56 protein-coding genes (1 of these 56 only partly in view) are annotated in these 57,123 nt (G+C 67.5%); 33 read left to right on the top strand and 23 right to left on the bottom strand.

Annotated elements, in window-relative coordinates; all coding sequences use genetic code 11:
- The 4 genes from B1790_RS08480 to B1790_RS08465 all read left to right on the top strand — a co-directional run.
- Positions 1-2,198, top strand: partial view of a LuxR family transcriptional regulator gene (locus B1790_RS08480; protein WP_158083791.1) — the 3' portion only. Its footprint begins 562 nt before the window's first position; the window shows 2,198 of its 2,760 coding nt (coding positions 563-2,760); its start codon lies off the left edge, out of view; its stop codon occupies positions 2,196-2,198.
- Positions 2,199-2,343: 145 nt separating this feature from the next.
- The gene (locus B1790_RS08475) at positions 2,344-4,047 is read left to right on the top strand and encodes an AMP-binding protein (protein ID WP_079922771.1); all 1,704 of its coding nucleotides are present in this window, start codon (positions 2,344-2,346) and stop codon (positions 4,045-4,047) included.
- Between the two features lie 35 nt (positions 4,048-4,082).
- Positions 4,083-5,678 (top strand): AMP-binding protein, encoded by a 1,596-nt coding sequence (locus B1790_RS08470; RefSeq protein ID WP_079922796.1) that lies wholly within the window; start codon positions 4,083-4,085, stop codon positions 5,676-5,678.
- A 59-nt stretch (positions 5,679-5,737) separates the two neighbouring features.
- Entirely contained in the window at positions 5,738-7,087 is a 1,350-nt protein-coding gene (locus B1790_RS08465; RefSeq protein WP_079922770.1) for an FAD-dependent oxidoreductase, read from the top strand.
- Between the two features lie 6 nt (positions 7,088-7,093).
- Here the strand turns inward: B1790_RS08465 and B1790_RS08460 are convergent, their stop codons facing one another.
- Entirely contained in the window at positions 7,094-8,185 is a 1,092-nt protein-coding gene (locus tag B1790_RS08460; RefSeq protein WP_233165015.1) for a substrate-binding domain-containing protein, read from the bottom strand.
- 165 nt (positions 8,186-8,350) lie between these two features.
- Here B1790_RS08460 and B1790_RS08455 point away from each other — a divergent pair, with 165 nt between their 5' ends.
- Both B1790_RS08455 and B1790_RS08450 read left to right on the top strand, forming a co-directional pair.
- On the top strand, positions 8,351-9,934 hold the full coding sequence (locus B1790_RS08455) for an ABC transporter substrate-binding protein (protein ID WP_079922769.1): 1,584 nt from the start codon (positions 8,351-8,353) through the stop codon (positions 9,932-9,934).
- A gap of 14 nt (positions 9,935-9,948) precedes the next feature.
- The gene (locus tag B1790_RS08450; RefSeq protein WP_158083790.1) at positions 9,949-11,538 is read left to right on the top strand and encodes an alpha-amylase family glycosyl hydrolase; all 1,590 of its coding nucleotides are present in this window, start codon (positions 9,949-9,951) and stop codon (positions 11,536-11,538) included.
- Between the two features lie 44 nt (positions 11,539-11,582).
- Here B1790_RS08450 and B1790_RS08445 read toward each other — a convergent pair whose 3' ends face one another.
- Positions 11,583-12,314: a GntR family transcriptional regulator gene (locus tag B1790_RS08445; protein WP_079922767.1), complete on the bottom strand. Its 732-nt coding sequence runs from the start codon at positions 12,312-12,314 to the stop codon at positions 11,583-11,585.
- Between the two features lie 150 nt (positions 12,315-12,464).
- On the opposite strand from B1790_RS08445, the gene B1790_RS08440 reads away from it, so the two are divergent.
- The 9 genes from B1790_RS08440 to B1790_RS08400 all read left to right on the top strand — a co-directional run bounded on the left by B1790_RS08440 (position 12,465) and on the right by B1790_RS08400 (position 22,647).
- Positions 12,465-13,979, top strand: coding sequence for an APC family permease (locus tag B1790_RS08440; RefSeq protein ID WP_079922766.1), 1,515 nt, complete (start codon positions 12,465-12,467; stop codon positions 13,977-13,979).
- Positions 13,976-15,415: an FGGY family carbohydrate kinase gene (locus B1790_RS08435; protein ID WP_079922765.1), complete on the top strand. Its 1,440-nt coding sequence runs from the start codon at positions 13,976-13,978 to the stop codon at positions 15,413-15,415. Before B1790_RS08440 ends, B1790_RS08435 begins: the two co-directional genes overlap by 4 nt.
- Positions 15,412-16,794 carry an NAD(P)/FAD-dependent oxidoreductase gene (locus tag B1790_RS08430; protein WP_079922794.1) on the top strand — a complete coding sequence of 461 codons (1,383 nt, stop codon included), beginning with the start codon at positions 15,412-15,414 and terminating at the stop codon, positions 16,792-16,794. Before B1790_RS08435 ends, B1790_RS08430 begins: the two co-directional genes overlap by 4 nt.
- Positions 16,791-18,026 carry an NAD(P)/FAD-dependent oxidoreductase gene (locus B1790_RS08425; protein ID WP_079922764.1) on the top strand — a complete coding sequence of 412 codons (1,236 nt, stop codon included), beginning with the start codon at positions 16,791-16,793 and terminating at the stop codon, positions 18,024-18,026. The genes B1790_RS08430 and B1790_RS08425 overlap by 4 nt, the downstream gene beginning before the upstream one ends.
- A gap of 14 nt (positions 18,027-18,040) precedes the next feature.
- Positions 18,041-18,334, top strand: coding sequence for a putative quinol monooxygenase (locus B1790_RS08420; protein ID WP_079922763.1), 294 nt, complete (start codon positions 18,041-18,043; stop codon positions 18,332-18,334).
- A gap of 111 nt (positions 18,335-18,445) precedes the next feature.
- Positions 18,446-19,147 carry a Crp/Fnr family transcriptional regulator gene (locus tag B1790_RS08415; protein WP_056557765.1) on the top strand — a complete coding sequence of 234 codons (702 nt, stop codon included), beginning with the start codon at positions 18,446-18,448 and terminating at the stop codon, positions 19,145-19,147.
- Positions 19,148-19,245: 98 nt separating this feature from the next.
- Positions 19,246-20,157 carry an alpha/beta fold hydrolase gene (locus B1790_RS08410; RefSeq protein WP_079922762.1) on the top strand — a complete coding sequence of 304 codons (912 nt, stop codon included), beginning with the start codon at positions 19,246-19,248 and terminating at the stop codon, positions 20,155-20,157.
- Positions 20,158-20,266: 109 nt separating this feature from the next.
- Entirely contained in the window at positions 20,267-21,403 is a 1,137-nt protein-coding gene (locus tag B1790_RS08405) for a ferredoxin reductase (protein ID WP_079922761.1), read from the top strand.
- 8 nt (positions 21,404-21,411) lie between these two features.
- Positions 21,412-22,647 (top strand): fatty acid desaturase, encoded by a 1,236-nt coding sequence (locus B1790_RS08400; RefSeq protein WP_079922760.1) that lies wholly within the window; start codon positions 21,412-21,414, stop codon positions 22,645-22,647.
- A gap of 60 nt (positions 22,648-22,707) precedes the next feature.
- On the opposite strand, the gene B1790_RS08395 is transcribed toward B1790_RS08400, so the two are convergent.
- From B1790_RS08395 to B1790_RS08385, 3 genes are all read right to left on the bottom strand, one after another.
- On the bottom strand, positions 22,708-22,989 hold the full coding sequence (locus B1790_RS08395) for a GlsB/YeaQ/YmgE family stress response membrane protein (RefSeq protein WP_079922759.1): 282 nt from the start codon (positions 22,987-22,989) through the stop codon (positions 22,708-22,710).
- A 128-nt stretch (positions 22,990-23,117) separates the two neighbouring features.
- Entirely contained in the window at positions 23,118-23,870 is a 753-nt protein-coding gene (locus B1790_RS08390; protein WP_369832313.1) for an SDR family NAD(P)-dependent oxidoreductase, read from the bottom strand.
- A gap of 10 nt (positions 23,871-23,880) precedes the next feature.
- The gene (locus tag B1790_RS08385) at positions 23,881-25,038 is read right to left on the bottom strand and encodes an acyl-CoA dehydrogenase family protein (protein WP_079922757.1); all 1,158 of its coding nucleotides are present in this window, start codon (positions 25,036-25,038) and stop codon (positions 23,881-23,883) included.
- A gap of 101 nt (positions 25,039-25,139) precedes the next feature.
- On the opposite strand from B1790_RS08385, the gene B1790_RS08380 reads away from it, so the two are divergent.
- Positions 25,140-25,529: a hypothetical protein gene (locus B1790_RS08380; RefSeq protein ID WP_079922756.1), complete on the top strand. Its 390-nt coding sequence runs from the start codon at positions 25,140-25,142 to the stop codon at positions 25,527-25,529.
- 12 nt (positions 25,530-25,541) lie between these two features.
- Positions 25,542-26,852: an NtaA/DmoA family FMN-dependent monooxygenase gene (locus tag B1790_RS08375; RefSeq protein ID WP_079922755.1), complete on the top strand. Its 1,311-nt coding sequence runs from the start codon at positions 25,542-25,544 to the stop codon at positions 26,850-26,852.
- A gap of 5 nt (positions 26,853-26,857) precedes the next feature.
- Here the strand turns inward: B1790_RS08375 and B1790_RS08370 are convergent, their stop codons facing one another.
- The 6 genes from B1790_RS08370 to B1790_RS08345 form a co-directional block, all read right to left on the bottom strand.
- Positions 26,858-27,217, bottom strand: coding sequence for a hypothetical protein (locus B1790_RS08370; protein WP_079922754.1), 360 nt, complete (start codon positions 27,215-27,217; stop codon positions 26,858-26,860).
- 58 nt (positions 27,218-27,275) lie between these two features.
- The gene (locus B1790_RS08365) at positions 27,276-28,103 is read right to left on the bottom strand and encodes an alpha/beta fold hydrolase (protein ID WP_079922753.1); all 828 of its coding nucleotides are present in this window, start codon (positions 28,101-28,103) and stop codon (positions 27,276-27,278) included.
- Entirely contained in the window at positions 28,096-28,698 is a 603-nt protein-coding gene (locus tag B1790_RS08360; protein ID WP_079922752.1) for a TetR/AcrR family transcriptional regulator, read from the bottom strand. The genes B1790_RS08365 and B1790_RS08360 overlap by 8 nt, the downstream gene beginning before the upstream one ends.
- Positions 28,698-30,482: an amidohydrolase family protein gene (locus tag B1790_RS08355; RefSeq protein WP_079922751.1), complete on the bottom strand. Its 1,785-nt coding sequence runs from the start codon at positions 30,480-30,482 to the stop codon at positions 28,698-28,700. Before B1790_RS08355 ends, B1790_RS08360 begins: the two co-directional genes overlap by 1 nt.
- 67 nt (positions 30,483-30,549) lie before the next feature.
- Positions 30,550-31,716, bottom strand: coding sequence for an acyl-CoA desaturase (locus tag B1790_RS08350; protein ID WP_079922750.1), 1,167 nt, complete (start codon positions 31,714-31,716; stop codon positions 30,550-30,552).
- 18 nt (positions 31,717-31,734) lie between these two features.
- Positions 31,735-32,820 carry a ferredoxin reductase gene (locus B1790_RS08345; RefSeq protein WP_079922749.1) on the bottom strand — a complete coding sequence of 362 codons (1,086 nt, stop codon included), beginning with the start codon at positions 32,818-32,820 and terminating at the stop codon, positions 31,735-31,737.
- An 85-nt stretch (positions 32,821-32,905) separates the two neighbouring features.
- On the opposite strand from B1790_RS08345, the gene B1790_RS08340 reads away from it, so the two are divergent.
- Positions 32,906-34,114, top strand: a complete 1,209-nt coding sequence (locus B1790_RS08340) for a CdaR family transcriptional regulator (RefSeq protein ID WP_233165014.1) — start codon at positions 32,906-32,908, stop codon at positions 34,112-34,114.
- Positions 34,111-34,698 carry a DUF998 domain-containing protein gene (locus B1790_RS08335; protein ID WP_079922748.1) on the top strand — a complete coding sequence of 196 codons (588 nt, stop codon included), beginning with the start codon at positions 34,111-34,113 and terminating at the stop codon, positions 34,696-34,698. Before B1790_RS08340 ends, B1790_RS08335 begins: the two co-directional genes overlap by 4 nt.
- Before the next feature lie 13 nt (positions 34,699-34,711).
- Here B1790_RS08335 and B1790_RS08330 read toward each other — a convergent pair whose 3' ends face one another.
- From B1790_RS08330 to B1790_RS08320, 3 genes are all read right to left on the bottom strand, one after another.
- The gene (locus B1790_RS08330) at positions 34,712-35,518 is read right to left on the bottom strand and encodes a cutinase family protein (protein WP_079922747.1); all 807 of its coding nucleotides are present in this window, start codon (positions 35,516-35,518) and stop codon (positions 34,712-34,714) included.
- Positions 35,519-35,588: 70 nt separating this feature from the next.
- Entirely contained in the window at positions 35,589-37,052 is a 1,464-nt protein-coding gene (locus B1790_RS08325; protein WP_079922746.1) for a YdiU family protein, read from the bottom strand.
- Between the two features lie 25 nt (positions 37,053-37,077).
- Positions 37,078-38,055, bottom strand: coding sequence for an aldo/keto reductase (locus tag B1790_RS08320; protein ID WP_079922745.1), 978 nt, complete (start codon positions 38,053-38,055; stop codon positions 37,078-37,080).
- Between the two features lie 170 nt (positions 38,056-38,225).
- Between B1790_RS08320 and B1790_RS08315 the strand changes: the two genes are divergently transcribed.
- Positions 38,226-39,014, top strand: coding sequence for a metalloregulator ArsR/SmtB family transcription factor (locus B1790_RS08315; protein ID WP_079922792.1), 789 nt, complete (start codon positions 38,226-38,228; stop codon positions 39,012-39,014).
- Between the two features lie 9 nt (positions 39,015-39,023).
- On the opposite strand, the gene B1790_RS08310 is transcribed toward B1790_RS08315, so the two are convergent.
- Positions 39,024-39,311, bottom strand: a complete 288-nt coding sequence (locus B1790_RS08310) for a YiaA/YiaB family inner membrane protein (protein ID WP_079922791.1) — start codon at positions 39,309-39,311, stop codon at positions 39,024-39,026.
- 178 nt (positions 39,312-39,489) lie between these two features.
- On the opposite strand from B1790_RS08310, the gene B1790_RS08305 reads away from it, so the two are divergent.
- On the top strand, positions 39,490-40,515 hold the full coding sequence (locus B1790_RS08305; RefSeq protein WP_079922744.1) for an alcohol dehydrogenase catalytic domain-containing protein: 1,026 nt from the start codon (positions 39,490-39,492) through the stop codon (positions 40,513-40,515).
- 3 nt (positions 40,516-40,518) lie between these two features.
- On the opposite strand, the gene B1790_RS08300 is transcribed toward B1790_RS08305, so the two are convergent.
- Together B1790_RS08300 and B1790_RS08295 are read right to left on the bottom strand one after the other, a co-directional pair.
- Positions 40,519-40,971 (bottom strand): twin-arginine translocation pathway signal protein, encoded by a 453-nt coding sequence (locus B1790_RS08300; RefSeq protein WP_079922743.1) that lies wholly within the window; start codon positions 40,969-40,971, stop codon positions 40,519-40,521.
- A 16-nt stretch (positions 40,972-40,987) separates the two neighbouring features.
- Positions 40,988-41,575 carry a helix-turn-helix domain-containing protein gene (locus tag B1790_RS08295; protein WP_079922742.1) on the bottom strand — a complete coding sequence of 196 codons (588 nt, stop codon included), beginning with the start codon at positions 41,573-41,575 and terminating at the stop codon, positions 40,988-40,990.
- 83 nt (positions 41,576-41,658) lie between these two features.
- Here B1790_RS08295 and B1790_RS08290 point away from each other — a divergent pair, with 83 nt between their 5' ends.
- On the top strand, positions 41,659-42,813 hold the full coding sequence (locus B1790_RS08290) for a Rieske 2Fe-2S domain-containing protein (protein ID WP_079922741.1): 1,155 nt from the start codon (positions 41,659-41,661) through the stop codon (positions 42,811-42,813).
- Between the two features lies 1 nt (position 42,814).
- On the opposite strand, the gene B1790_RS08285 is transcribed toward B1790_RS08290, so the two are convergent.
- Together B1790_RS08285 and B1790_RS08280 are read right to left on the bottom strand one after the other, a co-directional pair.
- Complete coding sequence (locus B1790_RS08285) at positions 42,815-43,237, bottom strand: nitroreductase family deazaflavin-dependent oxidoreductase (RefSeq protein ID WP_079922740.1); 423 nt, start codon at positions 43,235-43,237, stop codon at positions 42,815-42,817.
- A gap of 34 nt (positions 43,238-43,271) precedes the next feature.
- Entirely contained in the window at positions 43,272-44,606 is a 1,335-nt protein-coding gene (locus B1790_RS08280; protein WP_079922739.1) for a PLP-dependent aminotransferase family protein, read from the bottom strand.
- A gap of 63 nt (positions 44,607-44,669) precedes the next feature.
- Here B1790_RS08280 and B1790_RS08275 point away from each other — a divergent pair, with 63 nt between their 5' ends.
- Together B1790_RS08275 and B1790_RS08270 are read left to right on the top strand one after the other, a co-directional pair.
- Entirely contained in the window at positions 44,670-45,287 is a 618-nt protein-coding gene (locus tag B1790_RS08275) for a DJ-1/PfpI family protein (protein WP_079922738.1), read from the top strand.
- Between the two features lie 13 nt (positions 45,288-45,300).
- Positions 45,301-46,071, top strand: a complete 771-nt coding sequence (locus tag B1790_RS08270; protein WP_233165013.1) for a CDP-diacylglycerol diphosphatase — start codon at positions 45,301-45,303, stop codon at positions 46,069-46,071.
- A gap of 80 nt (positions 46,072-46,151) precedes the next feature.
- Here B1790_RS08270 and B1790_RS08265 read toward each other — a convergent pair whose 3' ends face one another.
- Positions 46,152-47,648: a potassium/proton antiporter gene (locus tag B1790_RS08265; protein ID WP_079922737.1), complete on the bottom strand. Its 1,497-nt coding sequence runs from the start codon at positions 47,646-47,648 to the stop codon at positions 46,152-46,154.
- 118 nt (positions 47,649-47,766) lie between these two features.
- On the opposite strand from B1790_RS08265, the gene B1790_RS08260 reads away from it, so the two are divergent.
- Entirely contained in the window at positions 47,767-48,498 is a 732-nt protein-coding gene (locus B1790_RS08260; protein WP_079922736.1) for a TrkA family potassium uptake protein, read from the top strand.
- A gap of 65 nt (positions 48,499-48,563) precedes the next feature.
- Positions 48,564-48,698, top strand: a complete 135-nt coding sequence (locus B1790_RS35630; protein WP_255407255.1) for a hypothetical protein — start codon at positions 48,564-48,566, stop codon at positions 48,696-48,698.
- A 10-nt stretch (positions 48,699-48,708) separates the two neighbouring features.
- Here B1790_RS35630 and B1790_RS08255 read toward each other — a convergent pair whose 3' ends face one another.
- Positions 48,709-49,293 carry a TetR/AcrR family transcriptional regulator gene (locus tag B1790_RS08255; protein WP_079922735.1) on the bottom strand — a complete coding sequence of 195 codons (585 nt, stop codon included), beginning with the start codon at positions 49,291-49,293 and terminating at the stop codon, positions 48,709-48,711.
- A 253-nt stretch (positions 49,294-49,546) separates the two neighbouring features.
- Positions 49,547-49,765 (bottom strand): hypothetical protein, encoded by a 219-nt coding sequence (locus tag B1790_RS35235; protein ID WP_233165012.1) that lies wholly within the window; start codon positions 49,763-49,765, stop codon positions 49,547-49,549.
- Between the two features lie 11 nt (positions 49,766-49,776).
- Here B1790_RS35235 and B1790_RS35230 point away from each other — a divergent pair, with 11 nt between their 5' ends.
- The 7 genes from B1790_RS35230 to B1790_RS08220 are packed head-to-tail and all read left to right on the top strand — an operon-like array spanning position 49,777 to position 56,647.
- The gene (locus tag B1790_RS35230) at positions 49,777-50,178 is read left to right on the top strand and encodes an HAD family phosphatase (protein ID WP_233165011.1); all 402 of its coding nucleotides are present in this window, start codon (positions 49,777-49,779) and stop codon (positions 50,176-50,178) included.
- A gap of 33 nt (positions 50,179-50,211) precedes the next feature.
- Positions 50,212-51,435: a sedoheptulose 7-phosphate cyclase gene (locus B1790_RS08245; protein WP_079922734.1), complete on the top strand. Its 1,224-nt coding sequence runs from the start codon at positions 50,212-50,214 to the stop codon at positions 51,433-51,435.
- A gap of 11 nt (positions 51,436-51,446) precedes the next feature.
- Positions 51,447-52,274, top strand: a complete 828-nt coding sequence (locus B1790_RS08240; protein ID WP_233165010.1) for an O-methyltransferase — start codon at positions 51,447-51,449, stop codon at positions 52,272-52,274.
- Positions 52,271-53,608: an ATP-grasp enzyme gene (locus tag B1790_RS08235; RefSeq protein WP_233165009.1), complete on the top strand. Its 1,338-nt coding sequence runs from the start codon at positions 52,271-52,273 to the stop codon at positions 53,606-53,608. Before B1790_RS08240 ends, B1790_RS08235 begins: the two co-directional genes overlap by 4 nt.
- Positions 53,609-54,655 carry a D-alanine--D-alanine ligase gene (locus B1790_RS08230; RefSeq protein ID WP_079922733.1) on the top strand — a complete coding sequence of 349 codons (1,047 nt, stop codon included), beginning with the start codon at positions 53,609-53,611 and terminating at the stop codon, positions 54,653-54,655.
- Positions 54,634-55,407 (top strand): TauD/TfdA family dioxygenase, encoded by a 774-nt coding sequence (locus B1790_RS08225; protein ID WP_079922732.1) that lies wholly within the window; start codon positions 54,634-54,636, stop codon positions 55,405-55,407. The genes B1790_RS08230 and B1790_RS08225 overlap by 22 nt, the downstream gene beginning before the upstream one ends.
- A gap of 58 nt (positions 55,408-55,465) precedes the next feature.
- Complete coding sequence (locus B1790_RS08220) at positions 55,466-56,647, top strand: acyl-CoA dehydrogenase family protein (protein WP_079922731.1); 1,182 nt, start codon at positions 55,466-55,468, stop codon at positions 56,645-56,647.
- Positions 56,648-56,677: 30 nt separating this feature from the next.
- Here B1790_RS08220 and B1790_RS08215 read toward each other — a convergent pair.
- Positions 56,678-57,123: HNH endonuclease signature motif containing protein (locus tag B1790_RS08215; protein WP_142271148.1), on the bottom strand; the 446-nt coding region annotated here is incomplete at its 5' end.

The raw sequence follows: 57,123 nt of genomic DNA, 5'->3' as shown, positions 1-57,123 counted from the left end.
CGTTGGGCCCCGGCGACATCGAGAGCCTGGCATCGGATCGATTGGGCGCGGAGCCGTCGGATCACGTCAAGAAGCTCCTGAATGGCGTTGGCGGCAACCCGTTTTGGGCGGTTCAGGTGCTCGACGGGTTGGCGCGGCGCCGCGAGCGCGGCCAAGGGGTCGGCGATCTGGCCGCCGAACTCTCGACGGGCGTGCGCGAGCGGATGGGTGAGCTGTCGGAGCAGGCCGCGGCCCTGGTACGGCTCACGGCGGTATGGGGACGGTCCCTCGCCGCCTCCGACGCCGGCCGGCTGTTGGGGAACCTTTCGGAGGGTCAGGTCGGCTCGCTCGTCAGGGAGGGCGTCGACGACGGGCTGCTCGGCACCGCCGACGACGACGTGTTCCTCCCCCATGACCTGGTCGGTGACGCGGTGTACGCCGACATCGCACCCGTTGATCGCCGTGCGCTGCACCGCGCCTGCGCCCGCTATCTCATCGGAGAGGGGCGGCCGGCTCTCGCCGCGGCGACCCACTATCGCGCCAGCGCCGTGCAGAACGACGAAGAAGCCATTCTCGCGCTGGAGCGGGCGGCCAGCGAATGCCTGGTGTCGATGCCTGGGCAGGCCGCCGAGCTGGCGCAGCAGGCGTTCGCGCTGACTTCGCCCTCGCATCCGCTGTGGCTGGTCACCGGCATTCGTACCGTCGAGACGCTGGTCAACGTCGGGCGCGAGGGGCAGGCGCTGACCATCGCCGATCGGCTGGTCGACGTCGCCGCGGAGCCGGATGCCCTCGCGAGGATCGAGATCCAGGCGTGTCGCGCGCTGTGGTGTCTCGGTGACTGCGTCCAGATGGAGCGACGCGCCGGTGCGGCGTTGGCCCGAGCCGGCATCTCGGTGACGCTGCGGGCGCAGCTGTCCGCGGCGCGGGCGCTGGCCGCGTCCCGAACGGAGTCGGCGCTGCAGGCGGAGTCCATGGCCAATGCCGCACTCGCAGAGGGGCGCCGGGTGGGCGACGAGTACTCCCAGCGCCTCGCGGTGATCGCGTTGATCGAGGCGGCTCGCAACGAGGGTCGACACCGCCTGGCGCTGGATCGCTTCGCCGACCTGCGACGGCTGTCGGATACCGCCTACGAGGCGGAGGAGATTCGTACCCTCCAGCACTTGGACGCCTACGACGACGCCGAAGCCCTGCTGGCGAAGATTCGCGAGGCTCACGAGGACGTCGACAAGCTGCTTCCCTCAATGCTTTACGCCCAGATGTGGCAGGACCACAACCTCGCCAGGTTCGACGCCGCTGAGGCGGGTGCGCGCACCCTGTTGAGGCTCGCCGACGAAACCGAGAACCGCGGCTACCGGCTCAACGCGCGGATGGTGCTCGCCGCCGTCGCGAGCTACCGGGGTGAAATCAACAGGGCGACAGAACTTCTGGTGCCAGTCGACGACGACTGTCGGTTGTCCGACGGGGACCGGTCTCCGCGGGCGCGACTGATGCGCGGCTGGGTGAAGGCAAGTGCCGGCGACGTGGCGGGCGCGATGGCGGTTCTGGGCCCACTCCTGGAACGTGCGGAGGACGTCCGCGACCCGTGGCCGTGGACGCCGCCCTGGATGCGCATCCTCGCCGACATCGGCCTCTCCGCGGGCGATCGGGAGTTGGCGGGCGTGGCGTCTCGCCTCGCGGACGCCGTGGCGCTGCGAAACCCCGGGGTTCCGAGTTTGGACGGCGTCGCGCTACACGTCCGCGGCCTACTGGCGGACGATCCCGAGGTGCTCGCCGGCGCAGTCGGTGCGCTGCGGGAGTCGCCGCGGCCGATGTTGTTGGCCGATTCCCTCAAGGACTTCGGATCGGCCCTGCTGCGCCGCGGGAGATCCGCCGACGCCGTCGACGCCCTCGTCGAGGCCGCCGAGATCTATCGGCGGGTCGGCGCCACCGCGGCCAGCCGGACGATATCGAATCTGCTTCGTAGCCAAGGGATCAGGGGTAGTCGGGTGAGTCAGCCTGCGCCCCGTCCGAATACCGGATGGGCGTCGTTGACGCCGACCGAGCTGCGGGTGGTGGAGTTGATCAGCACCGGGTACACCAACCGCAGCGCCGCTGAGGCGCTGAGCGTGTCGACGAACACGGTGAACACCCACCTGCGGGCGGTGTTCCGCAAGCTCGGCGTGAAGTCGCGGGTTCAGCTGACCATCGCCTGGCGCAGTCGCTCAGTCGACGAGGTGTAAGTCCTTCGGCGCATTCGCGCGGTGACCGCCACGCGGTCGGTGCGGTAGTCGCGATCGCCACCATGGCACCCGTCGCCACCACTAGCGTGGGAATGGCCGATCGATTCGGGCCTCGTCGGCACGGGCCCCAGAAGGGAGAAGCCCCATGTCCGGCGCTGCGCATCGTGCATACCGCGAGGCTCGCGACCTGTTGCTCGAGCGCTACGGCGACCACGACGGCGCGTGCGCCCAGTTCACGTGGCCCGACCTCGGAGAGTCGTTCAACTGGGCGGTCGACTGGTTCGACGTGATCGCTCGCGGGAACCGCGACACCGCGCTGTGGATCGTGGAGGAGGACGGCTCCGAGGCGAAGTATCGCTTCGACGAGATGGCTCACCGCTCCGATCAGGTGGGGAGATGGCTGGAATCGCTCGGGATCGGCAGGGGTGACCCGGTGCTTCTGATGCTGGGCAACCAGGTCGAGTTGTGGGAGTCGATGCTGGCGGTGATGAAGATCGGCGCAATCCTGATGCCGACCACCACCGCGGCAGGCACGGCCGACCTGGCCGACCGCATCGGCCGGGGACATGCGAAGGCCGTCATCGCCAATGCCGCCGACGTCGCGAAGTTCGCCGACGTCCCTGGCGAGTTCCTGCGCATCTGCGTCGACGGAGGTGTCGGGTGGCTGGACTACCGGGAGGCGTATGCCGTCGACCGTCCGGCTGCGTTCACGACGACGACGGCGGCGTCCGACCCGCTCCTGTGGTACTTCACCTCCGGTACCACCAGCAAGCCAAAGTTGGTGCAGCACAATCAGGTGTCGTATCCACTCGGGCATCTGACAACGATGTACTTCCTCGGGCTCCGGCCGGGGGACCTGCACCTGAACATCAGCTCACCGGGCTGGGCCAAGCATGCCTGGAGTTGCTTCTTCGCGCCGTGGATCGCCGAGGCGACGATCTTCGTCTACAACTACTCGCGGTTCGACGCGGTCGGTCTCCTGAACCAGCTGCGTCGCGCCGAAGTGACCACGTTCTGTGCGCCACCGACCGTGTGGCGGATGTTGATCCAGGCCGACCTCACCGGTGGCGCTGGCTCGTTTCGGGAGGCGATCGGCGCGGGCGAGCCGCTCAATCCGGAGGTCATCGGTCACGTACGGCGGGGGTGGGGACTGACCATCCGCGACGGCTTTGGCCAGACCGAAACCACTGCACTGGTTGGTAATACGGCCGGTGCTCCGCTCAAGGCGGGATCGATGGGTCGGCCGCTTCCCGGTGTGCCCGTCGTGATCGTCGACCCGCTCACCGGCGAGCTCGCCGACGAGGGCGAGATCTGCCTCGACCTGGCTGCCGGGCCGGTGAATCTGATGACGGGCTACGTCGACGACGTCCAGAAGAACCTCGCCGTCACCGCTGGCGGTTACTACCACACCGGCGACGTCGCCAGCCGTGACGCGGACGGGCACATCACCTACGTCGGCCGCACCGACGACGTGTTCAAGTCCTCGGACTACAAGGTCTCCCCGTTCGAACTCGAGAGCGTGCTCATCGAGCATCCCGCGGTGGCCGAGGCGGCGGTGGTGCCCGCACCGGATGCGACGCGCCTCGCGGTGCCCAAGGCCTACGTCGCCCTGGCTGCCGGGTGGGAGGCCAACGAGGACACCGCATTCCAGATCCTCCGGCACGCCCGTGAGCACCTGCCGCCCTACCTGCGGGTGCGGCGGGTCGAGTTCTACGAGCTGCCCAAGACCATCTCCGGGAAGATCCGACGCGTCGAACTTCGGGCCAGGGAGCAAGCCGCCGCGGACAGTGGGCAGCCGATCACCTCGGAGTGGCGCGACGACGCACTGACCATCGGCGTCACCTCGTGACGCCGTCGTACACCCGTGGTGAGTCCCACCCGGCGATGCTCACCGACACGATCGGTCAGGCGCTGCGCAGGACGGCGGAGACGTGGCCGGATCGTGAAGCACTGGTCGACCTCCCGGCAGGCCGCCGGTGGACGTACTCGCAACTGCGGCAGGATGTTCGGCGGTTGGCGTCGGGGTTGCTCTCGGCTGGCCTGCGTCGCGGCGACCGGGTGGGCGTCTGGTCGCCCAACCGCTGGGAGTGGACGCTGGTGCAGTTCGCCACCGCCGAGATCGGCGTCGTCCTCGTCACGGTCAACCCGGCGTACCGAGCCCACGAGATCGAGTTCGTGATAAACCAGGCGGGCCTGCGGTGGGTGTTCGCCGCGCAGCGGTTCAAGGACTCCGACTATGCGCGTCTGCTCGCGGAGGTGGCACCGTCGTGCCCCGCCCTCGAGCGGGTCGTGCTGTTCGGCACCGAGCCGTTTTCGGAACTCTTCGCCGACGACGACCGTGGGGTCGACGCCGTCGCCGCGACGCTCAATGCCGGCGACGCCGTCAACGTGCAGTACACCTCGGGTACGACGGGCCGGCCGAAGGGTGCGACGTTGTCGCACGGCAACATTCTGAACAACGGGTACTTCGTCGGCGAGCTCTTGGCCTACACCGAAGCCGATCGGGTCTGCATACCCGTGCCGTTCTACCACTGCTTCGGAATGGTGATGGGCAATCTCGCGTGCCTCACCCACGGCGCGGCGATGGTGATCCCCGCCCCGAGTTTCGACCCCGAGGCGACGCTGGCGGCCGTCGACGCCGAGTCCTGTACGAGCCTCTACGGGGTGCCGACGATGTTCATCGCCGAACTTGCCCTCGAGAACTTCGACTCGTTCGACCTGTCGTCGCTGCGGACCGGGATCATGGCAGGCTCGCCGTGTCCCGAACACGTGATGCGGCAGGTCGTCTCGAGGATGCACATGGACCAGGTGTCGATCTGCTACGGCATGACCGAGACGTCACCGGTGTCTACCCAGACGCGTACCGACGACCCGATCGAACGTCGTGTCGGCACCGTCGGCAGAGTGGGGCCGCATCTCGAGATCAAGATCGTCGACGCGTCCGGTGACGCGGTCGAGCGCGGTGAGATTGGCGAGCTGTGCACCCGCGGTTACAGCGTGATGTTGGGATACTGGGACGAGCCGGAGAAGACCGCCGAGGTCGTCGACGCCGACGGCTGGATGCATACCGGGGACCTGGCGATCATGGACGACGCCGGCTACGTGCAGATCACCGGACGCAGCAAGGACATGGTGATCCGTGGCGGGGAGAACGTCTACCCGCGCGAGGTGGAGGAGTTCCTCTACACCCACCCCGACGTGCTGGACGCCCAGGTGATCGGTGTGCCCGACGAGAAGTACGGGGAAGAACTGATGGCGTGGGTCGTCCTTCGGGACGGTGCGCCCGAGTTGTCCGCAGACGACGTGCGGGCCTTCGCCGCGGACAAGCTTGCGCGCCAGAAGATTCCGCGATACGTGCGTAGCATCGAGCAGTTCCCGATGACCGTCACGGGGAAGGTGCGCAAGGTGGAACTGCGCGAGATGGCCGTCGACTTGCTCGCCCCGACGGAATCTCGACGTGACGGGGATCTCGGGACGTAGGTCTGACACGCCCCGCATTCATATTTAGGCTTGGCTTACCTAAATGTGAAAGGTGGGTCATGAGGCGTATTCGAGTCGCGGTCATCGGCGCCGGACCGGCGGGCATCTACGCCGCGGACACCCTGGTGAACGACTACCCGGGCGCGCAGGTGGACGTGTTCGACCGGCTCCCGGCCCCGTACGGCCTGGTGCGCTACGGCGTCGCCCCGGATCATCCGCGCATCAAGGAGATCATCAAGGCCCTGCGCCGAGTGCTCTCCCGCGACGGCATCCGCTTCCTCGGAAACGTCCACTACGGAACCGACGTCAAGCTGTCGGATCTGCGGCACTTCTACGACGCAGTCATCTTCTCCACCGGTGCGCGCGCCGATCGAGAGCTGGAGATCCCAGGCGTCGACCTGCCCGGCAGTTACGGCGCTGCGGACTTCGTGTCCTGGTACGACGGTCATCCCGACGTTCCGCGGGATTGGCCGTTGACGGCGAAGAACGTCGCCGTCCTCGGGGCGGGCAACGTCGCGCTCGACATCGCCAGGGTGCTCGCGAAGCCCGCCGACGAGCAGCTGACGACTGAGATCCCCGGCAACGTGTACCGCGGTCTTGCCCTCAACCAGGCCACCGACGTCCACGTGTTCGCCCGCCGTGGTCCGGCCCAGATCAAGTTCACCCCAATGGAATTCCGCGAGCTGTCGCATTCGCCGAGCGTCGACGTGATCGTGCATCCCGAGGGTTTCGAGATCGACGAGGCCAGCCAGGCCGCCATCGGCAAGAGCAAGTCGACCAGGCTCGTCGTCGACACGTTGATGCGTTACATGGAGAGGGAGCCGACCGGCGCGCCGCACCGCATTCACATCCATCTTTGCCAGGCGCCGGTGGCGATTCTGGGCACGGACCGCGTCGAGGGGTTGCGGACCGAGCGCACCGAGCTGATCGGTGACGGAACCGTCCGGGGCACTGGCGAATTCGTCGACACCCCGGTGGAGGCGGTGTACCGAGCGGTGGGCTACCTGTCCTCGCATCTCGCCGACCTTCCCTTCGACCACGGCGCCGGCGTGGTGCCGCACGACAAGGGTCGGGTGCTCGACATGGACGGCGTGATGATGGAGGGCACGTATGTCACCGGGTGGATCAAGCGGGGACCGATCGGCCTCATCGGGCACACCAAGTCCGATGCCGCGGAAACCGTGACGAGCCTGCTGGCGGATCTGCCGGGCATCGCGCCCGCCGAGGTATCCGATCCCGATGCGATCCTCGCCCATCTCGCCGGCCGGGGCGTCGACTACACGACGTGGGCCGAGTGGGAGCGGCTCGACGCCCACGAGATCGCCCTCGGGGCGGAGCAGGGTCGCGAACGCGTCAAGGTCGTGCCGCGCGAGGACATGATCCTGGGTGGTCGCGCCGACACCGGCTAGGCCGGCCTAGCCGGGGCTGGCTGTAGAGGTGCGCTCGACGAATGTGGTCGGCAGCAGCACTCGCTGGGGCTTGGCCGACGTACCGTCGGTGAGCAGCTGCGCTGCCGCCCGGCCCTTCTCGACGAACGACTGGTGGACCGTCGTCAGGCCCGTGTCGGCTGCGGCAGGGACGTCGTCGAATCCGACGACCGATAGTTGTTCTGGCACAGCGATGTTCCGCCGTCGACACGCGCGGAGCACGGCCATGCCGAGCTCGTCGTTCACCGCGAGGACGGCGGTCACGTCGTGGGTGTCGAGCAGGAGCTCTGCCGCGACGTCGAACAGGGGAACGGTGAGGCCACCCGCCTCGAGCAACGGGACCGAGGACCACTTGATCCCGGCGGCGGTGAAGGCCTCCCGGTAGCCGGCCAGACGCTCCCTCGGGACGGCCTCCTGCGTCGACTTCAGCCGCGCGGCGTCGACGAATCCGCTGCGTCCGTCTGGCACCAGTCGGTCGACGATGATGCCGAACTTTCGGTGCCCCAGCGCGATGAGGTGCTCGGCCGCCTCGCGTGCGGCCGCCCTGTCGTGAATTCCGACGTAGTGCACGTCTTGGCGAAACGGAGCATCGACGATGACGGTGGGAAGGCGCCGCGCGATGGCCGTCACCACTGCGGGATGGTCGTCGGGCATCGAATAGGCGAGGAAGCGGTCGACCAGGCTGCTCCTGACGATGTGAGCGTCGCGCTGCTGTCGTGCGGCGGCATCTGCCCCGGGTGTGTGCGGTGGAAATGGCAAGAGCGACAGCGTGAGATCGGCCTGCTCGGCGATCTGTGAAATGCCCTTCAGCAGAAGGACCGCAGACGCGTCGTCGAAGACGAACGAGAGGGTCTCGGTGAACATGGCACCGATCGCACCGATGACACCGGTGCGCAGCACGCGGCCCGCGGGATCGGGCCCGTGGTAACCGAGTTCGGCTGCGACCTCCAGGACCCGCAACCGTTGACTCTCTGAGAGCTTTCCGGCTCGCCCCTGGAAGGCGTTGGACACCGTGGCAGGCGAAACGCCCGCCGCGAGCGCCACATCCTTCATCGTCACCACGGCGAGAAGGTACCCCATTCGGGCGGCACCGATTCGTCGTCTCGGGTTGACAGCGCCTACCGGGCGGCTTTTACTCTAGGTAAATCGATTTACCTCACACGCCGGAGGGTGTCGTGGTGACAGTCGCCGCGAACCGACCGTTGGGCTGGGGACGTCGAAACACTCTAGGAGAGAGTCGAACTCATGACGCCCAAGTCGATCGACCGCCCCGCGACGCGGGGGCTGACCGCCATGGCCCTGACCACGGTGCTGCTCCTGGCCGGATGCGGGGGCGGGTCGACGACCCCCAACGCCGCGCCGACCGAGAAGACGTTGGAGCTGTCGTTCCTGCAGGACCCCGGTCAGCCACCGGATCCCGACGTCTTCTACGGCACGCAGGGCCTGCTGCTGACCACCAACCTCTACGAGGGGCTCCTGACATTCGCCTCGGGGACCGCCACGCCGACCTTGGCACCTGCCCTGGCCACCACGTGGACCGAGTCGCCCGATCATCGAACCTTCACGTTCCAACTGCGCCAGGGGGTGAAGTTCCACGACGGAACACCACTGACCTCTGCGGCGATCAAGGCGTCGTTCGATCGCCGAGCCGCAGTGGACCAGGGCCCGGCGTACATGGTCAAGGAGGTGGAATCGGTTGAGACGCAGGGTGACTTCGCAGCGACCATCCAACTCAAGTCGCCAGACTCGTCGTTCCTCTACGCCCTAGCCTCACCGTATGGGCCCAAACTCACCAGTCCCACCGCACTGGCCGCCAACGCGGGTAACGACCACGGACAGACATACCTCACCACCCACGACGTCGGGACCGGGCCGTATCAGCTGACCGACGCGAAGATCGGTGACAAGTACCAACTCTCGGCCTTCGCCGACTACTGGGGCAAGAAGCCGTACTACGAGACCGTCAACGTCCCCGTGATGACCGACTCGAGCGCTCAGCAGTTGGCGTTGGAGAGCGGCACGATCGCCGCCATCCTGCACGACATCCCATCGTCGGCAGTCAACACGTACACGTCGAATCCCAAGTTCGCGACGCACATTCTGCCGACCGCAGGCGCGGACTACATGTACGTCAACCCGCACACCCCGGTCATGACGGATCCCGCGGTTCGCAAGGCCCTTCTGCAGGCCGTCAACGTCGACGAGCTGGTCACGAACGCGTATTTCAGCAGGGGCACCGCAGCCAAGCAGATCTATCCGGCGAACATCAACGATCCGCGCTACGCGCCTCAGAAGATCGCCTACGACCCCGAGGTGCTCAAGGCCGCGGTCAACGGTCTTCCCGCCAACACCCGTGCCATCGTGATCGGCTATGACTCGTCGTCTCCGGACAATCAACAGGTCGCCGCGCTCATGGGCAACCAGCTCTCGCAATCGGGCCTGACGGTGACCGAGCAGGCGTATCCCGCCTCGCAGATCTTCGGCTGGACGAGCAACCGGGACGGCGCGCCGGACATTCTGGTGAATCTCGGCTTCCCCGATGCGCCCCACCCCTACCTCTTCGAGCACATCAACTTCGACCCCGATGGTGGCGTGAACTTCTTCGGTTGTTCGTCTCCTGAGGCGACGGCGTTGATTGCCCGTGGCCGCGAAACCGGTTCGGCCGAGGACTTTTCGACAGCCGCCGAGCAGGCCCAGGCCACCGGCTGCTGGATGAATCTGGTCGACGTCGCCGACTTCATGGTCACCCAGCCGTGGCTGAAGGGCGTCGAGCAGGCGCACAACGTCGCGGTGCCGACCAGCCTGTCACTCAACGAGCTCTACCAGTGATGGGAGGCTGGTGGGTGGGAGGAACGATCTATCACGCCTACGTGCGATCGTTCCGGGACTCCGACGGCGACGGCTACGGAGACCTGCGCGGGGTGATCGAGGGCGTCGACTACCTGGACGATCTCGGAATCACCGCCCTGTGGTTGTCGCCGATCACGTCATCGCCCGATCGGGATTGGGGATACGACGTCTCCGACTACACCGACGTCCATCCCGATCTCGGCACGTTGGCCGACCTAGACGAACTCGTCGCGACGTGCGCCGAGCGCGACATCCGCGTCGTGATGGATCTGGTGCCCAATCACACCAGCGCGAGCCACCCGTGGTTCGTCGAATCACGGTCGTCGGCCACGTCGCCCTACCGGGACTACTACGTGTGGGCCGACGCGAAACCCGATGGCACGCCGCCGAACAACTGGCTCGACGACACCGGCGAGTCGGCGTGGACGTGGGATGACGGCACGTCGCAGTACTACCTGCACAACTTCCTCGATGCGCAGCCCGACCTCAACTGGTGGAATCCGAAGGTGCACGAGGAGTTCGATCTGATCGTCGACTTCTGGCTGGCCCGCGGAGTGGCCGGGTTCCGGATCGACGTCGCCAATGGGCTGTACCACGACCGCCTGCTGCGCGACAATCCCGAACACCCAAGGGCGCACATCGGCGATACCGAGATCCAGGGTCGCCACGGCGTGCAGCACGTCTACAACTTCAACCAACCCGAGGTCCACGACGTCTACCGGCATTGGCGGGCAAGGGCAGAACAACGCGAGGATCCGCCGCTCCTGATGGGGGAGACCTGGGTGTCGCGAGTCGACGAACTCGCTCCGTACTACGGCGAGAATGACGAACTCCAACTGGCACTGAACTTTCCGTTCATCTTCGCGCCCTTCGAGCCGCAGGCCCTCGCGCGCGTGGTGGCCGATTCCTACGCGACGACGCCGGCGGGCACGTGCATGGTGTGGGCGGCGTCCAACCACGACCTGTCTCGGGCGGCGACGCGTTGGGCGGCAGGCGACCAGCGACGAGCACGCCTGGCACAAGCGGTGATTGCGCTGCTGCCCGGGGCCTACGTCCTCTACTACGGAGACGAGCTTGGCATGGGCGACAGCGACATCCCGGCGGAGTTGCACCGGGATCCGCTCACGGCCGGGTGCTTGAACGGGCAGTGGCCGCGCGACAACGCACGTGCCCCCATGCGTTGGGACGCCACCGAATCGGGTGGCTTCTCCAGCGGCTCCCCGTGGCTGCCCCTGCACCCCGACGCGGAGCAGAACGTCGAAGACCAGTCCAAGGACCCGACCTCGATGCTGGCCCTGGTGCGCACCCTCGTCGCGGTCCGTCGTCAGTACCTGTCGGATCCGACGGCCGGCTACCGCGAACTCGAGGTGACGCAACGACTCTGGGCGTTCGGCAGCGGTCCTCTGACGGTGACCGCGAACTTCTCCGACGAGCCCGTCGGCCTCGAACCGATGGGCGAGGTGATCGTCTCCAGTGCCGCCGTCACCGGGCCCGCGGCGGCCGGAGTGCTCGGGCCGTGGGAAGCCGTGGCCGTCGTGGGTCGACAAGGGGTTCTTCACCGTGGGGCCTATGCACGGAAGTGACGCCGTATCCGTACATAGGGCCCACAGTCCGCGAGCGGATACTGCTAGGAGAGGTCCACCGACACCTCGAAGGACGCGCGGTCGGCGCGGTAGACGTCGCGGGCGAACTCAACCCGTCGGTCGCCCGCGCCGAACGTCGTCCTGGTCAGCAGGGTGCCCGCCGAGCCGGGCCGGACGTTGAGCTGTGCACTCGAGGAATCGTCGAGGACGATCGACTCCAGCACGGCCGTCGAGCGGCTGAGTTCGATGCCATACCGGTCTCGCAGCGTCGCCCAGAGGGACCCCTCGTCGGCGAGGTCGAGGATGCCCGGGGTCAGGTCGGCGGGTAGGAACGTCGTCTCGAGCGCGAAGGGAACGTCGTCGACGGTGCGCAGGCGATGAAACACGTGCACCGCCGCACCGTCGTCGAGTTCGAGGGCCAGCCGCACCGACGGGGTCGGCTCCTGATGTTCGGCCCACAGCAGTTTTGCCGCCGGGTGGCGGCCCAGTCGGGACACCTCCTCGGAGAAACTGCCGATGTGGAACCGCACGCGGGGCTCGGCGACGAACGTGCCACGCGGTGGCCGTCGGTAGACCACGCCCTCGTTCTCCAGCAGTGACAGCGCCTGCCGCGCGGTCATCCGGCTGACCTGATGTAGTTCCGCGAGCTCGCGTTCCGACGGCAGCAGGGTATGAGGTCCGAGCTGGTCGACGAGGATTCGGTCCCGCACCTGAGCGGCGATCGCGATGTAGCGCGGAGTGGTCGAAGGCCTTCGCTCTCTCCTCGACGCCGTCATCCAAGCAGGGTATCTCCGCGGCGTTGGCCAAGTGACCGCTTGGTCTAGTCCACCGGCGTGTTAACAGTCGATTTCCGGGGTTGACGGCGCGTGGCCCCGCTCCCATACTTTGGTTCAACCGCATGGTCTATACCACCTTGGAGGAACCGCATGAGCGATCCGAAGCCAATCCCCCGAGCCGGGGGTGACGAGGCCGAGCTCGCGCAGTTCGGCTACAAGCAGTCGATGGAGCGTCACACCGGCAAGTTCGCGTCCTTCGCGGTGGCGTTCGCCTTCGTCTCCATCGCGACCGGCATCTTCACCACCTACGGAGCAGTGCTCAACTCCTCGGGTCCCGTCGGAATCTGGACGTGGCCCATCGCCGTGGTTGGCCAGCTCGCCGTGGCCTTCGTCCTGGGTACCATCGCCTCGAGGATGCCCGTGACCGGCTATGCGTACCAATGGATGTCGCGGCTGGCCAACCCGATCTTGGGCTGGATCATCGGCTGGATCTCCTTCACCTTCCTGGCCGTCGTGGTCGTCGCGGTCGACTACACGATCGCCTCGACCGTGCTTCCGGTGCTGCTGAACTACGAGGGCACGGCGGCCGTCACCTGGGGGGTCACCGCGCTGGTGCTTCTGCTGCAGGCGGTGCTGCTGGCGTTGTCCACCAAGTGGACTGAACGGGTGAACAACGGCGCGGTGTCCCTCGAGCTGGTCGGCATGGTCACGCTGACGGTGCTGCTGCTGGTGGTCGCGGCCGTCCGCGGCGACATGGACGGGGCCAATCTGTTCAGCAAGGGAGCCGTTGCGCCAGAGGGGTTCTGGAGCTTCGGCGACTGGACGTCGGCCGGCCCGTGGATGCTGGGCTTCCTGCTCGGCGCCTTCACGATCGTCGGTTTCGAGTCCGCGGCCAACCTCGCTGAGGAGACCAACGACCCGGAGCGCGTGGTGCCGCGAGCCATGTGTCAGGCCGTCATCGCCTCCGGTGTCCTGGGTTTCGTGTTCCTCGTCGCCGTGACGCTGGCCGCGGGAGACCCCGTCGCCCTCGCCGAGTCCGGAACCCCGATCGCCGACGTCATCCACGACACCCTCGGGTCGGTGGTCAGCACCCTGCTTCTCCTCATGGTCGTCATCGCCATCTTCGCGTGCGGACTGGTCATCATGATGACGGGAGTTCGCTTGACGTGGGCCATGTCTCGCGACGAGCGCTTCCCCGGCTGGCAGCAGTGGAGTCACATATCGCCGCGATTCCACACGCCGTTCAAGGCGACGGTGCTGTTCGTCCTCCTCGCCGAGCTCATCCTTGCCATCTTCTCGCAGTCCGAAGACGCCTTGTTCACCCTGTTCGGCGCCGCCACGCTGTTGCCCGCGATCATCTACGCCGCCACCGTGGTGCTGTATCTGGTCAAGCGCAAGGCCCTCCCCGTCAACGGCAAGTTCGACCTGGGCGCCTGGGAGAAGCCGATCCTGGTCGTCGCCGTGGTCTGGTTGGTCTTCGAACTCGCGCTCTTCCGCGACGCCAGCTTCAAGGACGCCTGGCTCTATGTCATCGTGATGGTCGTGATCGGTGCGGCGTACCTCGGCTATCTGCTCGCCCGCCGCGGGCGGGACGGCCTGGCCATGCCCGACCAGCACTCGATCGACGCGGTCCTCGACCACGAGGCGGGCGCACACCAGCCATGAGCCACGTGTTGGCGGTCGACCAGGGCACCTCGGGCACCAAGGCGATCGTCGTCGACGACACCGGTCGGGTGGTGTCGATCGCGGAGGTCGCGCTGCGCCCCCGGTATCTGCCGGGGGGAGGCGTCGAGCAGGACCCCGAGGCGCTCTGGGACTCGGTGGTCGACGCGGGTCGACGTGCCCTTGCCGATGCGGGGGTGCCCGTCGCCGCGGTGGCGCTGGCCAATCAGGGCGAGACCGTGCTCGCCTGGGACCGCGCGACGGGCCGGCCGCTGAGCCCGGCGATCGTCTGGCAGGACCGCCGCGCCGAGACCATCTGCGCGGACCTCGCCGCATCGGCGGCCGACGTCGCCAGGCGCACCGGCCTGGTGCTCGACCCGTACTTCTCGGCCCCGAAGATGGCGTGGATCCGAGCCAACCTGACCCGCGACGGCGTCGTCACCACGACCGACACCTGGCTGGTGCACCGGCTGTGCGGTGCCTTCGTCACCGACGTCTCGACGGCCAGCCGGTCGCTGCTGCTCGATCTGGACTCGGCGACCTGGCGGCGCGATCTGCTCGAGCTGTTCGGTCTGGCCGACGAGGCGCTGCCCGACATCGTCGACTGTGATCAGATCATCGGTGAGACAACGATTTTCGGCGGCACCCCGGTACCGGTCGCCGGCCTCGTCGTCGACCAGCAGGCCGCCCTGCTCGCCGAAGCCTGCCTGGATCCCGGCGCGGCCAAGTGCACGTACGGCACCGGTGCGTTCCTGCTCGCCCAGCTCGGCGGCAACGCCGCCAGGTCGGCGGCGGGGCTGACCACCTCGGTGGCGTGGACGCTTCGCGATCGCACCTCCTACTGTGCGGACGGACAGGTGTACACCGCGGCCTCGGCCGTCCGGTGGGCCGTCGACCTCGGTCTGATCCCGGCCGCCGATCAGCTCGACGCCGTGGCGGCGGCCGACTCCGCCGGTGTCCTCTGTGTGCCAGCGCTGGCCGGGCTGGCCGCCCCGTGGTGGGACGCCCAGGCCACCGCCTCGTTCACGGGAATGACGCTGAGCAGTGGGCGCGGGCAGCTGGTTCGGGCTCTGGCGGAGGGCATCGCCGCACAGGTCGCGTGCCTGGCCGAGCTGGTCGGCCAAGACTTGGGCCAACCGTTGACGCGGCTTCGAGTGGACGGCGGGCTGACGCGTTCGGACGTCCTGATGCAGGCCCAGGCCGACCTCGCTCGGATTCCCGTCGAGGTCTACCCGTCGGCGCACGCCACCCCGTTGGGCGCCGCGGCGTGTGCCCGGCTCGCGCTCGACCCGGCACTGAGCCCGGCCGACGTCGTCGGCACCTGGACGCCCGAGCACACCTACGAACCGCTGTGGTCCGACGACCGCGCGTCCGAGCACCTGGCCCGCTGGCGGCGTGCCGCCGCCGCGGTGCTGACATCCGGAGAGGGCGAATCCTGAACGCGCAGAATGACATCCGTGACGTCGCCGTGATCGGCGCAGGCATCGTCGGGAGTGCGATCGCCCGCGTGCTCGGCGGTACCGAGCTGACGGTGACGCTCGTCGAGGGTCGCGACGACGTGGGGGACGGCACCAGCAAGGCCAACACCGCGTTGCTGCACACCGGCTTCGACGCCACCCCGGGGACGTTGGAGTCCCGCCTGGTCGCCCGCGGCTACGACCTGCTCGGCGAGTACGCCGAGCGGGTCGGCATCCCCGTGGAACGCACCGGTGCCTTGCTGGTGGCGTGGACCGACGAGGAGCGCGACGCCCTGCCGAAGCTGAAGGACAAGGCCGAACGCAACGGCTACCACGCGTGCGAGATCGTCACGGGCGACGAGGTGTACCGGCGCGTGCCGGACCTCGGCCCCGGCGCGCTGGCGGGCCTCACCGTGCCCGGTGAGTCGATCATCTGCAGCTGGACCACGAACCTGGCGCTGGCGACGGAGGCCGTCCAGCGTGGGGTGGACCTGCGCCGTGGCGCCATGGTCACCGACGTCGTCCGGCACCACGACCACACCGTCGTCGTCACCACGACGGGAGAGGTCAAGGCGCGCTGGGTGGTCAACGCGGCGGGCCTCGGCGCAGACCAGCTCGACGGGCGGTTCGGCTATGACCGGTTCACCGTCACCCCGCGGCGCGGCGAACTCCTGGTGTTCGACAAGCTCACCCGACCGATGGTGCCGTGCATCGTGTTGGCCGTGCCCTCGTCGCGCGGCAAGGGCGTGCTCGTCAGCCCGACCATCTACGGCAACGTGATGGTGGGACCGACGTCGGAGAACCTGACCGACCGCACCGCCACCGGCACCTCGGAGGAGGGTTTCGAGTTCCTGCTTGGCAAGGGGCGCGCGCTGATGCCGACCCTGTTCGACGAGGAGGTGACCGCCGCCTACGCGGGTCTGCGGGCGGCAATCGACCGGGACGACTACCTCGTCGAGGTCGACGCGGACCAACGGTACGTGCTGGTCGGCGGCATCCGGTCGACCGGTCTGACCGCGGGAATGGCTCTGGCAGAACACCTTTTGGAACTGTTGGCCGATTCGGACCTCGACCTGACCCCACGCGGTGCGCTGCCGCCCGCGCCCCGGATGCCGAACATCGGCGAAGCCACCACCCGGCCCTACCAGGACGCCGAGCGCATTGCCGCGGACCCCGAGTACGGCCGCATCGTGTGCTTCTGTGAGCGGGTCACCGCAGGCGAGATCCGCGACGCGTTCGCCTCGACCATCCCGCCCCGCGACCTCGACGGGCTCCGTCGTCGTACCAGGGTGTTGAACGGCCGCTGTCAGGGCTTCTACTGCGGGGCCCACACCAAGTCGCTGCTCGAGGCGTCGTCGTGAGGGTCGCGGTCGCCGTCATCGGCGGTGGACCGTCGGGGCTGACCGCGGCGACAGCCCTCGCCCCGCTCGTCAACGGCGAGGTGTTGGTGCTCGAACGCGAGGCCCACACCGGTGGAATCCCCAGGCACAGCGACCATCTCGGCTACGGGATCAGGGACCTCAGGCGCTTCGTCTCCGGCCCGACCTACGCCCGCACGCTCACCGAGGCCGCGCGCGACGCCGGCGCGCGCCTGGAGACCGAGGCGATGGTCACCGGATGGGGTGGCGAGCGCACCCTCGAAATCACCTCGCCGCGCGGACGCCGCATCGTCGAGGCCGACGCCGTCGTCCTGGCCACCGGGGCCCGGGAGCGACCCCGTCCCGCCCGGCTGATCCCAGGGGACCGGCCCGACGGGATCTACACCACCGGGCAGCTGCAGAACCTCGTCCACGTTCAGCACGCGGCGGTGGGCAGCCGTGCCGTCGTCGTCGGAGCCGAACTGGTCAGCTGGTCGGCCGTGCTGACCCTGCGCGAATCCGGTTGTGCGACGATCGCAATGGTCAGCGCCCATCCCCACTCGGAGTCCTATGCGGCCTTCCGCATCCCCGGTCGCGCGCTGCTTCGGGGTCCGGTGCTTACGCGCAGCCGCGTGGTGAGCGTCGACGGCAAGGAGCGGGTGCGGTCGGTGACGGTGGAGAACCTCGACACCGGCGCGCGGTCGACGATCGAGTGCGACACCGTCGTCATGACCGGCGACTGGATTCCCGACCACGAGCTCGCCCGCACCGCCGGTCTGGCAATGGACTCCGCGACCCGCGGGCCCCTCGTCGACGCCAGCCTGCGGACCAGCAGGCCAGGGGTGTTCGCGGTGGGAAACCTGGTGCACCCGGTCGACACCGCCGACGCCGCCGCCCTCGACGGCCGCCACGTCGCGCCCCGGGTTCGGGACTGGCTCGTCGGCGGCCGGGCGGCAGCTGCGGGCGTCCGGGTTCGGGCCAGCGCGCCGTTGCGTTGGGTGACACCGCAACTCGTCGCCCCTGAAGGTGGGGCGGCGCCCCGTGGTGACCTGTTGTTCTGGGTCGACGAGTATCACCGCGCCCCGCGGCTGCGGGCGATGCAGGACGGTCGCACGATCGGGACGAGGCGGACGCCGTGGCCGGCTGCGCCGGGACGGATCTATCGGGCACCATGGTCACTGGTGTCCGATGCCGACCCGTCGGGTGGCGACGTCACCATCGAGCTCGTCCTCTAGTCAGGAGATCGTCAATGTCCGTCACCGTCATGCTCGAGCTGCGATTCAAGCCCGAATCGGTCGCCGAGGCGCGCGAGGTGTTCACCCGCGAACTCGCCAAGACCCGCGGGTTCAAGGGCGCGAACGTCATCGACGTGCTCGTCGACGAGGACGACGAGGCGCACTGGATCATCTACGAAGTCTGGGAGACCGTCGCCGACGACGAGGCCTACCGTGCGTTCCGCGCCGGTGACGGCAAGATCGTCGACCTTCCGCCGCTGCTGGCCGCTCCGCCGGTCAAGACTCGCTACGTCACCACCGACGTGTAACTCGTCGCGTCGAGTTGGCGGTTTGTGCTTTACAAACCCGATCGGCACCGCCACGCTCACAGGCATGTGCGCGCAAACCGAGAGATGCAACGCCCGTCGCCCGAGGCAGGCATGAAGTCGACGGTCGACCCCGGCAACGTCGAGGACGTCCTCGCCCGCTCCGGAATCGTCCAGGGAGTCGAGCCCGCCGCGGTCGCCGCCCTGGCCAGTCAACTACAGCCGGTCGACTTTCCGCGGGGTCACACGATCTTCGTCGAGGGCGAGCCCGGTGACCGGCTGTACATCATCGTCTCGGGCAAGGTGAAGATCGTCCGCAGCGCGCCCGACGGCCGGGAGAATCTGCTCACCATCCTCGGTCCGTCGGACATGTTCGGCGAGTTGGCGATCTTCGATCCCGGCCCGCGGACCTCCAGCGTCACCACGGTCACGCAGGTGCGTGCGGTCTCGATGGACCGCGAAGCGCTGCGGACCTGGATCTCGGGCCGCCCCGAGATCGCCGAGCAGCTGCTGCGCGTGCTGGCCCGACGCCTGCGCCGCACCAACAACAACCTCGGTGACCTCATCTTCACCGACGTGCCCGGCCGCGTCGCCAAGCAGCTCTTGCAGCTGGTGCAGCGCTTCGGAGCGCAGGAGGGCAACGCGCTGCGCGTCACCCACGACCTGACGCAGGAGGAGATCGCCCAGCTGGTCGGGGCGTCGCGCGAGACCGTGAACAAGGCGCTCGCCGACTTCAGCCAACGCGGGTGGATCCGCGTGGAGGGCAAGAGCGTCCTGATCCTCGATCCGGAGCGTCTCGCCAAGCGCGCCCGCTAACTGGAGCGTTGACGGTTTCGACTCCATCGGCCATGCTCGAAGTTACTCGTGAGTAGTGCCGAGAACCCAGAGATCGAACCGAGACGGAGAGATCGACCATGAATGACGTGAAGTTCCTCGACCTGCACGGCGAACGAGTTGCCTACCGAGACGAGGGCAGCGGCGAGGTCCTGCTCCTGATCCACGGCATGGCGGGCAGTTCCGACGCTTGGCGCGAACTGATTCCGCGCCTGTCCAAGCACTACCGCGTGGTGGCGCCCGACATGCTCGGGCACGGGCAGACGGCGAAACCCCGCGGCGACTACTCCCTCGGCGCGTTCGCCGTGTCGCTGCGCGACCTCCTCGACGAGCTGGGCATCGCCCAGGCGACCATCGTCGGCCATTCCCTCGGTGGGGGAGTGGCGATGCAGTTCCTGTATCAGCATCCCGACTACTGCGAACGACTCATCCTGATCAGCAGCGGTGGGCTCGGCACGGACGTCGGCTTCATTCTGCGGCTGCTGTCGGCACCGGGCGCGGAGTTCGTGCTGCCCGTCATCGCGCCGACGCCAGTTCTCAAGATAGGCAACAAGATCGGGTCCTGGTTCACCTCGGCGGGGATGAAGAACCCGCGAGCGAGTGAGATCTGGCGGGCCTACTCGTCGTTCTCGGATCGCCCGACGCGCGACGCCTTCTTGCGTACCCTGCGGTCCGTCGTCGACTACCGCGGCCAGGCCGTCAGCGCGATCAACCGCCTGCACGTCCGCTCCGAACTTCCGACGCTGGCCATCTGGGGCGAGGACGACCAGATCATCCCCGTCGAGCACGGCCACGCGGCCATGGCTGCCCGTCCCGGCGGTCGACTCGAGGTGCTGCCCGGCGTCGGGCACTTCGCTCACGTGGAGGCGCCGAACGAAGTCGCCGAGATCATCGACGACTTCATGCGGTCGACCAAGCACGACACGGGCATGGAGGTGCAGGTGGAGGTCGAGGCCGTTAAACCGCCGACTATTACGGATTCCGTCGAATAGGCCCCTAGTTCGCCGCAGTCGGGTTGACTTTGGTTACCGGTGGGTATTGGGTGTACATGTGTTCACCAATTGAGCGCCGCTCGCACGTCAACGGATCCCGAGGTGCACGATGAGCCTGAACCTGCGCGACCTGGTCCGCTGGACCGAAAAGCCCGCTCGCAACGTGGAGGCGGGCACCGGATCGCCGACGAACCTGCTCCGCGGCCTCGCGGCGCGGGCGACGACACCGCTGCTGCCGGACGACTATCTGACGCTGCTCAATCCGCTGTGGTCGGCCCGTGAGCTCCGCGGCGAAGTCGTTGACGTGCAGAAGGAGACCGAAGACACCGCGACCGTGACCATCAGGCCGGGCTGGGGCTTCTCCGGTGAGTACCAACCTGGCCAGTACGTCGGCATCGGCCTGAGCATCGACGGCAAGTGGCACTGGCGGTCTTACTCGTTGACGTCGGTTCCGGTCCGGGACAAGAAACTCATCTCCATCACGGTCAAGGCCACGCCCGAGGGCTTCCTGTCGACTCACTTGGTGAACGGTGTGCAGCCCGGAACGATCGTTCGCTTGGCGTCACCCAAGGGCGACTTCGCGCTGCCGGATCCGCCGCCGGCGAAGATGTTGTTGGTGACCGCGGGCAGCGGGATCACCCCCGTCATGGCGATGTTGCGATCCATGAACCAGCGGGGGCAGACCTCCGACGTCGTCCACATCCACTCGGCGCCGTCGGCGCGGGACGTGATCTTTCACGACGAACTGCAGGAACTGAACCGAGGTGAGTGGCCGTACGAGCTGCTGCTCCAGCTGACCGAGGACATGGGTCACCTGGACTTCGAGGCCGAGCTCGACCGGCTGGTTCCGGATTGGAAGGAACGACCCACCTGGGCGTGCGGACCGCCCGCGATGCTCGACACGCTCGAGAAGGTCTGGGCCGACGGCGGCGTCCCGGAAGACCACCTGCACATGGAACGGTTCGTCATCGCGCGCACCGACAAGGGCGGCGAGGGTGGCACGGTGACCTTCGCGATCTCCGACAAGACGATCGAAGTCGACGGCGCCACCTCGCTGTTGGAGGCCGGCGAGAAGGTCGGCATCCAGATGCCGTTCGGCTGCCGGATGGGCATCTGCCAAACCTGTGTCCTGCCATTGGAATCCGGCCACGTCCGCGACTTTCGGTCGGGTAACGAACACGGCGAGGGCGATCGAATTCAGACGTGCATCTCCGCCGCATCCGGTGACTGCACCCTCAACATCTAGGAGTCGACATGGCCATCAGTGACATCAAGGAATACGCCCACCTCAGCCCCGAGGACGTCGAGGAGCTTGGCCGCGAACTCGACGCGATCAGGGCCGACATCGAGGAGTCGCGCGGAGCGCGCGACGCCCAGTACATCCGCAAGACCATCCAGTTGCAGCGAGGATTGGCCGCCTTCGGGCGAATCGCACTCTTCGCAAGCCGCGACAAGCTCGCGTGGACCGCGGGCACCGCCGCTCTCGCCACCGCGAAGATCATCGAGAACATGGAGTTGGGCCACAACATCACCCACGGGCAGTGGGATTGGATGAACGACCCGGAGATTCACTCCACCGAATGGGAGTGGGACACCACCTCGCCCACTCAGCACTGGAAGAAGTCGCACAACTTCATCCACCACAAGTACACCAACATCGTCGGCCTCGACGACGACATCGGTTACGGCATCATGCGTCTCACGCGCGATCAGCGCTGGGAGAAGTGGATGATCGGCAACCCGATCTACAACATCCTGCTTGGCACGCTCTTCGAGTGGGGCGTGGCGCTGCACGGGGTCGAGACGACCAAGTGGCGCAAGGGCGAGAAGTCGATGGCCGAGGTGCGCAAGGACCTCAAGATCATCGGCAAGAAGGTCGGCAAGCAGGTCGGCAAGGACTACGTCGTGTTCCCGGCGCTGACCGGGCCGGCGTGGAAGCACACCCTCGGCGCCAACGCGGTGGCGAACCTGATCCGCAACTACTGGTCCTACATGGTGATCTTCTGCGGCCACTTCCCGGACGGCGCAGAGAAGTTCACGCAGGAGGAGTACGAGAACGAGACGCAGGCCGAGTGGTACCTGCGTCAGATGCTCGGGTCGGCGAACTTCAAGGCCGGTCCGGTGATGGCGTTCATGAGCGGCAATCTCTGTTACCAGATCGAGCACCACATGTTCCCCGATCTGCCGAGCAACCGGTACGCGGAGATCTCCGAACGCGTTCAGGCGCTGTGTGAGAAGTACGACCTGCCGTATACGACCGGTCCGCTGTTGCGGCAGTACGGACAGTCGTTCTGGACGATCCTGAAACTCGCACTGCCCAACAGGTTCCTCAAGGGCACGCCCGACGACGCGCCGGAGACCAACTCCGAGTTGAAGTTCCGGATTCGTGGCGGCATGCGGGACACCTTCGGCATCGATCCGGAGACCGGCCGGCGGCGAGGACTGCGGACGGCGCTGCGGGAGATGCACAAGGACACGGTGGCGGCTTAGCCACGCAGACGACGATCGGCCCCGGCGACGCTGCCGGGGTCGATCGTCGTGTCGGGGTGACTACCGGGTGCGGGTGGTGCGGCGGTTGCCGACTCGGCTCCAGACCAGGATCACGATCACCGCGCCGATGATCGACCCGATGATGCCTGCGGGCTGCAGGAAGCCCTGTGCGGCGTCCTTGCCGAACAGCAGGTAGCCGAGGAAGCCGCCGACGAACGAGCCGACGATGCCGAGAACGATGGTCATGACGACGGACATGCTCTGCTTGCCGGGGATGAGCAGCCGGGCAACGGCTCCGGCGATGAGTCCGACGACGATGATGCTGACGATGAGTCCAAGCATGGTGTGAGCCTTTCCGATTGGCGCCCTGCGGCGCCCGTTACCGGGAGGTCGGGCGATTGCTCGACGCTGACACCAGTTCACTCCCCCTAGGGCTACTTCACTACACCCCTAGGGAGGTAATCCCGCCGCTAGGTGATGGTGACTCCGCCGTCGACGACGATCGTTTGCCCGGTGACGTAACCCGCGGCCGGTGACGCCAACCAGACCAGCGTCGCGGCCAGCTCCGCGGGGTCGCCCATCCGCGGCAGCACGAACCTGGCGCTCAACGACTCGAGATAGCCGGGCTTGTACTCGTCGGTCATCTCCGACTTGAAGAAACCCGGCGCAATGGCGTTGACCCGGATGCCCTTGCGAGATCCCCACTGCTGAGCCAGATCTCGCGTCAAACCCACGATTGCCGCCTTGCTCGCACTGTAGGCGGCCTGCGGGAGACCGGCGGTCGTCAGCCCGAGGATGCTGGAGATGTTGACGATCGAACTGCCCGGCTCCATGACCCTGCCGCAGGCCTGAGCCGCCCAGTACGAGCCGTGCAGGTTGACGTCGACGACGGCGCGGAACTCCTCGGGTGTCTCGCGGGTGGCGGGTACCGCCGTGCCGATACCCGCATTGTTCACCAACACGTCGACTCGGCCGAACTCGGCCATGGCACGGTCGACCATCGCCTGGCATTGCTCTGGATCGGTGACGTCGGTCTGAACCGCCATCGCCCGCCTGCCCGCCGCCGTCACCAAGTCGGCTGTGGCGCCCAGCTTTTCGGTACGCCTGGCGGCCAGCACCACGTCGGCCCCGGCCTGGGCGCACGCCTGCGCGAAGGCCACCCCGAGCCCCGACGATGCGCCGGTGACGATGGCGACCTTGCCTTCGAGGCTGAACATCTCCATCAGATTCACGTCAGAGTCCCATGTTCTTGGCGATGATCAACTTCATCACTTCGCTGGTGCCGCCGTAGATGCGGTTGACCCGGCTGTCGGCGTACAGCCGGGCGACGGGGTATTCGGTGATATAGCCGTAGCCGCCGTGCAATTGGAGGCAGCGGTCGATCACTCGGGATGCGATCTCGGTGCAGAACAGCTTGGCGGAAGCGGCGTCGGCGGCGGTCAGCTCGTCCCTGTCGATGGCCTCGAGCGCGCGGTCGACCACGGCCTCGCTCGCGTCGACGTCGGCCTGGCACGCGGCCAGTTCGAACTTGGTGTTCTGAAAGCTGGCGACCGGCTGGTTGAACACCGTGCGGTCCTGGGTGTACTTCTTGGCGAACTGCACCGCGGCCTTCGCCTGGGCATAGGCGTTGACTGCGATTCCGAGCCGCTCCCTCGGCAGATTGTTGCCGAGGTAGGAGAAGCCGCGGTTCTCCTCGCCGAGCAAATCCTCGACCGGCACCATGACGTCGGTGAAGTTCAGTTCGGCGGTGTCGGACACCTTCAACCCGAGCTTGTCGAGTTTGCGACCCACCGAATAGCCGGGAAGCGTCGTGTCGACGATCAGCAGGGACAGGCCGTGACGGCGGTCGTCCTCGCGCGGCGGTGCGGTGCGCGCCGCCACGATCATGCGGTCGGCGTGCACACCACCGGTGATGAACGTCTTGGCGCCGTTGAGCACGTAGTGCTTGCCGTCGTCGGTCAGCTTGGCGGTGGTGCGCATGCCAGCAAGGTCGGATCCCGTTCCCGGCTCGGTCATCGCGATGGCGAACATGAGGTCGCCGCTGACGAATCCGGGTAGCCAGCGTTGCTTCTGTTCCTCGGTGGCGTAGGCCTGGAGATAGGGAAGGCACAGGGTGACGTGTGCGCCGGAGGCTCCAAACGCCACCGCGGCGCGGTTGGTCTCCTCGGAAAGGACGGCCTGGAACTTGTAGGACTCGATGCCCGCCCCGCCGTACTCCTCTGCCACCTCGATGCCGAAGACGCCGAGCTCGCCAAGCTTGTTGTAGAACTCACGGGGCACGATGCCTTCGGCGCACCAGTCGTCGTACACCGGCACGACCTCGGATTCGATGAAGTCCCTGATGGTCTTCCGGAAGGCTTCGTGGTCGTCGTCGTAGACGGTTCTCAGCATGGTTGATTTCTACCCTCTCCGCCGTTCGCCGCCGAATCCGCCTGCCGATTTGATCGCGAGAAAGACCGTGCGACGTCGGCGTATGGCAGTAAACTTCGACTATGCAACCGTCGGTACCGATGAGTGGGGTCGGGGCTGGCGGCTGGGTGTTCACGGTCGCGTCGATCTTGACGGTTCTCGCCGCAGGCGTCGCGATGCGGACGGGTCGACGGCTACTCCGCAGATCCACTCCCGAGCTCGTCGTGCTGTTGAACCAGTCGGCGGCCTTCTACGGTCGCTGGCCGGAGGATCGGCTGGCGTCGGTCCCCGATGTCGAGCTGGCCGCCGAGCTCGACAGGTGTAGACGCGTGGTCGAGCTGTTGGAGGCGCGACAGGGCGTTGCGGCGGGCGCATCGCGTGGCGCAATCGACGGTCTGCAAGCGTGGATTGCGCTGCTGGGCAAGCGAATCGATCAACCGGCGAGCTTGCCCTCAGGCGCGGCATTCGCCTAGCGTCATGGCTCGATGAGCTTACGACCGCTGCACTTCAACGCCTTCGTCTGGCCCAACGGGTACCACGAATCTGCCTGGCGTCTCGCCGACGACGACGTCAGGAACGTGCTGGGGTTGCCGTATTACGCCGACATCGCCCGCACCGCCGAGCGTGGGTTGCTGGACTCGATCTTCCTTGCCGACAACATCGCGATCGCCGACTACCGCGCCACGCACCTTCCGCAGGTTCAGTTCGACCCGATCGCGGTGTTGTCGGCCCTGGCCGCGAGCACCGAGCACATCGGGCTGATCGGCACGGGTTCGACGACCTACAACGAGCCGTACGAGCTGGCTCGCCGGTTTGCCACGCTGGACCACCTCAGTGGTGGCCGCGCCGGCTGGAACATCGTCACGACCGTGACGCCCTTGGCCGCGGCCAACTTTGGGGAACGCAGCCATCCCGATCACGCCGACCGGTATGCGCGTGCCGACGAGTTCGTCGAGGTGGCCACCCGGCTGTGGGACAGCTGGGCCGACGACGCGATCGTCGGCGACCGCGACGGGGGTGTCTGGGCCGACCGCAGCAAACTGCGCGCGCCCCGCTTTCACGGGCGCTTCTACGACGTCGAGGGAGTCCAGCCGTTTCCCCGCTCGCCGCAGGGGCGCCCCGTCCTGGTCCTGGCCGGGCAATCGGGGGCCGGGGTTCGGTTGGCCGCCCGGCACGCCGAGATGGCGTTCTCCGGACCACCCTCGCTGGAGGCGGCGGTGGCGTTCCGCGCTGATTTGCACGCGCAGACCGCCGCCATCGGTCGTGATCCCGACCAGGTGCTGGTGCTGCCCGCCCTGATGGTGACTCTCGGCGGTACCGAAGCGGAGGCCCGGTCCCGGGCTCAACGGTTGGAGGACCTGGCCAGCAGCGAGTTTCGTTGGCAGAACGCGCTTTACACGGCCGGATTGGACCCCGACGGGTTCGATCCCGACGCCCCGCTCCCCGCGTCGCTGTGGGAGGTGCCGTCGCCGTCCACCCGGACCGACCAGCTCTTCGCTGCGGCCCGCGCCCGTCCCGATGCGCCGTTGCGGGAGGTGGCCCAAGAGGTCAGGGGCGGCGCCGGGCACACGCACTTCGTCGGTACCCCCGAGCAACTTGCCGGCTACATCGCCACGTGGCAGGACGCCGGGGCAGTCGACGGCTTCACCATCATGGGGTCGACGCTTCCGCACGAGTTGACGGCGTTCGTCGACCACGTCATACCGATTTTGCAGCGCTGCAACCGGTTTCGCACCGAGTACGCCGGCAGCACGCTGCGCGGGCATCTGGGGTTGTCGAGGCCCAGTGCCCCGTGACGGGGCTACAGCGGGATGACCGACTCGCTGTTGAGGAATCGCCACAACCGCCGGCATGCGGCACCGAACCGCCGCCGTGTCGGAGTGTGGGACAACGCGTCGATCAGTTCTTGGTCGACGATCACGTAGCCACCGTCCAGTCGGCGCCACCACCCGGTCAGGGTCAGCTCGATCGCGGCGATGGTGCTGACCCGGCCGTGGACCAGGGTGTCGAGGATTTCGTCGGAGACGTAGCTCGCGCCGGTGGTGTGGGCGAGGTGGTCGACCACCCGAACGTGAACCTCGAGGGACTCGGGCGAGAGAACCGCCCGCGTCTTGTCTGCGCGCAGCGCCTCGACCTCAAAGAACACCGACCTGTCGTCCATGTACACACTCTATCCGCAACACGGACGTAACACGGGCTTTACATGCGACGGGTGCCCCTCAACCGGCGACGCGGTCGACGATCAGGTCGTGCAGCAGGTCCGGTTGCTCCTCGGGAAGCCAATGCGAACCGTCGGTGATCTCGAAGCGGTAGGGGCCCGACACGTTGCGCGCGCACATCACGGCGCCGCGCCTGCCTAGCGCCGTGTCGCCGGCACTCCACACGTACGTCGTCGGCGCGGCGACCTTCCCTAGGTACCTCGGGCTCGCGAATGGCAACGCGCGATACCAGTTGACGGCGGACTGCAACGACCCGGAGTCGACGATCTCGGTGTGCACCGTGGCAATCTGTTCCGACGTCATCCCGGTCTTGCCGAGCATCCGGTCGATGAGCCGTGGCTGACGAAACATCCACTCCGGTAACCATGGAAGCTGGAACAGCCCGATGTAGTACGAGCGCAGGATCTGACTGCTGATGAGCATCGAGCCGAGGAATGCCCTCGGATGCGGCACCGAGACCGCCGTCAGAGTCCGGACCACGTCAGGCCGACCGGCGGCCGTCGACCACGCCACGCCCGCACCCCAGTCGTGGCCGACCAGGTGCACCGGGCCGCCCGTCGCCTCGGCGAGGGCCGCCACGTCGGAGACCAGCCGGCTCATCCGGTAGGCGCGACGGCCCCGCGGCCGGGCGGTGGGCGCGTAGCCGCGCTGGTCGAACGTCAACGTCCGGTATCCGCTGGCGTGCAGTCGCTCGCATACCGCGCCCCACGATCTGGACGTCTGCGGAAACCCGTGCAGCAGGACGACGACGTCACCGTCGACCGGTCCTTCGTCGGTGACGGCGAAGGTGAGGCCGTCGTTGGCGAACTCGTGAACTCGTTCAGTCATCGGTACTCGATTCGCCGGGGGCGAGCAGCGAGAGCAGCAGCGGGATGCGCCCCGCCTCGATCTCGGGCTGGGGAAGGACGTGGTGAATGATGGCCGCGCCGTCGAAGGAGTTGGTCAGCAGGGCGGCGATGGCCGCGACCGCCCCGTCGGGATACTGGTCGGCCATGGGAAGGGTGTGAGCGGTGTCGAAGATTCGCGAGCTGTACTCCTTCAGGACTTCCTGCAGTGTGCCCCTGAGCTTTTCGTCGGTGCGTGCCGCAATCAGCAGCTCGTACATCACCACGTTGGTGTCGTTGCGGGTGACGTCGCGCATCGCGTGCAGCACCCCCTCGAGAGCGGGTTGGGCCGTCGGGATCTCGGCGATCTTCTTGCCGAACAGGTCGAGCTGGCGGCGCATCACCTCCCGGGCCGTGGCGGCCATGAAGTCGCCCATGGTGTCGAAGTGGCGAAACAGCGCCCCGCCCGACAGTCCGGCCCGCTTGGTGATGACCGCCGCCGACGCCCTGGCGTAGCCGACGTCGACGATCTTGGCGATACTCGCGTCGAGCAGCCGAGCGACGGTCTCCTCGCGGCGTTCCCGTTGAGTCCTCGACATCAGGCGCGCACGGCGGTGGGACGGGACGTCTCCGCCGCGCGCAGGAAGCGACCGGACTTGCCGGTGACGCCGTAGCCGGGCCGGAATTCGCCGTTGCGGTAGACGATTTCGCCGTTGACGGCCGTGACCACCACGGCGGCGTCGTTGCGGTTGACCATGCGGCTCAGTCCGCCGTAGAACGACACCGGCGCTTCGTGATAACCGTCGACCGCGTCGTCGAGACCGGCCGGATCGATGACGACGAAGTTGGCGGCGTCGCCCTCGCGCAGCCGGCCTGCATCGACGCCGAACCAGTCGGCGACCTCCGCGGTCAGGCGGTGCACCGCGTATTCGACCGTCATGAAGGGCCGGCCCGCCCGCTCGGCGACCAGCGCGCGCTTGAGCAGTCGGAGCGCGTAGTTGTAGAAGGCCATGTTGCGAAGGTGTGCGCCGGCGTCGGAGAAGCCCATGTGGACCGTCGGCTCGGTGGCGAGCTTGTCGAGTTGGCGCTGGCGGTGGTTGGCGACGGTGGTTGTCCAGCGGACGTTGCGCTCGCCGTTGTCGACGAGCACGTCGAGGAAGGCGTCCAACGGATGAAGTCCACGCTCGTCGGCGATCCGTCCGAAGCTCTTGCCGATCAACGTCTCGTCGGGGCATTCGACGATGACCGCGTCGTGGAAGTCGCGATGCCACAGCGTCGGTCCGAGCTTGCGGCGGTCGAACTCGCGCCGGAACTCGCGGCGGTACTCGGCGTCGGCGAGCAGTTCGTTTCGCTGCAGCTGATCGCGTAGGTGCAGCGCCGCGGTACCGGCGCCGAACTCCTCGAACACCGGCAGGTCGATGCCGTCGGAGTACAGCTCGAACGGGACGGGAAGGTGCTGGAAGCGGACGCTGGCGCCCAGTACCCGGTTGAGCAGTCGGGTGCCAGGGCCGAACACGCTGACCGCCCCTGGCGCGGCCTTGGAGTCCGCGGAGACCAGCAGGCTCATCCGCACCCCGTGGCGACGGCCGAACATCCGGCTGCTGGACAGGAAGAACAGCAGCGCCGTCCACGGGCGGGCCACGTCGGGTGCGCTCTGTAACATTCTGTGCCGCTTGCGAAGTACGGCGATGAGTGCGCGGCGTTCCCGCCAGGTCGCGAAGGTCGACGGCAGCCCGCGGGACCGGTAGCGGTCGCCGTCGAGCTTGTCGATCGCCGAATCCATGCCGGACATGCCGAGTAGGCCGGCGTCGAGCGCCTCGGCGAGCTTGGTGGTCATGGCGTCGAGCTCCGCGGGCGTCGGCCGCGTGGCGTCGTCGGTGGCGCGGTCGAGGCCGAGCACGGAGGTGCGCAGGTCCGAATGGCCAAGCAGGGAGCTGACATTGGGGCCCAGCGGCAGGGCGTCGAGGGCGGCCACGTACTCGGCGGCGGTCGTCCAGGTCTTCTTGTCGTTCAGCGCGCCGAGGACGAACTCGCGCGGCACGGCCTCGACCCGGCTGAAGAGGTCGGCGGCGTCCTCGTTGTTCGCGTACACCGCAGACAGTGAGCAGTTGCCGAGCAGGACGGTCGTCACGCCGTGGCGGACGGACTCGCGTAGGCCCGGGTCGAGGAGCACCTCGGCGTCGTAGTGGGTGTGTACGTCGACGAAGCCAGGGACGACCCACTTGCCGTCGGCGTCGACGACGTCGGGACATCCCGTTTCGTCGAGCGGTTCGTCGGACACCGAGACGACGACGCCGCCACGAATGCCGAGGGTCTTCACCTGCGGCGGGGCACCCGTGCCGTCGAACCACGAGCCGTTGCGCACGATCACGTCATAGGGCATGTGACGCACACTACATAAGATTGCGAGTGGTCACAATCTTTCTTTAAATCGCGAGGGGGGAGGGGAGTTAGGCGGCCTTGAGCACCGGGCGCTCGGCGGCGGCGGTGGGCCGACGACGGCGCAACAGGTTGGTGACCTTGAAGTCGTTCGGCAGCGACAGCTTGAAGACCGTCTTCCAAGCCGAGCCAACTTGGCGCGGCAGCGAACCGGTGGTGTAGGTCAGGCCGTAGCGCTCGAACACGTCCTGGATCTTGGGCGCGATCTCCTGGTACCGATTGCTGGGCAGATCGGGGAACAGGTGATGTTCGATCTGGAACGACAGGTTGCCGGACATGAAGTGCAGCAACCGACTTCCGGAGATGTTGGCCGAGCCGAGCATCTGGCGCAAATACCACTCGCCGCGGGTCTCGCCGTCGATGGAGTTCTTCTCGAAGGTCTGCACGCCCTCGGGGAAGTGCCCGCACATGATCACCGAGTGCGTCCACACGTTGCGGACGAGGTTGGCCGTCAGATTCGCGGTCAGCGTGGGCAGGGCCGACGGGCCCGACAGCAGCGGGTGCAGCAGATAGTCGCGGGTGGCCTGCTTGCGGATCTTGGCGAGCACCCGCTTGGCCTTGCCCTTGAACTCCGCCTTGTCGGTGCGGCCCTTGAGGTACTTGCCGATCTGCAGGTCGTACGCCGCGATGCCGTATTCGAAGACGCAGGCGTTGATGAAGTTCCACAGCGGCTGCGCGAGGTAGAAGGGCACCCACTTCTGGTTCTCGTCGACGCGCATGATGCCGTAGCCGAGGTCGTGGTCCTTGCCGCGCACGTTGGTGTAGGTGTGGTGGACCTCGTTGTGCGAGTGCTTCCACATCTCGGCGGGTGAGGCGTTGTCCCACTCCCATGTGGTGGAGTGAATCTTGCTGTCGCGCATCCAGTCCCACTGGCCGTGCATGACGTTGTGGCCGATCTCCATGTTCTCGACGATCTTGGAGATCGACAGTCCGACGGTGCCGACGAACCAGGCGGGCGGGAACAGCGAGAACAGCAGGACGGCGCGGCTGCCCAATTCGAGCTTGCGCTGACCGTCGATCACCTTGCGGATGTAGGCGGCGTCGCGTTCGCCGCGGCTGGCGATGACCTGTTCGCGGATGGCGTCGAGCTCGCGGCCCAGGTTCTCGATGTCCTCGGCCGTGAGGTGTGCGGTGGTCGGGTTCTGCTCGACCTTAACGGTTTTGATTGCGGTGGTCATGATGCGCTCCCTAAGGGGTCAGAGATCGATGTCGCACGAGCCCGCGGCGGCAGAGACGCAGGTCTGGATTTGGACGTTGTCGCCGGGAGTGGCGGTGGTGACGTCGCCGGTACGCAGGTCGCGGACGGCGCCTTGACGCAGGGGCACCACGCAGCCAAAGCAGACGCCCATCCGGCAGCCCGACGGCATCAGGACGCCAGCGGCCTCGCCTGCGTCGAGAAGTGTTTCGGCACCGGTCGCCTCGACGACGGTGCCCGTCTTGGTGAAGCTGACCGAGCCGCCGTCGCCTGCGGTGATGACGGTGGGCCGGAACCGCTCGGTGTGCAGTCGATCGGAGATGCCGTCGGCTGCCCAGCGCATTTCGAGCGCGTCCAGCATTCCGGCGGGTCCGCATGCCCACGTCTGACGGTCGGCGAGGTCGTCGACCAGGTCGTCGAGCGTGGCGACGTCGAGCATCCCGTCGGTGTCGGTGTGCTTCTCCACCAAGCAGATTCGGCCTTCACGGGCCATCATGCGGAGTTCGCCGCCGAAGATGACGTCGTCGGCGGTGGGGGCGGAGTGCACGACCACGACGTCCGAGCTCGCGTCGGTCAGGTTGCGCAGCATTCCCATCGCCGGGGTCACGCCGCTGCCCGCGGTCAGGAACAGGATCTTCGGGGGCGGCTGGACACCGAGGGTGAAATCGCCTGCGGCCTGGTCGAGTTGGACGATCGTTCCGATGGTGGCGCGGCGGACGAGGTGATTGCTCACCTTTCCGTCCGGAATGGCCTTGACCGTCACGGCGATGGTGTCGTCGGTGGTCTTCGAGGTCAGCGAGTACGCCCGCCATTGGCGGACTCCGTCGACGTCGATCCCGATGCGCACGTACTGCCCCGGGGTGTGGCCCCGCCATCCGCGGCCGGGCTTGATGACCACGCTGACGGCGTCGCGCGTCTCGGGATTGATGGCGACGATGCGGCCGCGGAGGTCGGCGCTCGAGCGGAGGGGGTCGATGACGTCGAGGTAGTCGGCGGGCACTAGGGGTGTCGTCACGCGTTCGGCGAACCTGATGACCCGTGCCCGCAGCGCGCCGACGGTCGTCGGCCGGGGTGCTGTCGTCGTCATAGTCCTACTGTGGCTGAGAAGGAGGTATAAAGTCTTGGATGTCAGGCGTGAATGTTCACCATGAAATTGTTCGTAGGGAATAGTTTTGCCGGAATCATCGGGGGCTTCAGGCCCTGAGGGCCGCCTCACCAGCCTCGACCTGTCCGACGAGGTGGTCGAGGCCCTTCAAGCCGTCCTGCCGCGGATGGCGGAGAACACGGTGACCGCGGTGACGGTCGAGGTCCCCAGCTATGCGCGCGCCTTCAGCGGCCGCATGGGCCAGACCATCGAGAACGCCGTGCAGATGGCGCTCGGGGCATTCCTGCGGCTCGCCGTGCGATCACACGACTCCGATCCGAGTGCGACGCTCTCACCCGCGCTCGACGGGGCCTACGAACTCGGCCGTGGCGAGGCCCGGCAGGGCCGAACCATGGATGCGCTGCTCTCGGCGTACCGCGTCGGCGCCCGCGTCGCGTGGCGGGAGTTGTCGTCGACGGCCGTGGCCGCTGGACTGGCCGCCGAGACCGTGGCCCGCTTCGCGGAGTTGGTGTTCGCGTTCATCGACGAGCTGTCGGCAGCCAGCGTCGCAGGACACACCGACGAACTGGCGACCACGGGCAGGGTCCGCCAGCGATACCTCGACAGGCTGGCCAAGCAATTGCTCGCCGGGGAGACCGTCGAGACGTTGAAGGCCAGCGCCGAGGAGGCGGGCTGGCACCCACCGGAGACGTTGACGGCGGTCCTGGTGGCCGAGGCGCAGACCCGCGGACTGGCAGCCCGATTCGGACAGGCGACGTTGCAACTGAGTGAAGACCTGCCGGGAGTCGATCCCTCGGAGTCCCTTGCGGTGCTGCTCGTACCCGACCTGGACGGCAGGCACCGCGGGCAGCTGCGGTCGGCGCTGCAGGGCCGACGAGCCTTGGTCGGCCCGGCCCGACCGTGGGCGCTGGTGGAGTCGTCTTACCGACGTGCCCTGCGGGCCAGGCAGCTGCAGGTCGACGAGGAGATCGTCGACACCGAGGAGCATCTCGTCGAGTTGGTCCTCACCGCCGACCGCGAAGCCGTCGCCGACCTTCGCCGCCACGCCCTTGCGCCGCTGGCGGAACTGCGACCCAACACTGCCGAGAGACTGGCCGAGACGCTGCGGTCGTGGCTTCTGCACCAGGGCCAGCGCGAGGCGGTCGCGGCCGAGCTGTTCGTGCACCCGCAGACGGTCCGCTACCGCATGACCCAGCTGCGTGAGCTCTATGGGGACCGTCTCGACGACCCGCGGATGATCCTGGAACTGACAGTGGCCCTTGGTGTTTCGCCGTGACGGTCAGGATCGCCGGTGCGTGCTGGGCGGTGGCAGGCGTGGCGTACCTCGGGCTCGAGGCGATGGCCGCCGCGGGTCATCCGGGCTACCGGTATGCGACGAACTTCATCAGTGACCTCGGCAGGCCCGATTCGCCGCTGAGCCATCTGATGAACACGGCGTTCGTCGTGCAGGGCACGTTGTTCCTCGCGGCGGCGGTGGCATTGACGCGCGCGAACCGCGGGCGTAGCAGCGGTCTCTTCGTGGCGTGTGCGGCGGCCAACGCGGTCGGCAACGTCGTCGTCGCGTCGGTGCCGAGCGGCGGCGCGGGGATCGCCTGGGTGCACGTCTCGGCCGCGGCGGTGGCCATCGTCGGGGGCAACGCCGCCATCCTTGCCGGGCACCGACTAGTGAGCGAATCCCGGTGGTACCGGCTGACGTCCGTCGGGCTCGCGGCGCTGGGCTTCCTGGCCTTCGGCATGCTTTCCGTCGGGGCGGTCACCGCGTCGACCGTCGTCCTCCCCGGCGCGGTGTGGGAACGAGCCTGCGTCTACACCATCATCGGCTGGCAGCTGCTATCGGCAGCGCGGCTGCTTCGCCGCTGAAAGTCGTTGCGGCTCAAGCGGGCGCGACGACCGGGGGTCCCGGTGCTGGGCCCGGTGCAGGGACCGGGGCCGGGCCGGCGAGGGCATCGGGGGCCGGCGGTGGCGGCGGCGCAGCGGGGACGGTGTAGCCGAGCTTGCCGACGGCGTAGTCGGCAGCCTGGTCGACCAGCCCGTCGGGAACGTAGGCGTTGTGCAGGCCGAAGTCGCCACCGTCGGAGCAGATCGGATCTCCCGGCACGCACGAGTCAAGGGTCTTGCCCGCGTACTTCGGGCCGATGACGATTGCGGGTTCGTTGACGAAGCTCATGAAGCGCTCCGACGGCTTACCGAACAGAGTCACCGCGGCGACGTGGTCGGCGATGGCAGGCGGCAGGGGCCCCGTCACACCGGAGTCCGCGGCGCCCGGCGGGACGACGTCGGCGGTGACGAAGCCCGCGACGGCGGCGCCCTGGGAGAACCCGCCGAGCACGATCTTGGTCTTCGGGCAGTTCGTCGCGGTGGCCTGAATGTGGGCGGCGGCATCGTTGATTCCGTCGACGGCGCGCGGGAACTCAATGGTGGCAGGGTAATTCACCGCGTAGACGCTGACCGACTTGTTGCCGACCTTCGACTGCAGCGAGTCGACGAAGGCTTGTCCGACGTAGCCGACGCCCGCTGGCTCGCCGGTGCCGCGGGCGAATACCACCTCGACGTCGGGGCACACCGGGTTGGACGCGTTCGGCACGGGTTCGGCGGACGCGCCAGGAGCCGCGCCGCTCACCAAAGCCCACGTCAGAGTCGCCGCAACACCGAGAACTGGGGTGAGGGAGCGCAAGGTCATGCTGCTAGTTTGCCTAATTTTCGCGAACGCAAACCACCCGAACGAAAGTGATCTCCGCGACGTCGAACGGTCAGGTTCCGCAGAACGTCTGATACGGCCCGAAGTCGTCCGGGGCCGGGGCGGCGTACCGCTCGAAGTCGGGGCGTTCGTCGAACGGCGACGCAACGGCCTCGAGCAGCCGGTTCAGCGGGCCGACGTCACCGGAAGTGGCTGCGGCCAGGGCCTCTTCGACGAGGTGGTTGCGCGGGATGTACACCGGATTGACCCGGTCCATCGCCTCGGCGTCCGGGTCGAGGGCCCGCCACCGGGTGAGCCAGGCGTCGAAGCCTGCGAGGTCCACGAACAACCCACGGGCGGGTTCGGCGTCCCCGCGGGCTGCCACGGCCAGGCTGCGGAAGAACGACGTGTAGTCCACCCGGCTTTGGGCCAGGTGGCCCAGCAGGTCGTCGGCGAGGGACGTCACCGTCGCGTCGTCGACGTCGGCGGCCACGCCGAGCTTGGCGCGCATGCCCGACGCCCAGGCGGTGTCGTAGGCGGCGGTGAACGTGCCGAGCGACGCCACCGCGAGCTCCACTGCGCGCTGTTGGTCGTCGGAGATCAGCGGCAGAAGGGTTTCGGCGAAGCGGGCCAGGTTCCACTGCGCCACGATCGGTTGATTGGCATACGCGTAGCGCCCCGCGTGGTCGATCGAGCTGTACACCGTCGCCGGGTCGTAGGCCTCCATGAAGGCACAGGGCCCGTAGTCGATCGTCTCGCCCGAGATCGTCATGTTGTCGGTGTTCATCACCCCGTGGATGAACCCGACGAGCATCCACCGCGCCACCAGGGCCGCCTGTGCGGCGACCACGGCCTCGAACAGCGCCAGATAGGGCTGCTCGGCGTCGGCCGCGGCGGGGTAGTGCCTAGCGATCGCGTGGTCGGCGAGGCGGCGCACCAAGTCGAGGTCGCCTGAGGCGGCCGCGTACTGGAAGCTGCCGACGCGAAGGTGGCTGCTGGCGACGCGGGCCAGGACGGCCCCCGGCAGCGCCGTCTCCCGCCACACGTCGGCCCCGGTCGCGACGACGGCGAGTGCCCGCGTCGTCGGGATGCCAAGCGCATGCATCGACTCGCTGACGACGTACTCACGCAGCATCGGGCCGACCGCCGCCAGTCCGTCGCCCCCGCGGGCGAAGGGGGTGCGCCCCGAGCCCTTGAGGTGCAGGTCGCGTCGACGGCCGTCGGAGTCGGTGAGTTCGCCGAGCAACAGTGCGCGCCCGTCACCGAGACGCGGTGTGTAGCCGCCGAATTGGTGCCCGGAGTAGGCCTGGGCCACCGGTGTGACGCCCTCGGGCACCTCGGCGCCGACCAGCAGTCGCAAACCCGCTGGGCTCGCGAGCCACGTCGCGTCGATGCCCAGTTGGGCGGCCAACGGTTCGTTGACGGCCAGCAGGCGTGGTTCGGGTGCCTCGGCGGCCCGCCACGCGACGGCCATCTCCGGCAGATCCCGCGCGAACTGGCTGTCCCTGAGGACGGTGGTCGACTGTGCTGCACTCACCTCGTCCAGCGTACGGAGCGCGGACTCAACGGTCGATCCACTTCATCTGCTGCTCGTTGTGGTGCTCGCCCACCGCGGGGGACACCTCGGTCAGCTTCTGGAGCTGCTCCGCGGTCAGCTCGACGCCGTCGGCCGCGACGTTCTCCTCGAGCCGCGACAAGCGCTTGGTGCCCGGGATCGGCGCGATGTGGTCGCCCTGAGCCAGCAGCCAGGCCAACGCGACCTGAGCCGGGGTGGCGCCGACGTCGGACGCGATCGCCTCGACCTCGGCGACTGCGCGCAGGTTCTGCTCGAAGTTCTCGCCCTCGAAGCGGGGGTTGGTCTTGCGGTTGTCGGAGTCGTCGAAGTCGGCCGTCGACTTGATCTGCCCGGTGAGGAAGCCGCGTCCCAGCGGCGAGTACGCGACGAACCCGATCCCAAGTTCGCGGAGCAGCGGCAGCACGTCGGGCTCGGGGTCACGGGTCCACAGCGAGTACTCCGACTGCAGTGCGGTGATCGGGTGCACGGCGTGCGCGCGCCGGATGTTGTCGATGCCGGCCTCGGACAGCCCGATGTGCCGAATCTTGCCCTCGGACACCAGGTCTGCCAATGCGCCGACGGTGTCCTCGATTGGTGTCGCGGGGTCGACGCGGTGCTGGTAGTAGAGATCGATCCGATCGGTGTCGAGCCGCTGCAGCGACCCCTCCACGGCGGCACGGATGTTCGCCGGGCTGCTGTCGAGGTGGCCGGGACCATCTCCCGCGTGGGAGACCATGCCGAACTTGGTGGCGAGCACCACCTCGTCGCGGCGCCCCTTGATGGCTCGGCCCACCAGTTCCTCGTTGACGTACGGGCCGTAGATCTCGGCGGTGTCGACGAGGGTGACGCCGAGGTCGAGGGCCCGCTGGATGGTGCGAATGGATTCCGCGTCGTCGGTGCCTGCGCCGGTGTAAGCGGCCGACATTCCCATGGCGCCGAGGCCGATGCGTGCGACGTCCAGATCTCCGAGGGTGATGTGCTTCATTTCATCGACGGTACGACTGGACGACGCCGAGTGCGAGGGTCTCTCATTACCTGCCTCCGGACGCCGACCCGGCGGTAGCGTCTGCCCGCCGCCCATCGCTTCCCGAATTGCCGTTGACATATGCAGGTAAATGCCTGCATACTTTTGTCGTGACAGAGGAGACCCACGAGATCGACGCGGTCTTCAAGGCGCTCGCGGACCCCACCCGGCGGATGCTGCTCGACCGACTGCGCGACCACACTGGCCAGACCCTGAGTGAATTGTGCGATCCCCTGGACATGAAACGCCAGTCGGCCACTCAGCATCTCGACGTCTTGGTGAAGGCCAACCTCGTGGCCGTCGTACGCCGGGGTCGTGAACGCCTGCACTACCTCAATCCCGTGCCCATACACGAGGTCGAGGAGCGCTGGATCTCGGGTTTCGAGAAACCGCGCTTGCAGATGCTGAGCGATGTCAAAAAACGAGCAGAGGAGTACGCCATGACCGAAACAGATACCGCTGTACCGAGTTACGTCTACGTCACATATATCCGCGCGACCGCAGAACAGGTATGGAACGCGCTGACCGATGCCGATCTGACGGCCAAGTACTGGGGACACGCCAACATCTCGGACTGGCGGCCCGGCTCGCCCTGGGAGCACCGACGGACCGATGGATCAGAACATGCCGACGTCGTCGGCAAGGTGCTCGAAGCCGAGCCCCCGACGCGCCTGGTAATCACCTTCGAAGACGCGCCCGACGAGGACAAGCCCGGCGGACCGTCGGTCGTCACGTTCCTGGTCCAGCCGCATCAAGACATCGTCCGACTTACGGTCAGCCATGAGAACCTGGCGAATAAGGATATGTATCAGGGTATTTCGAACGGATGGCCGGCCGTCCTCGCCAACCTCAAGTCGCTGCTCGAGACCGGAGACGTACTTCCGCAGGCGCCCTGGGACGTGGCAGACGTCAACGCATGATCCCAAGCGTCATGCCGCACTGAATGGATTATGTTCTGCAATAAGCCTTTCCATCCGCGCCTCGTCGAGACGCACACGGATGGTCGAGGCTTCTTGCTGATCGCGGATCACCTTGGCCAGGGTGAATGAGCTGGCGACGAGGAACAGCACCGTCATGCCGAGGAACAGTCTCTGCCAAGGGTCCAGCGGGAGAAAGTAGATCCCGCCGATCGCTCCGAGGAAACTCACTCCGAATGACGCGCCCGCCTGGACGAAGAAAGCGGCCGTGCTCTTGGAGATCTCGTTGAATGCGTTCATGGAAACCACTCTGCCCCAGCACCGTCTAGGTAGATCTACTCGACTTCCTGGCTGATCGGCGTCGGGTCTCGGTGGAGACAGTTGGAGACCGGACGGCGGGTCAAGTCCAGTCGTCCTGCCGCGTCGAAGTCTGCCGTTACCCGCCTCGGGACGCAGGCTCGGCGGTAGCGTCTGCCCGATGCGCAACGTCGTCATCACCGGTCCCGGTTCCGTCGAGGTCCGCGACGCCCCCGACCCGGTCCCGCCGGGAGCAGACGGAGCGGTGGTCGGCGTCGAGTCGACGGCCATCTGCGGATCCGATCTGCACTTCTACGACGGCGATCTACCGGTCGGCGACGGGGTGGCCGTCGGTCACGAATTCATCGGCACGGTCCTGGAAGTGGGGCCGGAGGTGTCGAACGTGCGCGTCGGTGACCGCGTGCTCGCGGCGTCGGTCACCGGGTGCGGGAAGTGCGCCGGGTGCGCCACGGGCAACCCGGTTACGTGTGTTCGGGGCATGCAGATCTTCGGCTCCGGCGTGCTCGGCGGAGGGCAGGCCACCGCAGTTGCGGTGCCCAACGCGAACTTTCAGCTTTTGCGGATTCCCGATGGCGTCGACGACGAGGCCGCGCTGTTGCTGACCGACAATCTGTCGACCGGGTGGATCGGTGCGAAGAAGGCCGATATCCCGCCGGGCGGGACGGTCGTCGTCATCGGCCTTGGCGCCGTCGGGCTTTGCGCGGTGCGCGCGGCGTTCGCCCAGGGAGCGGGCACCGTGCTGGCCGCCGACCCCGTCGCGGGTCGCCGCGCGCTGGCGGTGAATTCCGGGGCCACGGCGTTGGAGGGTCCGACCGTCGCGGCCGTACTCGAGCACACCGGCGGCCGCGGCGCGGACAGCGTCATCGACACCGTCGCCTTGGACGCCACCCTGAACGACGCGCTGACGTGCGTGCGCGCCGACGGCACCGTGTCGGTCCTCGGCGTGCACGACCTCAACCCCTACCCGCTGCCCATCCTCATGGCGCTGATTCGCAACCTCACCCTGCGCATGACGACCGCGCCGATCCAGCAGACGTGGGTCGACCTGCTTCCGCTGGTGACCGGTGGGTCGTTGCGCACCGACGGGATCTTCACCCACCGCTTCCCGCTGGACGCGGCGGCAGACGCCTACGCCGCGGTGGCGGCCCGCAGTCCGGAGTGCGTGAAGGTCATCCTGATGCCCTGAGCGCTAGCCGGCGTACGCCACCTCGTCGAACGGCCAGACGTGGGTCAGCCATTGGCGCACTTCACGTCTCAGGACGGGGTCGAGATCGGCGGAGTCGGCGCGAACCCACGACCGCACGTCGATGCTGCCCGGCCGCGGGCCGGGATCGAGGTAAAGACACCCGATCACGTCGTCGTCCTCGGGCCGCAGCACCGTGTACGCGAATGCCACCCGTCGGTCGAACTCGTCGGCGTGGCGGACGAGGTCGACGAGGTTGCCCTCGGCGGAAAGCCCGCTGTCTGGCGGCCAGCTTCGGCCTTCGAACCCGGGAGTGGCCCGGATGTGGTCGACGCTCGTCGTCCACGCGTTCAGGTCGGCCACGTTGTGTTGCGGGCCAAGGGGCTCGAGGCGAAACCGTGCCGAGCGAAGCACGCGCGGCACGTCGAAGTCGTCCGGTACCAACGGCTCCTGGGTCATCGACGCACTCTAGCGTTCACACCAGCCGGGGAACGGTGGCGGTCAGCATGGCCACCAGCATGTGCACGATCTCCTCGGGGTCGTCGGGTGCGGTGCCGTCTTGCGTCGCCCGCTCGTGCGCGGCGGCCAGCGCGAACATCGCGGTGGCGACCGCGGCGACGCGGCGGTGGCGGGCACCCCGCTCGGTGGCCGGCACCGCGTGCGACAGCGCGTCGAGCACCCGCGGCCAGGCGGTCTCGGCGGAATCCATTGGCTCGGTGCGCAATCGGGGTCCGACGACCTGCAGGAAGCGGGCGTAGTGCGTGCTGTCCAGGCGCAGCAGCGGCAGGACGAGCACCCGCATCAGGGCGTGCGCGTCGGCATCCTCGTCGGTGTCGAGTTCGTCGAGCATGCGTTCGCGTTCCAGCTCCATGGGCAACAGGCGACGGGCCACCACGGCGTCGACGAGCTCCTGCCTGCCGCGGAAGTGGTAGTTGACCGCGGAGTTGTTGCGTTGGCCGGCCGCCTTGGCGATGTCGCGGAGGGGCACCTCGAATCCGTGCTCGGCGATGAGCCGCTCGGCAGCGTCGAGCAGCGCGTCCTTCGACCGGGTTCCACGATCCACGCGCTGATCCTAGGCGTTCCTCGACACTGATTAAGCGCATGTGCTTAACTCGGTTGTCGGCCAGCCCGCCGGAAGGATGAGTGATGACTGCTGTTGACCACCCCCGTGAGGGCGGCGTCCGAGAGATCGACCCGGGTACGCCCATGGCGCGGTTCGCCAGAGGGTGGCACTGCCTCGGTCTGGCCGAGGCGTTCCGCGACGGCGCACCGCATGGCGTGAGCGCCTTCGGCACGCGCCTTGTCGTCTTCGCCGATCCGGACGGCGAGATCCACGCGCTCGACGGCTACTGCCGGCACATGGGCGGTGACCTCTCGATGGGGACGCTCAAGGGCGACACCGTGGCCTGCCCGTTTCACGACTGGCGCTGGCAGGGCTCGACCGGCCGTTGTGTCGAGGTGCCGTACGCCCGCCGCACTCCCCGGCTGGCGCGTACCCGAAAGTGGTTGTGCCAGGAGGTGAACGGGCAACTCCTGGTGTGGCACGACCCGGAGGGTTCCACCCCGCCCGCCGAGCTGACACCGCCGACCATCGACGGCTACGACGAGGGCAAGTGGTCGGCGTGGACGTGGAACTCGATCTTCATCGATGGCTCGCATTGCCGTGAGATCGTCGACAACAACGTCGACATGGCCCACTTCTTCTACATCCACCGGGCCTATCCGACGTACTTCAAGAACGTGATCGAAGGCCAGACCGCCAGCCAGTTCATGGAGTCCAAGGCCCGCCCCGACACCACGGAGAACTACGACAAGCTGTGGGAGGGAACGAATCTGAGGTCGGAGGCCACCTACTTCGGGCCCGCTTACATGATCAACTGGCTGCACAACGACGTCGCCCCGGACGTCACCCTCGAGGTGGCCCTGATCAACTGCCACTACCCGGTCACGCACAACTCGTTCGTCCTGCAGTACGGCGTCGCGGTGCAGAAGATCGACGGTCTGCCCGAGGACAAGGCCGCCCGGCTGGCCGCGACGCTGAGCAAGAACTTCGGGGAGGGCTTCCTCGACGACGTCGAGGTGTGGAAGCACAAGACGCGCATCGACAACCCGCTGCTCACCGAAGAGGACGGTGCGGTGTACCAGCACCGGCGGTGGTACGAGCAGTTCTACGTCGACGTAGCCGACGTCACCGACGACATGGTCGACCGTTTCGAACTCGAGGTCGACACCACCCACGCCTTTGGCGTGTGGCAGCAGGAGGTCGAGGAAAACCTCTCGCGCCGAGACGCTTTGGCGTAGATCAGGCCCGTTCGAGCACGACCACCGGGATGACCCGGTCGGTCTTGCTCTGGTAGTCGTCGTAGTCCGGCCACGCGGCGGTCATCTTGGCCCACATCTCGGGCTTCTCCTCGTCGGTGGCCACTCGCGCCCGCACCGGGAACCGGTCACCCTTGATCTGGATCTCGGCCGTGGGGTCGGCCTGCAGGTTCAGGAACCACGCGGGCGGTGCGTCCGTGCCGCCCTTGGATGCGACGACGAGGTGCGCGTCGTCGTTCCAGTCCTCGAAGATCAGGGCGTGGCTGCGTTCCTCGCCGGACTTGCGGCCCTTGGTGAACAGGATCAGGATCTTGGTTCCGTTGCGCCAGTGGTAGCCGTCTTCGCCATTCGTCTCGAGATACCGCTCGACGTGCGGATCTCCGTGCAAATCCTTGGCCGTTGTCATGGCCAGAGAAGTACCCCTAGCCGCCGCGGTCCAATCAGAGATTGGTGTGGTCGTCGACCACCCGTCTGACCGTGCGGAGGGCGTCGCGCAGAACGTCCGGCTCGGTGGAGCCAAGGGCCAGTCGAAGAGCCTGCGGGACGTGGCCGACGGCGAACGGCTCGGCGGTGGCCACCGACACCAGCTGGGCTGCCAGGGCTGCCGCGACCCGGTCGGCCCGCACCTCCTCGGGCAGGGGTAGCCACAGGAAGTACGACGCCGGATGGCCAACCACCGGCAGGCCCGCCAGCACCTTCCTGGCGATCGATTGCCTGGTCCGCGCATCGCCGCGCTTGGCGGCCTCGAGCCTGGCGACGGTGCCGTCGTCCAGCCAGCGGCAGGCGATCGCCGTCATCACCGCCGGCGTGTTCCAGGTGGATGCACGGATCGCCCGCTCCAGTGACGGCACCAAATCGGTAGGCGCCGAGACGAACCCGACACGAAGTCCGGTGGCGACGCTCTTGGAGAGACCCGTGACGTGGACGGTGAGTTCCGGGGCCCGCGCGGCGAGCGGGGCAGGCGGACGGTCGGCGAGGTAGGCGTAGGCGGCGTCCTCGACGATGAGGAGACCGTGTCGCCGCGCGATCTCGACAAGGCGGTCACGGTGGGCGTCGGTCGTCACCCAGCCCAACGGGTTGTGCAGGGTCGGCATCGCGTACACCGCACGGACGCGACGGGTGGCGCACAGTCGGTCGAGGGCGTCCAGGTTGGTGCCGTCGCTCCCAACGGGCAAGGGCGCCAATTCGATTCGTAGAGTCTCTGCGAGGATCTTGAAACCCGGATAGGTCACGGCGTCCACCGCGACGACGTCGCCGGGTTGCAGCAACGCCATGGCCGTGACGGCCAGGCCGTGCTGCGACCCGTTGACCAGCAGCACCCGATCCGCACTCACCGGCAACCCATGCCGCTCGAGATGGATTGCCGCCGAGGCCCTTTCGTACGGTCGCCCGCCGTGGGGTTGGTAGCGTAGGAGGGCCGCCAGGTCGCCTCCCGAGGCGAGGTCGCGCAGCGCCCGTCGTAGGAGTTCGGCCTGGCCAGGCACCGAGGGGTAGTTGAAGTTCATGTCGGCCACGTCGGCGCCGAGTGACTGCTGGTCGACGCCGTGACCCGGGGACAGGGTGGTGTCGCGGACGAAGGTGCCGCGCCCCCGCTCGCCGCTGACCAGTCCCATGGCTTCGAGTTCGGCGTAAACCCTCGAGGCGGTGACGACGGCGAGTCCCTCGTTGGCGGCGAGTTGGCGATGGGTCGGCAGCCGGGTGCCCGACGGCAGCCGTCCCGACCGGATGTCGGCAGCCATCGCGTCGACCACACCCTTGTACCTCGACGGCGCCACCCGCCGATTGTATGCATGACAATTCTTTGATTGTCACGCCTCTGCGACCATACGATCGCCGCCATGCACATCGCCATCCTGACCTTTGACGGCTTCAACGAACTCGACTCGCTGATCGCCCTCGGCGTCCTCAACCGCGTGAAGCTGCCCGGCTGGCGGGTGTCCATCGCCAGCCCGACCCCGCGGGTCCGGTCGATGAACGGCGTCGTCGTCGACGCCATGGCCACCGTCGAGGAGGCCTGCGCTGCCGACGCCGTGATCGTCGGCAGCGGAATGCAGACCCGCGAGGTCGTCGCCGACCAGGCGCTGATGGCACGGCTGCGGCTCGACCCGTCCCGGCAGCTGCTGGCCGGCCAGTGTTCGGGCACGCTGGTGCTGGCCAAGCTCGGTCTGCTCGACGGGGTGCCAGCATGCACGGACCTGACGACGAAACCGTGGGTGCGCGAAGCCGGGGTGGACGTCCTGCCCCAGCCGTTCTTCGCCAGAGGGGACGTCGCCACCGCGGGTGGGTGTCTCGCGTCGCCCTACCTCGCCGCGTGGCTCATCGCCCGACTGGTCGACGTAGAGGCTGCGGAGAGCGCGTTGCACTACGTGGCGCCGGTGGGCGAGAAGGACGACTACGTGCACCGGGCCATGCGCAACATCGCGCCCTACCTCGTTCGACCCGCGGCGGTCGTCTGACAAGATCGCAGGCGTGCGAACCGGACTGATGGTGGTGGTGTCGCTCGTCGTCGCGCTGGCGACCTCGGCAACCGTTCACGCGGACCCGAGCGCGCTCTGGAACATCGTGGATGGCCAGTGCGTCCCGAACCAGGTCGCGCACAACGATCCCGCGCCGTGCGCGAGCGTCGACCTCGCGGCGGGTTCGGCGGTGCTCAAGGATCTCGTCGGCGAAACGCAATTCCTGCTGATTCCCACCGAACGTTCCTCTGGCATAGACGATCCGGAGATCTTGGCGCCCTCGGCGCCGAACTACTTCGCTGCGGCGTGGCGGGCGAAGTCCTTCGTCGACGAACGCGCGGGCGTTGAGCTCCCCCGGCAGTGGATGAGTCTGGCGATCAACTCGGCCTACGCGCGGTCGCAGAATCAGCTTCACATCCACGTGGACTGCGTGCGCCCCGACGTGCACGACGCACTGACCCGCTACGGCAGCTCGGCGGGTCCGGCGTGGGCGCCGTTCCCCGTGGAGTTGGCGGGGCATCGGTACGACGCCATGTCGGTCGCGGGCGACGAGCTGGGTTCGGCCAATCCGTTCGACCTGCTGGCCGACGGGGTGGCGGGTGCGCGCGAGGACATGGCCTCTCGAACCCTGGTCGTAGTCGGTTCGGAAGACGCGAGCGGGAAACCGGGTTTCGTGATCCTCACCGATCGGGCTGACGCCGCGACCGGCAACGAGGCCGCGGGAGAAGAGTTGCAGGACCACGACTTCTGCCCTCGCGTGGCGGCGACGATGCCGGGCAAGTAGCGCGGGCTCGACTCTGCGTTCACCGTGGTGGCTTCTCGCACTTCTGCGCAGTGGCCGCAGAGTCGACGATGCGCCCGGCGCTAGTCCGGCTCGCCGTACTCGTCGAACCAGTACGCCAGCTTCCCTCGGCGGCTGACCGCGCGGAGCCTGCGCTCGGCCGACGCACGTGTCTTCGTCGTGGTGACGATCAGCAGCTCGTCGCCGGCTTCGATGCGGGTGTCCGGCAGCGGGACGAAGGTGTGGCCGTCCCTGATGATCAGGGTGATGACGCTGGGGTCGGGCAGTCGCAGCTCGAGGACGGTGACGTTGTGCAGGCGGGAGGTGGGCCGCACCGTCAGCGTCAGCAGCTCCGCCTCGAGCACGTCCAGCGGCGCGGATTCGACGTGGATCTCGCGGGGGGAGTCGCGCGGGATCAACCGCAGCGCATGCGCCAGGGGGCGCAGGCTGGGCCCCTGCACCAGGGTGAACACCAACACCAGCACGAACACGACGTTGAGCAGGCGGTTGCTGTCGGGCACCCCCTCCACGATCGGGAACGTGGCCAACACTATCGGCACCGCGCCGCGCAGACCGGCCAAGGACAGGAAGACCTTCTCACGCAGCGGGACCTTGAACCCGGCCAGCGACCCCACCACCGACAGCGGCCGCGCGACGAGCAGCAGCACCAGGCCGACGACGATCGCGGGCACGATGTCCGCGGCGAGCTCGCTGGGGTCGACCAGCAGGCCGAGGAGCACGAAGAGGCCGATCTGCGCCAGCCAGCCCAGGCCCTCCGCGAAGGACCGCGTCGCCGACCGGTGCGGCAACCCGGAGTTGGCCAGCACCACCGCGGCGAGGTACGCGGCGATGAAGCCGGAGGCGTGCACGTAGCCCGCCGCGGCGAACGCCAGGATGCCGATCCCGAACGTCGCGATGGGGTAGAGCCCGGATGCGGGCAGGGCGACCCGTCGCAGCAGCAGTGCCCCGAGGTAGCCGAAGCCCAGCCCGATTCCCGAGCCGGCCAGCAACTCGTACACCAGGTTGGCGACGGCACTCTCCGGATCGAAGACGAATGGCACGGCGCTGAACATCAGCACGAAGATGACCGCGGGAGCGTCGTTGAAGCCCGATTCGGCCTCGAGCAGACCGGCCACCCGTCGGGGCAGCGGAAGCACCCGCAGCACGGAGAACACCGCGGCGGCGTCGGTCGACGACACGATGGCACCCAGCAGTAGCGCGAGCTGCCAGTCCATGCCGAGCAAGAGATGCGCTCCTGCGGCCGTGACCACCAAGCTGATCACCACGCCGAGCGTGGCGAGCGCACCCGCGGGCGCGATCACCTTGCGGATGTCGGCGAAGCGCGTCGTCAGGCCGCCCTCGACCAGGATGACGGCCAAGGCGGCGGTGCCGATGTTGCGGGCCAGCTCGACGTCGTCGAACTGCAAGCCGAGGCCGTCTTCCCCGATCGCGACGCCGACCAGCAGGAACAGCAGCAGGCTTGGGAAGCCGACCCGCGTCGCCACCCGGGTACCGACGATGCTGGCGAGCAGCACGAAGCCGCCGATCAGCAATGCCAGGTACAGCTCGTGCAGGCTCAATGAGTTCCGTTCGGATGTGGGCGGACGTGACGGTTCGGCCTGAGGGGGCCGGAGTGTGCGGTCAGTATTTCAGTAGGACGGGCTGTCGTCGTGCGTGCTGGCGACGCCGAGGCCCCTGATGAACGAAGATGGACGGGTGGCGGGGGAGCGAAAGACACGCATTGGGATCGCCGGCGCGGGCAACGTCGGTCGCTCGGTGGCGCAAGAACTCCTCGACAACGGTCACAAGGTGCTGCTGATCGAACGCGAACGCCGCAAGTTCGAACCGCACGTCGTGCCGGAGGCCGACTGGTTGTTCGCCGACGCCTGCGAGGTGGCGACGTTGGAGGAGGCGGGTGCCGAGACCTGCGACGTCCTGATCGCGGCGACCGGTGACGACAAGGCCAACCTGGTCGTCGGGTTGTTGGCCAAGTCCGAGTTCGGCGTGCCGAGGGTCGTGGCCCGCATCAACGAGATCAGCAACGAGTGGCTGTTCACCCAGGCCTGGGGGATCGACGTTGCCGTCTCGACGCCCGGCGCGATGGTCGCGGGCGTCGAGGGCGCCATCGACGTCGGACACCTGGTGCGCTTGATGGGACTGCGCGAGGGCAAGGCCGACTTGGCGAAACTGACTCTGCCGCAGGACAACCCGTTGGTCGGCAAGCGCATCGGCGATCTGGACCTCCCCGAGAACACCGCCATGGTCACCCTGGTCCGCGACGGCAGCGTCCGTGTGCCCACCCCCGACGAGGTGCTGCAGGCGGGTGACGAGATGTTGTTCGTCTCCGACAGCTCGATCGAGAGCTCGATGCGCGCGGCGATCCACGGAGCCGAGCCGATCCGGGCTTTGAAGGGTCTGTACGGCTTCTAGCGTGGCGGTTCCGCCATCGTGACCGCGCTGGGTGCCTAGGCTGGAGGCAAGTCTAGGAGGGCCCGTTGACTGCCGTCATCGTCATCTCGATCGCACTGCTCCTCGGAGCGGGCCTGGTCGTCAGCCAACTCGTCCGCCTCAAGGAGTGGCTCGGCAAGGCGCCGCCGCCCGATCCGGACTCGGCCGAACCGCCCCAGTAGTCCGCGAGGCTCAGCTGCGCGACCGCTCGTGGCCGTTCAGGACGACGTCGACCGCCGCATCGATGACCGCGTCGTCGGGGACGTTCCCGAACATGATCGCCGGGCACGCGACGACACCGGTGAGCATCGAGACCGCCGCATCCAGCGCGGCACCGGAGAAGATCTCTCCGAGCATCTCGTACATCTGGTGCTGCCCGTCGGTGTTGACCTTGTTCCTGATGCGCGCCATCTGCTCGACGGACGCCCACTCCGCCATCCCGGAAAGCACGCGATCCAGCCGCATCTCCAGGACGCCGGCGCGGAAGACCTTGAGTTCCCCGATCAGGTCGTCGCGCAGCACGCCCGTGCATTCGTGGTGTGGCATGTCGCCGATGCTCTCGATCGCCATGGCGATGAGGTCGATGCGAGCGGGCCAGTGGGTGTAGAGGGTGGTCTTGGAGTATCCGGCGATCTCGGCGACGCGCGCATGGGTAACCGCGTCTGACCCGTCGGTCGTGAGCACCTCGAGAGCGGCGCGCGCGACGTCGGCACGCGTGCGCGAGACCCTGGCGTCCTCGCCGCTGTCGCCTGCCTTGCTGCCGTCGCCGGATGCCATCGGAGTCCGTCACTTTCTCTGAGTGTCTGGCCGCCGTCACCGGCGGACCTGAACGAGAAGTTAACTGATGCACTCCCAATCCAGTATTGGTCTTGTCTTCCACTATTGAACGTTTAGGCCATTAGTGTACTGGGAATTTGGTATCTCGACGGCCGGCAACCAATAACCGGCGCGGTGTCTCCCCACTCCAGAGGCAAGAAGGAATCCCATGGCAACGATCCTGTTCGGCTCCATCAGCACCCTCGCCGACACCTCAGAACTCCAGCGTCAAGCCTTCAACGACGCCTTCGAGGCCTACGGTCTCGACTGGGAGTGGTCGCGCGACGACTACGCGGGGATGCTCGGCTCCAACGGCGGCGCCCAGCGCATCGAGCAGTACGCCGCGTCCCGCGGGCTCGACGTGGACGCCGCGGCGGTGCACGCCAAGAAGTCGCAGATCTTCCAGGAGCCCTCGGGTCGTCGTCGATCTCACCGCGGCCGGGCGTGGTCGACGTGGTCGAGGAAGCCAAGCGCAGCGGCCACGGGCTTGGCTTCGTCACGACGACCTCGCAGGGAAACATCGACGCGCTGCTGGCGGCGCTGCAACCGCACATCAGCGCCGAGATGTTCGACCTCATCGTCAACCGGGACTCCGTCTCCAGCCCCAAGCCGAATCCCGAGGTCTACCAGTTCGCCTTGAAGACGCTAGGGGCCGACGCGAGTGACGCCGTGGCGATCGAGGACAACGTCGGCGGGGTCAGCGCGGCGAGGGCAGCCGGGATCTCGTGCATCGCCTTCCCGAACGAGAACAGCTCGGGCGGGGACTTCAGCGCCGCCGACGAAACCGTCGACTCCCTCGACGCCACCAGGATTCTCGGGTTGAGTGCCCCCGACTCGCGGTCCTGATCCCGTCCATTCCTTCGACAGCGGAGCGACACGATGAGCAACATGCAGGCCTCGGTGACGGTGAGCGACCGGACCTTTCACGTCAAGGGCTACGAGAAGATCGAGTACGACCTGGTCTACGTCGACGGCGTATTCGCCGTCGACGATCCAGAGTTGGCGGACAGCTATCGTCAGTACGGCCGCGCATTGATGGTCGTCGACGAGTCGGTGCACGAGATCTACGGTGACGCGATCCAGACGTACTTCGACCACTACGACATCGCCTTGACGGTGGTGCCCGTGCAGATTCGGGAGACGGCCAAGTCCCTGGAGACGTTCGAGATGATCGTCGGCCGGTTCGACGAATTCGGGCTCGTCCGAACCGAACCCGTGTTGGTGGTCGGCGGCGGGCTGACCACCGACGTGGCGGGATTCGCCTGTGCCAGCTACCGGCGCAACACCCCGTACATCCGGATTCCGACCACCCTGATCGGTCTGATCGACGCGAGTGTGTCGATCAAGGTGGCCGTCAACTACGGCAAGCACAAGAACCGACTGGGCGCCTACCACGCGTCTCAGAAGGTGCTGCTGGACTTCTCGTTCTTGAAGACGTTGCCGGAGGACCAGGTTCGCAACGGAATGGCCGAGCTGATCAAGATCGCCGTCGTCGGCAACGCCGAAATCTTCGGCCTTCTCGAGAAGTACGGCCCCGAACTGCTCGCCACCCGGTTCGGGTTCCTCGACGGCACCGCCGAATTGCGCGACGCCGCCGACCGGCTGACGCATCAGGCGATCGCCACGATGCTGGAGCTCGAAGCGCCCAACCTGCACGAGATCGACCTCGACCGCGTGATCGCATTCGGTCACACCTGGAGTCCGACACTGGAACTCACCCCGCCGGTGCCGTTCTTCCACGGTCATGCGATCAACGTCGACATGGCCTTGTCGACGACACTCGCCGAGCAGCGCGGCCACCTGTCTGTCGAGGATCGTGACCGGGTGCTTGGCGTGATGAGCGGACTCGGGTTGTCGCTGGACAGCAAGTACCTGACGCCGGAGCTGTTGGAGCAGGCGACGGCGTCGATCCTCAAGACCCGCGACGGTCTGCTGCGGGCGGCGATTCCCACGCCGATCGGTCGGTGCAGTTTCCTCAACGACCTCACCGTCGCCGAACTCGCCGACACGTTGACGCTGCACAAGAAGATCTGCCTCGACTATCCGCGGGGCGGCGAGGGCGTCGACGTGTTCACCTTGGCCGACGCGCGTGACCGGTCGTGAACGACGCTGCGGTGCTTGACGACAGCGCCGCGTCGACGGCTCGGGCGGTGACGCCGTCGACGATCCTTGCCCACGAACTCGACGAGGTGTGCCGCCAACTCGCCGAGGCCGACGGGGTCGACGGGGTGACGCTGGACCGACTGCGACGGGCGAGGGATCTGGCGGCGGGTCTTGATCCCTATCTCGACCAGTGCACCACCCCGGAATCGCCGGCGCTGACCGAATTGGCTCGCCGAACCCGAGGCACCGACTGGGCCGCGCCCGAGAGCGGTGGCGGCAGGCTGGAGCAGGAGATGCTCTCCGGCCACGTCGAGGGCCAGACGTTGAAGTTCCTGCTGCACCTCGCCGACGCCAAGCGGGTGCTCGAGATCGGGATGTTCACCGGGTATTCCGCATTGGCGATGGCCGAGGCACTGCCCGATGACGGCGTGGTGGTGGCCTGCGAGATCGACGCTGCGGTTGCACGATTCGCGCAGGACTGCTTCGACGGCTCTCCGGCGGGCAACAAGATCACCGTGAAGGTCGGGCCGGCGATCGATTCGCTGAGGGGGTTGGTCCAGGCGGCGGAAGGGCCCTTCGACTTCGTATTCGTCGACGCGGACAAGTCGGGGTACCTGGACTACGTCGAGTTCCTGCTGACCAGTGACCTGCTCACACCGCGGGCCGTCATCGCCGTCGACAACACGTTGATGCAGGGTCAGCCCTACGCCGACACCGAGATCTCGGCGAATGGAGCGGCTATCGCGGGGTTCAACGCGGCCCTGACCTACGATCCGCGCGTCGAGCAGGTGTTGATACCACTGCGGGACGGACTGACCCTGATCAGGCGAGTGTCGTGACGGCATTGCTGGACCTTGGATCACCCACCGGCGCCAGGGCCAACGTCGGCAGGACCGTCGCCACGTTCGGCGCACTGCTGCTCACCCTCCCCGTCGACCTGGCCCTGGTCGCGGTGGCACTGGCCGCGCGGAGGGCAAACCCGTTGGTGCACAGCGCAAAAGGGCCTCGGCGGACGGTGCTGATCACCGGTGGCAAGATGACCAAGGCGTTGCAGCTGGCCAGGTCATTCCACACGGCGGGACATCGCGTGATACTCGTCGAGTCGAAGAAGTACCGGTTCACCGGGCACCGTTTCTCCCGGGCGGTGGACGCATTTCACTGCGTACCCGAGCCCGCCGCCCCCGGCTACGCGGAGGCACTTCGAGACATCGCCGTCGTCGAACGCGTCGACGTCTTCGTCCCCGTCTCGAGCCCGGCGGGCAGCGTCCACGACGCGCGCGCCGGCGAACTGGTCCGCGACTTCTGCGACGTCGTGCACGTCGACTCAGCCACTGCGCGAATGCTGGACGACAAGACCGAGTTCTCCACCACGGCAGCGTCACTCGGCCTGCGTGTACCCGACTTTCGTCGCATCACCGATGCGCAACAGGTCGTCGACTTCGACTTCCCGCCGGGCCGCACCTACATTTTGAAGCGGCTCGCCTACAACCCCGTCGGCCGGATGGACCTCGTGCCGCTGTCCGGGCGCACGCCCGAGCGCAACGCCACCGTCGCACGGTCGCTGCGAATTACCCCTGACGACCCGTGGATCCTGCAGGAGTTCGTCGAGGGTCAGGAGTACTGCACGCACGGCACCGTCCGCAACGGTCGGCTGCAGGTGTACGGCTGCTGCGAGTCGTCGGCGTTCCAGATCAACTACGCACAGGTCGACAAGCCCGAAATCCGTTCGTGGGTCGAATCGTTCGTCGTCGCGCTCGGCATCACCGGGCAGGCCTCCTTCGACTTCATCGAGGCGGCCGACGGGCATCCGTACGCGATCGAATGCAACCCCCGCACCCACTCGGCCATCACGATGTTCTACGACCACCCCGAGGTCGCCGCGGCCTATCTCGACGAGGGTCACCCCGTGATCACCCCGCGACCAGGGGCCCGTCCGACCTACTGGATCTACCACGAGATGTGGCGGCTGCTGACCCAACCGAGGAGGGCGGCCAGGCTCGCGACGATCCTGCGCGGCACGGACGCCATCTTCGCGTGGTGGGATCCGTTGCCGTACTTGATGGTTCACCATCTGCAGATCCCGTCACTGCTGGTGGCCAATCTTCGGGCCCGGCGTGGGTGGAGCCGAATCGACTTCAACATCGGAAAGCTCGTCGAGCCAGGGGGTGACTGAATGACGCTGACGGTCCTGCACCTCGTCGGCTCCGCGGTCGACGAGTTCCACGCCGATCTCTCGCGGCTCTACGCGGGCGCGTGCCTCACCGCCCTCGCCTGCGACGAGCGATACGACATGCGGGTTGGCTACGTGTCACCGGACGGATGCTGGCGCTTTCCCGACGGCCTCGACGCCGACTCGTTGGCATCGGCCACTCCGATGACGCTTGCCGAGGCGATCCGCCACCTGCAGGCAGCCTCCGTGGACGTGGTCGTGCCCCAGATGTTCTGTCTCCCAGGCATGACCTCCTACCGTGCGCTGTTCGACGTGCTCGGCATCCGGTACGTCGGCAACCCGCCGGAGGTGATGGCGATCGCCGCCGACAAGGCCAAGGCGCGGGCGATCGTCGCCGCCGCGGGTGTCGCGGTGCCCGCCGGTGAGGTGTTGGCCGCAGGCGAGCGGACCACGCTCGCGCTGCCGGTGGTCGTCAAGCCGGTCGACGCGGACAACTCCGTCGGGGTGTCGCTGGTGCGCGAAACGTCGGAGATGGACGCCGCGGTATCCCTGGCGCAGGGGCACGGCAGCGCGGCACTGGTCGAGTCCTACGTCGAGCTCGGACGGGAAGTGCGCTGCGGCATCATCGTTCGCGATGGTGAGCTGATCTGCCTGCCGCTGGAGGAGTACGCGGTGAGTGCGGCCAAACCGGTCCGGCTCGCCGACGACAAACTGGCCCGAACGGCGGCCGGCGACCTGCGTCTCGTCGCAAAGGACGCCACCAGGGCCTGGATCGTGCCGACGGACGACCCGATCACCGAGCGGGTCTGGGCGGCGGCCCGCCGGTGTCACGTTGCTCTCGGGTGTCGGCACTACGGCCTGTTCGACTTCCGGATCGATCCCGACGGTCAGCCGTGGTTCCTCGAATCCGGACCGTATTGCTCGTTCGCTCCGACGAGCGTGATCGCGGTGATGGCGGCCGCGACCGGCATGGACGTGGCCGAGTTGTTCGCGACCGCACTCACCGAACTCGACGACGAGGGGACGCCATGCCTGCGTTCATCCCGCTGACACCGGTAGGTGTCAGGCTCACCGACGTAAAGGTCGACGAACTCGACGACACTCAGATCGACTATCTCCGAACCGCTTTGGCCACCCACGGCGTGGTCGTCCTGCCAGGACAAGAGGCCGACGACGACGCGTTCCTGCGCTTCATCAGCAGATTCGGCGAGACCGTCTTCACCGTCGGCGAGACGCCCGTCCCGGGCCGGCCGGAGCTCAACGTCGTCACCAACGTCGGTCGCACCCGTCCGCCCACGTCCAGCTTCCACACCGACACCAGCTACATCCGGATTCCGCCTGCCTACACGGCGTTGCGCGCGGTGACCGTTCCCGAACGGGGCGGGCAGACGTTGTTCACCAACCAGTACGCGGCCTACGAGTCGTTGCCGGAGCGCCTCCGTACGTTCCTCGAGGGGCGCACGATCACCCACGTCGTCACGGGGGTGGCCCCGGACGTTCGGCAGGAATCCGCGGCGACGCATCCGATCTTTCTGGTGCACCCGGTGTCGGGCAGGACCGCGCTGTTCCTGTCGACGCCCGAGCGCTGCGCCGAGGTGAGCGGGATGACGCCGGAACTCGCCGCGATCACCGTCAAGTACCTGTTCGAGCATTCGACCCGCGACGCCAACGTCTACCGGCACGCCTGGTTGCCCGGTGACGTCGTGATGTGGGACAACCGATGCGTGCTGCACCGAGCCGACCATCACGGCGTGGTCGGCGATCGCGTGCTGCATCGCGGGATGGTGGCCGTTCAGCCCTGATTGTGAACAGTTTTCCGAAACTGTCCACCACCGCTTTCGGCGGCGGTAGCGTGCCGACATGACCACGCAGATGCAGGTGGAGGACTTGGTGACGACGGCGCGCGGCCTGCGCGACCTGGTGCGCGGCGAGGCCGCCGAGTCGGAGCGGCTGCGCACGATGTCGGCGCCGATCGTAGAGGCGATGTGGGCCAGCGGGCTGATGACGGCCTTCAACCCCGTGGAGGCTGGCGGGGTCGAACCGTCGTTCGCCGAGATGATCGAAACCTGGATCGAAATGGCTTGGCAGGACGGTTCGTTCGGCTGGACCGGAATCGCGAACCTGCCGTCGTCATTCGCCGCCGCGTCCTACCTTCCCGATGAGGGCTTCGCAGAGGTGTTCACGGCCAACGCCAATCGCGTCACGATGGGCGGGCAGTTCGCGCCCAACGGCCAAGGCGTCGTGGTCGAAGGCGGCTACCGGTTGACCGGGTCGTGGAGCTTTGGGTCGGGCACCGGGCACTCGCAGTACGTCGCGGCCGGCTTCCTCCCGATGGACGACGGCGAGATGCGCTGGATAAGCGAGGGCATCCCCGAGCTGATGATCGCGTTGGTGCCGCGCGGCGAGGTGAACTTCACCGACGGTTGGAACGTGCAGGGCCTCAAGGGGACCGGGTCGTACGACTACGACGTCGCGGACGTGTTCGTGCCGGAGCACCGCACCTTTCGGCTGTTCACCACGACGCCACTGCGCGGGTCGTCCCCGGCCGGCCGAATGGGCATGATGCCGGTGACTGCGGCGGGCCACGCCGCGTGGGCGCTCGGCGTCGCCAAGAGCATGCTCGACGACGTCCAGGATCTGGCCGCGGCCAAGTACCGGATGAGCGACATGGCGTCGCTGGCCAGCCGGCCGACCTTTCAGAAGGATCTGGCCCATCACGTTGCCGCGTGGCGCGCCGCGCGCCTGCTGGTGCTCGACGCCTTCACCACTGCCGAGTCGGCGGTTGCGGCGGGCGACGACCTGACTCCGACGCTGCGGGTCGACATGCGCGTCGCTGCGATCTACGCCACCGACGTGGCGCGGGAGTGCGCGCAGTGGGCGCACCTGGCTGCTGGCACGACCTCGATCCGCGAGGGCAGCAGGCTCGAGCGGGCGTTCCGCGACGTGTACACCGGAACCCAGCACGCGTTCATCAGCGAGAAGGTCGCGATCGACTCGGCCCAGGTGTGGCTCGGCATCATCGAGGACCACTTCTCGCTATAAGAACGGTCGAATTGCTTGGGCGCCAAGCGGTTATGCCGCGCTCTCGTCTCCTGGTTCGGCGAGGAGTCGTTCGGGGTGGTGGAGGTAGTTCAGTCGGGCTTGGCCGACGTCGAGTTGTGGTGGGGGTATCCACTGCACACCGTCGGGGCCGACGGTGACCGTCCAGCCTTGTTCGGCGAGGCGGTTGTCCCCTCCGCAGGCGAAGACCACTTCGTCGATGTTGGTCTGCCCGTTCTTGGCCCACCCATTGGTGTGATGGACCTGGGTGCCGTACCCGGGGACGGTGCACCCCGGTTTGGTGCACCCCCGGTCGCGGGCGTGCAGCACGATCCGCTGCCCCACCGACGCCAACCGCCTCGACCGCCCCAGGTAGAGGGCTTGGTTGGTGTGCTTGTCGAACACCGCCAAGTAATGATGCGCGTGGGAAGCCATCCGAATCACGTCGGCCATCGGGATCAGTGATCCTCCGCCGGTGA

Origin of the sequence: Mycobacterium sp. AT1 (assembly GCF_002043095.1) — a bacterium.
Lineage (GTDB): Bacteria > Actinomycetota > Actinomycetes > Mycobacteriales > Mycobacteriaceae > Mycobacterium.
This window is presented reverse-complemented; position numbering and strand designations above follow the sequence as displayed.

Bases quoted from the DNA above. Each gene is read 5' to 3' on its own strand.
- B1790_RS08395 (WP_079922759.1), bottom strand. From the start codon at position 22,989: ATGCTTGGACTCATCGTCAGCATCATCGTCGTCGGACTCATCGCCGGA.
- B1790_RS08400 (WP_079922760.1), top strand. From the start codon at position 21,412: ATGGCCATCAGTGACATCAAGGAATACGCCCACCTCAGCCCCGAGGAC.
- B1790_RS08455 (WP_079922769.1), top strand. From the start codon at position 8,351: ATGACGCCCAAGTCGATCGACCGCCCCGCGACGCGGGGGCTGACCGCC.
- B1790_RS08355 (WP_079922751.1), bottom strand. From the start codon at position 30,482: ATGCCCTATGACGTGATCGTGCGCAACGGCTCGTGGTTCGACGGCACG.
- B1790_RS08375 (WP_079922755.1), top strand. From the start codon at position 25,542: ATGAGCTTACGACCGCTGCACTTCAACGCCTTCGTCTGGCCCAACGGG.
- B1790_RS08305 (WP_079922744.1), top strand. From the start codon at position 39,490: ATGCGCAACGTCGTCATCACCGGTCCCGGTTCCGTCGAGGTCCGCGAC.
- B1790_RS08470 (WP_079922796.1), top strand. From the start codon at position 4,083: ATGCTCACCGACACGATCGGTCAGGCGCTGCGCAGGACGGCGGAGACG.
- B1790_RS08460 (WP_233165015.1), bottom strand. From the start codon at position 8,185: ATGGGGTACCTTCTCGCCGTGGTGACGATGAAGGATGTGGCGCTCGCG.
- B1790_RS08255 (WP_079922735.1), bottom strand. From the start codon at position 49,293: ATGGCATCCGGCGACGGCAGCAAGGCAGGCGACAGCGGCGAGGACGCC.
- B1790_RS08330 (WP_079922747.1), bottom strand. From the start codon at position 35,518: ATGACCTTGCGCTCCCTCACCCCAGTTCTCGGTGTTGCGGCGACTCTG.
- B1790_RS08225 (WP_079922732.1), top strand. From the start codon at position 54,634: ATGCCTGCGTTCATCCCGCTGACACCGGTAGGTGTCAGGCTCACCGAC.
- B1790_RS08260 (WP_079922736.1), top strand. From the start codon at position 47,767: ATGAACGAAGATGGACGGGTGGCGGGGGAGCGAAAGACACGCATTGGG.
- B1790_RS08385 (WP_079922757.1), bottom strand. From the start codon at position 25,038: ATGCTGAGAACCGTCTACGACGACGACCACGAAGCCTTCCGGAAGACC.
- B1790_RS08285 (WP_079922740.1), bottom strand. From the start codon at position 43,237: ATGACAACGGCCAAGGATTTGCACGGAGATCCGCACGTCGAGCGGTAT.
- B1790_RS08405 (WP_079922761.1), top strand. From the start codon at position 20,267: ATGAGCCTGAACCTGCGCGACCTGGTCCGCTGGACCGAAAAGCCCGCT.
- B1790_RS08465 (WP_079922770.1), top strand. From the start codon at position 5,738: ATGAGGCGTATTCGAGTCGCGGTCATCGGCGCCGGACCGGCGGGCATC.
- B1790_RS08445 (WP_079922767.1), bottom strand. From the start codon at position 12,314: ATGACGGCGTCGAGGAGAGAGCGAAGGCCTTCGACCACTCCGCGCTAC.
- B1790_RS08440 (WP_079922766.1), top strand. From the start codon at position 12,465: ATGAGCGATCCGAAGCCAATCCCCCGAGCCGGGGGTGACGAGGCCGAG.
- B1790_RS08300 (WP_079922743.1), bottom strand. From the start codon at position 40,971: ATGACCCAGGAGCCGTTGGTACCGGACGACTTCGACGTGCCGCGCGTG.
- B1790_RS08230 (WP_079922733.1), top strand. From the start codon at position 53,609: ATGACGCTGACGGTCCTGCACCTCGTCGGCTCCGCGGTCGACGAGTTC.
- B1790_RS08220 (WP_079922731.1), top strand. From the start codon at position 55,466: ATGACCACGCAGATGCAGGTGGAGGACTTGGTGACGACGGCGCGCGGC.
- B1790_RS08345 (WP_079922749.1), bottom strand. From the start codon at position 32,820: ATGACGACGACAGCACCCCGGCCGACGACCGTCGGCGCGCTGCGGGCA.
- B1790_RS08475 (WP_079922771.1), top strand. From the start codon at position 2,344: ATGTCCGGCGCTGCGCATCGTGCATACCGCGAGGCTCGCGACCTGTTG.
- B1790_RS08310 (WP_079922791.1), bottom strand. From the start codon at position 39,311: ATGAACGCATTCAACGAGATCTCCAAGAGCACGGCCGCTTTCTTCGTC.
- B1790_RS08350 (WP_079922750.1), bottom strand. From the start codon at position 31,716: ATGACCACCGCAATCAAAACCGTTAAGGTCGAGCAGAACCCGACCACC.
- B1790_RS08420 (WP_079922763.1), top strand. From the start codon at position 18,041: ATGTCCGTCACCGTCATGCTCGAGCTGCGATTCAAGCCCGAATCGGTC.
- B1790_RS08380 (WP_079922756.1), top strand. From the start codon at position 25,140: ATGCAACCGTCGGTACCGATGAGTGGGGTCGGGGCTGGCGGCTGGGTG.
- B1790_RS08360 (WP_079922752.1), bottom strand. From the start codon at position 28,698: ATGTCGAGGACTCAACGGGAACGCCGCGAGGAGACCGTCGCTCGGCTG.
- B1790_RS08245 (WP_079922734.1), top strand. From the start codon at position 50,212: ATGAGCAACATGCAGGCCTCGGTGACGGTGAGCGACCGGACCTTTCAC.
- B1790_RS08370 (WP_079922754.1), bottom strand. From the start codon at position 27,217: ATGGACGACAGGTCGGTGTTCTTTGAGGTCGAGGCGCTGCGCGCAGAC.
- B1790_RS08290 (WP_079922741.1), top strand. From the start codon at position 41,659: ATGACTGCTGTTGACCACCCCCGTGAGGGCGGCGTCCGAGAGATCGAC.
- B1790_RS08415 (WP_056557765.1), top strand. From the start codon at position 18,446: ATGAAGTCGACGGTCGACCCCGGCAACGTCGAGGACGTCCTCGCCCGC.
- B1790_RS08365 (WP_079922753.1), bottom strand. From the start codon at position 28,103: ATGACTGAACGAGTTCACGAGTTCGCCAACGACGGCCTCACCTTCGCC.
- B1790_RS08435 (WP_079922765.1), top strand. From the start codon at position 13,976: ATGAGCCACGTGTTGGCGGTCGACCAGGGCACCTCGGGCACCAAGGCG.
- B1790_RS08275 (WP_079922738.1), top strand. From the start codon at position 44,670: ATGCACATCGCCATCCTGACCTTTGACGGCTTCAACGAACTCGACTCG.
- B1790_RS08320 (WP_079922745.1), bottom strand. From the start codon at position 38,055: ATGAAGCACATCACCCTCGGAGATCTGGACGTCGCACGCATCGGCCTC.
- B1790_RS08390 (WP_369832313.1), bottom strand. From the start codon at position 23,870: ATGGAGATGTTCAGCCTCGAAGGCAAGGTCGCCATCGTCACCGGCGCA.
- B1790_RS08410 (WP_079922762.1), top strand. From the start codon at position 19,246: ATGAATGACGTGAAGTTCCTCGACCTGCACGGCGAACGAGTTGCCTAC.